The organism is Thermostichus sp. MS-CIW-38 (assembly GCF_054058415.1).
Genome location: NZ_JBSSAH010000011.1, coordinates 1 through 56,767, shown reverse-complemented (window position 1 = coordinate 56,767; position 56,767 = coordinate 1). Strand labels below are relative to the sequence as shown.

50 protein-coding genes, 1 tRNA gene and 2 pseudogenes (1 of these 53 cut by a window edge) are annotated in these 56,767 nt (G+C 57.5%); 33 read left to right on the top strand and 20 right to left on the bottom strand.

What is annotated here, in order from left to right:
- On the top strand, positions 1–751 hold the 3' portion of the coding sequence (locus tag ACVWXZ_RS06035; RefSeq protein WP_011432665.1) for a hypothetical protein. The gene continues 8 nt to the left of window position 1, outside the view; the window shows 751 of its 759 coding nt (coding positions 9–759); the start codon falls outside the window, past its left edge; it ends in the stop codon at positions 749–751.
- A 324-nt stretch (positions 752–1,075) separates the two neighbouring features.
- Positions 1,076–1,756: a DUF3318 domain-containing protein gene (locus ACVWXZ_RS06030; protein WP_414390730.1), complete on the top strand. Its 681-nt coding sequence runs from the start codon at positions 1,076–1,078 to the stop codon at positions 1,754–1,756.
- A gap of 4 nt (positions 1,757–1,760) precedes the next feature.
- Here the strand turns inward: ACVWXZ_RS06030 and ACVWXZ_RS06025 are convergent, their stop codons facing one another.
- On the bottom strand, positions 1,761–2,714 hold the full coding sequence (locus tag ACVWXZ_RS06025) for an asparaginase (protein ID WP_414415786.1): 954 nt from the start codon (positions 2,712–2,714) through the stop codon (positions 1,761–1,763).
- A gap of 142 nt (positions 2,715–2,856) precedes the next feature.
- On the opposite strand from ACVWXZ_RS06025, the gene ACVWXZ_RS06020 reads away from it, so the two are divergent.
- The 4 genes from ACVWXZ_RS06020 (at position 2,857) to ACVWXZ_RS06005 (ending at position 6,163) form a co-directional block, all read left to right on the top strand.
- Complete coding sequence (locus tag ACVWXZ_RS06020) at positions 2,857–3,651, top strand: sirohydrochlorin chelatase (protein WP_457440767.1); 795 nt, start codon at positions 2,857–2,859, stop codon at positions 3,649–3,651.
- 64 nt (positions 3,652–3,715) lie between these two features.
- Entirely contained in the window at positions 3,716–4,498 is a 783-nt protein-coding gene (gene cobA / locus ACVWXZ_RS06015; RefSeq protein WP_457404217.1) for a uroporphyrinogen-III C-methyltransferase, read from the top strand.
- A complete protein-coding gene (locus tag ACVWXZ_RS06010) occupies positions 4,495–5,283 on the top strand; it encodes an ABC transporter permease (protein ID WP_457404215.1) in 789 nt (262 codons plus the stop codon). Before cobA ends, ACVWXZ_RS06010 begins: the two co-directional genes overlap by 4 nt.
- 190 nt (positions 5,284–5,473) lie before the next feature.
- Entirely contained in the window at positions 5,474–6,163 is a 690-nt protein-coding gene (locus ACVWXZ_RS06005) for a response regulator transcription factor (protein ID WP_414373979.1), read from the top strand.
- Here the strand turns inward: ACVWXZ_RS06005 and ACVWXZ_RS06000 are convergent.
- Complete coding sequence (locus ACVWXZ_RS06000) at positions 6,149–6,412, bottom strand: ParB N-terminal domain-containing protein (protein WP_457404213.1); 264 nt, start codon at positions 6,410–6,412, stop codon at positions 6,149–6,151. The genes ACVWXZ_RS06005 and ACVWXZ_RS06000 overlap by 15 nt on opposite strands.
- A gap of 148 nt (positions 6,413–6,560) precedes the next feature.
- Here ACVWXZ_RS06000 and ACVWXZ_RS05995 point away from each other — a divergent pair, with 148 nt between their 5' ends.
- From ACVWXZ_RS05995 to ACVWXZ_RS05985, 3 genes are all read left to right on the top strand, one after another.
- Positions 6,561–6,995 carry a hypothetical protein gene (locus tag ACVWXZ_RS05995; protein WP_457404211.1) on the top strand — a complete coding sequence of 145 codons (435 nt, stop codon included), beginning with the start codon at positions 6,561–6,563 and terminating at the stop codon, positions 6,993–6,995.
- Positions 6,996–7,134: 139 nt separating this feature from the next.
- Complete coding sequence (locus ACVWXZ_RS05990; protein WP_457442053.1) at positions 7,135–7,617, top strand: ABA4-like family protein; 483 nt, start codon at positions 7,135–7,137, stop codon at positions 7,615–7,617.
- Between the two features lie 658 nt (positions 7,618–8,275).
- The gene (locus ACVWXZ_RS05985) at positions 8,276–8,896 is read left to right on the top strand and encodes a biotin transporter BioY (protein ID WP_457482281.1); all 621 of its coding nucleotides are present in this window, start codon (positions 8,276–8,278) and stop codon (positions 8,894–8,896) included.
- Positions 8,897–9,300: 404 nt separating this feature from the next.
- On the opposite strand, the gene gshB is transcribed toward ACVWXZ_RS05985, so the two are convergent.
- Entirely contained in the window at positions 9,301–10,248 is a 948-nt protein-coding gene (gene gshB, locus ACVWXZ_RS05980; protein ID WP_457407055.1) for a glutathione synthase, read from the bottom strand.
- 253 nt (positions 10,249–10,501) lie between these two features.
- Here gshB and ACVWXZ_RS05975 point away from each other — a divergent pair, with 253 nt between their 5' ends.
- A complete protein-coding gene (locus ACVWXZ_RS05975) occupies positions 10,502–11,230 on the top strand; it encodes a pentapeptide repeat-containing protein (protein WP_457482280.1) in 729 nt (242 codons plus the stop codon).
- Between the two features lie 39 nt (positions 11,231–11,269).
- On the opposite strand, the gene rpmB is transcribed toward ACVWXZ_RS05975, so the two are convergent.
- Positions 11,270–11,506 (bottom strand): 50S ribosomal protein L28, encoded by a 237-nt coding sequence (rpmB, locus tag ACVWXZ_RS05970; RefSeq protein WP_414373986.1) that lies wholly within the window; start codon positions 11,504–11,506, stop codon positions 11,270–11,272.
- Positions 11,507–11,530: 24 nt separating this feature from the next.
- Complete coding sequence (locus tag ACVWXZ_RS05965) at positions 11,531–11,893, bottom strand: hypothetical protein (RefSeq protein WP_414344659.1); 363 nt, start codon at positions 11,891–11,893, stop codon at positions 11,531–11,533.
- A gap of 165 nt (positions 11,894–12,058) precedes the next feature.
- On the opposite strand from ACVWXZ_RS05965, the gene ACVWXZ_RS05960 reads away from it, so the two are divergent.
- Positions 12,059–13,171 (top strand): dockerin type I domain-containing protein, encoded by a 1,113-nt coding sequence (locus tag ACVWXZ_RS05960; RefSeq protein WP_457445470.1) that lies wholly within the window; start codon positions 12,059–12,061, stop codon positions 13,169–13,171.
- Position 13,172: 1 nt separating this feature from the next.
- On the opposite strand, the gene ACVWXZ_RS05955 is transcribed toward ACVWXZ_RS05960, so the two are convergent.
- Complete coding sequence (locus ACVWXZ_RS05955) at positions 13,173–14,390, bottom strand: RNA-guided endonuclease InsQ/TnpB family protein (RefSeq protein WP_457482279.1); 1,218 nt, start codon at positions 14,388–14,390, stop codon at positions 13,173–13,175.
- A 446-nt stretch (positions 14,391–14,836) separates the two neighbouring features.
- On the opposite strand from ACVWXZ_RS05955, the gene ACVWXZ_RS05950 reads away from it, so the two are divergent.
- The 4 genes from ACVWXZ_RS05950 (at position 14,837) to ACVWXZ_RS05935 (ending at position 18,194) form a co-directional block, all read left to right on the top strand.
- Positions 14,837–15,976, top strand: coding sequence for an NYN domain-containing protein (locus ACVWXZ_RS05950; protein ID WP_457403628.1), 1,140 nt, complete (start codon positions 14,837–14,839; stop codon positions 15,974–15,976).
- A gap of 216 nt (positions 15,977–16,192) precedes the next feature.
- The gene (locus tag ACVWXZ_RS05945; protein WP_011432688.1) at positions 16,193–16,810 is read left to right on the top strand and encodes an HD domain-containing protein; all 618 of its coding nucleotides are present in this window, start codon (positions 16,193–16,195) and stop codon (positions 16,808–16,810) included.
- Positions 16,811–16,880: 70 nt separating this feature from the next.
- The gene (locus ACVWXZ_RS05940) at positions 16,881–17,318 is read left to right on the top strand and encodes a peroxiredoxin (protein WP_011432689.1); all 438 of its coding nucleotides are present in this window, start codon (positions 16,881–16,883) and stop codon (positions 17,316–17,318) included.
- A gap of 48 nt (positions 17,319–17,366) precedes the next feature.
- The gene (locus ACVWXZ_RS05935) at positions 17,367–18,194 is read left to right on the top strand and encodes a M15 family metallopeptidase (RefSeq protein WP_457403630.1); all 828 of its coding nucleotides are present in this window, start codon (positions 17,367–17,369) and stop codon (positions 18,192–18,194) included.
- Positions 18,195–18,300: 106 nt separating this feature from the next.
- Here ACVWXZ_RS05935 and ACVWXZ_RS05930 read toward each other — a convergent pair.
- Positions 18,301–18,372, bottom strand: a tRNA-Gly gene (locus ACVWXZ_RS05930).
- Positions 18,373–18,524: 152 nt separating this feature from the next.
- Here ACVWXZ_RS05930 and zds point away from each other — a divergent pair.
- From zds to ACVWXZ_RS05895, 7 genes are all read left to right on the top strand, one after another.
- Complete coding sequence (gene zds, locus ACVWXZ_RS05925) at positions 18,525–19,964, top strand: 9,9'-di-cis-zeta-carotene desaturase (protein WP_457440780.1); 1,440 nt, start codon at positions 18,525–18,527, stop codon at positions 19,962–19,964.
- Between the two features lie 479 nt (positions 19,965–20,443).
- Positions 20,444–24,043 carry a helicase-related protein gene (locus ACVWXZ_RS05920; protein WP_457482278.1) on the top strand — a complete coding sequence of 1,200 codons (3,600 nt, stop codon included), beginning with the start codon at positions 20,444–20,446 and terminating at the stop codon, positions 24,041–24,043.
- 698 nt (positions 24,044–24,741) lie between these two features.
- On the top strand, positions 24,742–27,771 hold the full coding sequence (locus tag ACVWXZ_RS05915; protein ID WP_457441296.1) for a DUF1156 domain-containing protein: 3,030 nt from the start codon (positions 24,742–24,744) through the stop codon (positions 27,769–27,771).
- 69 nt (positions 27,772–27,840) lie between these two features.
- The gene (locus tag ACVWXZ_RS05910; protein WP_414329080.1) at positions 27,841–28,488 is read left to right on the top strand and encodes a Uma2 family endonuclease; all 648 of its coding nucleotides are present in this window, start codon (positions 27,841–27,843) and stop codon (positions 28,486–28,488) included.
- 47 nt (positions 28,489–28,535) lie between these two features.
- Positions 28,536–29,108 carry a Uma2 family endonuclease gene (locus ACVWXZ_RS05905; protein WP_457441355.1) on the top strand — a complete coding sequence of 191 codons (573 nt, stop codon included), beginning with the start codon at positions 28,536–28,538 and terminating at the stop codon, positions 29,106–29,108.
- 37 nt (positions 29,109–29,145) lie between these two features.
- The gene (locus tag ACVWXZ_RS05900) at positions 29,146–29,718 is read left to right on the top strand and encodes a Uma2 family endonuclease (protein WP_457441299.1); all 573 of its coding nucleotides are present in this window, start codon (positions 29,146–29,148) and stop codon (positions 29,716–29,718) included.
- Positions 29,719–29,756: 38 nt separating this feature from the next.
- Positions 29,757–33,119 (top strand): Swt1 family HEPN domain-containing protein, encoded by a 3,363-nt coding sequence (locus ACVWXZ_RS05895; RefSeq protein ID WP_457441301.1) that lies wholly within the window; start codon positions 29,757–29,759, stop codon positions 33,117–33,119.
- 422 nt (positions 33,120–33,541) lie between these two features.
- On the opposite strand, the gene ACVWXZ_RS05890 is transcribed toward ACVWXZ_RS05895, so the two are convergent.
- The 5 genes from ACVWXZ_RS05890 to ACVWXZ_RS05870 form a co-directional block, all read right to left on the bottom strand.
- Positions 33,542–34,906 (bottom strand): cytosine deaminase, encoded by a 1,365-nt coding sequence (locus ACVWXZ_RS05890; RefSeq protein ID WP_457482284.1) that lies wholly within the window; start codon positions 34,904–34,906, stop codon positions 33,542–33,544.
- A gap of 74 nt (positions 34,907–34,980) precedes the next feature.
- Complete coding sequence (locus ACVWXZ_RS05885; RefSeq protein WP_011432695.1) at positions 34,981–35,310, bottom strand: YggT family protein; 330 nt, start codon at positions 35,308–35,310, stop codon at positions 34,981–34,983.
- A gap of 170 nt (positions 35,311–35,480) precedes the next feature.
- On the bottom strand, positions 35,481–35,849 hold the full coding sequence (locus ACVWXZ_RS05880) for a hypothetical protein (protein ID WP_457482277.1): 369 nt from the start codon (positions 35,847–35,849) through the stop codon (positions 35,481–35,483).
- Between the two features lie 48 nt (positions 35,850–35,897).
- A complete protein-coding gene (locus tag ACVWXZ_RS05875) occupies positions 35,898–37,670 on the bottom strand; it encodes an ABC1 kinase family protein (RefSeq protein WP_457482276.1) in 1,773 nt (590 codons plus the stop codon).
- A gap of 136 nt (positions 37,671–37,806) precedes the next feature.
- A complete protein-coding gene (locus ACVWXZ_RS05870) occupies positions 37,807–39,093 on the bottom strand; it encodes a glucose-1-phosphate adenylyltransferase (RefSeq protein WP_457403645.1) in 1,287 nt (428 codons plus the stop codon).
- A gap of 124 nt (positions 39,094–39,217) precedes the next feature.
- Between ACVWXZ_RS05870 and ACVWXZ_RS05865 the strand changes: the two genes are divergently transcribed.
- The 3 genes from ACVWXZ_RS05865 to sat all read left to right on the top strand — a co-directional run bounded on the left by ACVWXZ_RS05865 (position 39,218) and on the right by sat (position 41,866).
- Positions 39,218–40,000 (top strand): ParA family protein, encoded by a 783-nt coding sequence (locus ACVWXZ_RS05865; protein ID WP_457482275.1) that lies wholly within the window; start codon positions 39,218–39,220, stop codon positions 39,998–40,000.
- A gap of 140 nt (positions 40,001–40,140) precedes the next feature.
- A complete protein-coding gene (locus ACVWXZ_RS05860; RefSeq protein WP_457403648.1) occupies positions 40,141–40,509 on the top strand; it encodes a hypothetical protein in 369 nt (122 codons plus the stop codon).
- Between the two features lie 166 nt (positions 40,510–40,675).
- Positions 40,676–41,866, top strand: coding sequence for a sulfate adenylyltransferase (gene sat / locus ACVWXZ_RS05855; RefSeq protein WP_457403649.1), 1,191 nt, complete (start codon positions 40,676–40,678; stop codon positions 41,864–41,866).
- Positions 41,867–41,989: 123 nt separating this feature from the next.
- On the opposite strand, the pseudogene ACVWXZ_RS05850 reads toward sat, so the two are convergent.
- The 6 genes and pseudogenes from ACVWXZ_RS05850 to ACVWXZ_RS05825 form a co-directional block, all read right to left on the bottom strand.
- Positions 41,990–42,091 (bottom strand): annotated as a pseudogene (locus tag ACVWXZ_RS05850) (copper amine oxidase); the annotation flags it as partial.
- Positions 42,092–42,203: 112 nt separating this feature from the next.
- Positions 42,204–42,380, bottom strand: coding sequence for a hypothetical protein (locus ACVWXZ_RS05845; protein ID WP_414332524.1), 177 nt, complete (start codon positions 42,378–42,380; stop codon positions 42,204–42,206).
- A 354-nt stretch (positions 42,381–42,734) separates the two neighbouring features.
- Positions 42,735–43,160: a hypothetical protein gene (locus tag ACVWXZ_RS05840; RefSeq protein WP_457440657.1), complete on the bottom strand. Its 426-nt coding sequence runs from the start codon at positions 43,158–43,160 to the stop codon at positions 42,735–42,737.
- Between the two features lie 43 nt (positions 43,161–43,203).
- A complete protein-coding gene (locus tag ACVWXZ_RS05835) occupies positions 43,204–44,031 on the bottom strand; it encodes a TlyA family RNA methyltransferase (protein WP_011432704.1) in 828 nt (275 codons plus the stop codon).
- Between the two features lie 95 nt (positions 44,032–44,126).
- Positions 44,127–44,519: pseudogene (locus ACVWXZ_RS05830) on the bottom strand (ATP-binding cassette domain-containing protein); the annotation flags it as partial.
- Complete coding sequence (locus tag ACVWXZ_RS05825) at positions 44,503–45,735, bottom strand: RNA-guided endonuclease InsQ/TnpB family protein (RefSeq protein ID WP_457482274.1); 1,233 nt, start codon at positions 45,733–45,735, stop codon at positions 44,503–44,505. The pseudogene ACVWXZ_RS05830 and the gene ACVWXZ_RS05825, both read right to left, overlap by 17 nt.
- A gap of 192 nt (positions 45,736–45,927) precedes the next feature.
- Here ACVWXZ_RS05825 and rplI point away from each other — a divergent pair, with 192 nt between their 5' ends.
- The 8 genes from rplI (at position 45,928) to glmS (ending at position 55,951) form a co-directional block, all read left to right on the top strand.
- The gene (gene rplI, locus ACVWXZ_RS05820) at positions 45,928–46,392 is read left to right on the top strand and encodes a 50S ribosomal protein L9 (RefSeq protein WP_414329820.1); all 465 of its coding nucleotides are present in this window, start codon (positions 45,928–45,930) and stop codon (positions 46,390–46,392) included.
- A gap of 178 nt (positions 46,393–46,570) precedes the next feature.
- Positions 46,571–48,346, top strand: a complete 1,776-nt coding sequence (gene dnaB, locus ACVWXZ_RS05815; RefSeq protein WP_457441357.1) for a replicative DNA helicase — start codon at positions 46,571–46,573, stop codon at positions 48,344–48,346.
- Between the two features lie 131 nt (positions 48,347–48,477).
- On the top strand, positions 48,478–49,374 hold the full coding sequence (locus ACVWXZ_RS05810; RefSeq protein WP_457441321.1) for a universal stress protein: 897 nt from the start codon (positions 48,478–48,480) through the stop codon (positions 49,372–49,374).
- 46 nt (positions 49,375–49,420) lie between these two features.
- The gene (gene larB, locus ACVWXZ_RS05805; RefSeq protein WP_457388235.1) at positions 49,421–50,254 is read left to right on the top strand and encodes a nickel pincer cofactor biosynthesis protein LarB; all 834 of its coding nucleotides are present in this window, start codon (positions 49,421–49,423) and stop codon (positions 50,252–50,254) included.
- 260 nt (positions 50,255–50,514) lie between these two features.
- A complete protein-coding gene (locus ACVWXZ_RS05800) occupies positions 50,515–51,411 on the top strand; it encodes a TerC family protein (protein WP_457441319.1) in 897 nt (298 codons plus the stop codon).
- 486 nt (positions 51,412–51,897) lie between these two features.
- A complete protein-coding gene (locus ACVWXZ_RS05795; RefSeq protein ID WP_414355855.1) occupies positions 51,898–52,704 on the top strand; it encodes an ABC transporter ATP-binding protein in 807 nt (268 codons plus the stop codon).
- Positions 52,704–53,927, top strand: a complete 1,224-nt coding sequence (locus ACVWXZ_RS05790) for an MlaD family protein (protein WP_457403660.1) — start codon at positions 52,704–52,706, stop codon at positions 53,925–53,927. Before ACVWXZ_RS05795 ends, ACVWXZ_RS05790 begins: the two co-directional genes overlap by 1 nt.
- A gap of 176 nt (positions 53,928–54,103) precedes the next feature.
- Positions 54,104–55,951, top strand: coding sequence for a glutamine--fructose-6-phosphate transaminase (isomerizing) (gene glmS, locus ACVWXZ_RS05785; RefSeq protein WP_414382665.1), 1,848 nt, complete (start codon positions 54,104–54,106; stop codon positions 55,949–55,951).
- Here the strand turns inward: glmS and ACVWXZ_RS05780 are convergent.
- Together ACVWXZ_RS05780 and ACVWXZ_RS05775 are read right to left on the bottom strand one after the other, a co-directional pair.
- Positions 55,912–56,418 carry a heavy metal-responsive transcriptional regulator gene (locus ACVWXZ_RS05780; protein WP_457403661.1) on the bottom strand — a complete coding sequence of 169 codons (507 nt, stop codon included), beginning with the start codon at positions 56,416–56,418 and terminating at the stop codon, positions 55,912–55,914. The genes glmS and ACVWXZ_RS05780 overlap by 40 nt on opposite strands.
- A 100-nt stretch (positions 56,419–56,518) precedes the next feature.
- The coding region (locus ACVWXZ_RS05775) for a zinc ribbon domain-containing protein (RefSeq protein WP_457482273.1) at positions 56,519–56,767 on the bottom strand (249 nt) is incomplete at its 5' end.

Genomic DNA, 56,767 nt, shown 5'->3' with positions numbered 1-56,767 from the left:
TCAATCGGGTCGCCCTTCTTCCGGCCAGGGATCCTGGCCAGAATATCTGCAGCGGGTGGGGCGTGGGGCAGTGGAGACGGGATCCCAAGTTGCTCTGTGGATCCTATCGGGGCCGCAGTGGCGGGTTTTGGCTCTGTCGGCCTTGGCGTTGGCAGGGCTGGCCTTCTGGAATGGGCGGCTGGCGCTCTCTCTGGGGGTGGGCACCTTGGTGATGTTGGGGCTACAGGGGGTGCGCAGCCCTGAGTTCAACCGCCGCTGGCAGGAGTGGCAAGCTTGGTTTCGGCAGGCGGATCGCTGGCTTTTGCTGGCAATTGGTTCGGGAGCAGCCGCCACCTTGGGCACCTACACCCTCATCTCCATCTGGGCAGAATCCACCCAACGCTGGCTGGCCACCGGTGCCATTCTACAGGGATTGGCCACTCTAGCCTTGTTGTCGCTGCTGTTTGGGGAGTGGCTCAGGGGCCGACAAGAGCGGCAACGGTCTCAATTGGAGCGCGACCTCAGCGACATTGCTTCTCCCGATCCCTTCCGACGGCTGGCGGGCGTTCGCCGCTTGCAGAGTTTAATGTCTCACTTGGATCCCGAGCAAACCCGGCTGGCGGTGGATTATCTGCGGTTGGCCCTCGACCAAGAGACGGTAGCGGTTGTGCGGGAAGCCCTGCTGGAGGCCCTACAGGGATGGGGGATCCTGCGCCGCCTCAACGATTTGACCAATCTCAAACACCCCAGCAGGGATCCCTCTTCAAACTAAGATAACGGCTGTCTTGGTCCTCAAGGGTTTGACTGGGATGATAAATTCAGTCCCTTGGGCAATCCGCCAAATAGATTGCTCACCTCAGGTTTAGCTAAACCGCCGAGAAGCCCCGCGCTGTATGCGTAGCAACCCTGCGGGAAGCTAGCTACAGGGTCGGGAGTATGTTACGCGGCATACCCCCTTTCCATCTAGGCTCAGGCTTGTCCCTCTGCCGCCAGCCCTATTGCAAAAAGCTTGCTTGGAGCTGGCCTGCAAGGAAGGCTAGAATCTTTTACTATGGGTAATCCTCTCCAGCCGCTCCCTTAGCCGCACTGTGCCAGCATGTATACCATTTCCGACTTTGACCGCCTGATCCAGTTTCTCCCAGTGGAGATCCGCCCTGAAGTGCAGATCGAGATCGGCACCCCTGACCAGTCTCGGGTTGTGCAGCCGTTGTGGCGCTTCCCCTGGCAAAAGTACTCTCGCTTTGCCATTGACCTCAGCCGTTGGCAGAAGCTGAGCCCTGACCAGCAGAAGATCTACTTCTTGCGAGAGGCGGTGATGGCCACAGAGCTGGCTTTGGGGGATAACTGGTCGGCGTTGTTGCTGTATCCCGCCTTGATCGGGGCCGGCAGCATGGGCATTTTGGTAGAGCTGCAGATGGGAGATAACCTCGGCGTTGGCTTAGCAGCAGGCTTGGCCGCGTCAGCGGTGTTTCTGTTGCGCAAAGCGGAGAAGGGCCAGAAGGCCCAGGTAGCAGCCGACGAGTTTGCCGTGCGCTATGCCTCCCAGAATGGCTACACCTCCGAGCAAGCTGCTGCTATCTTGCTGAGCGCGCTGCAGCAGGTGGCCATCCTCGAAGATCGCGTCAAGAACGACTACGACACCACCATGCGCCGCCGCAACCTGGAGTTCTTGGCGCAGCGGGGCCTGGGATCCGGCACCTTGACCATCAATCCTAAGTACCGCAACAAAGGCCAGAGCTCCAACCCCAATCCTTACCAAAACCCCTTCCAGCGCTGAGTCTTCAAGGCATGCGCAGCTCCCCTTCTACCTCGAGGCGGGTGTAGGGGCCGACGCGAAGGAAGCGCTCCCCCAGCATCTCGGCGGCGGCAGGCTGGATCCAGCCCATGCGCTGCAGCAGGTGCAAAGCCAGGGCATACTTGGCCCGGGCGGCTCCATCCTGGACCTTGATGGCCAGGCCCATGCCTTCCCCCACCCGGCCAATGCACTGGATCCCTTCAGCACCCGATTTGCTCACCAGATCCCCTTGAGTGGCCCGCATCAATTCCGTGTCGAAACACCCCTGTCCGGCCACCATCTCCGGGTGATGGGTCATGGCCCGTGCTACCGATTCCAAGTCGGGCCGCTCGCCGGCGGTCAGTTGGGCGAATAGAGAAGCCAGGTGGTTCAGTTGCAATTGGTAGGTGGGCACCCCACAGTCATCCCGCGCAAACAAAAACTCCTCCGAGGGCATTTGCAGCAAATCCGCCAACTTGGCCCGCACCAGCGCTTGCACCGGATGCTGCCGCTGGGCATAGTCCGACAAGGTCCAGTTTTGGGCGCGGCTGGCCATAAGCATGCCGGCATGTTTGCCGGAGCAGTTGTGGCAAAGGGGGCTGGGCTTGCCGGGTGGGGTGGGGCAGACCAGCAAATCGGGAGACAGATCGGCCCGCCACAGTATGCTGAACACCTGCCGCGCATGAGCCGTGGTGCCCTGATGGGATCCGCACATGATGGCAATATCTTTCTCGCTGAGGCGGTAGCGCTCGCGGATGCCGGTGGAGAGCATGGCCAGTGCTTGGAAAGGTTTGAGGGCAGAACGGGCAAAAACAGGGGTGGTGCTGTTGCCGGCCATGGCCAGAGAACGCCCGCGGCTATCGGCCACGACAGCTTGGCAATGATGGATAGATTCGGTCAACCCCTCCCGCAAGACATGGATTAAGAGTTCGGGGGCGGTGGAACGATTCTCAAATGACATGAAAACCTGGGAAAGGGCTGACGAAGCTGGGAAAGAGGGTGTGTACTCTTCAAATCATACGCGCAGATCCTACACGAAAAGTTGGCGGGATCCCCTAAAGTGGCAAAATAGAGCCGTTCCGCTGGGATCCCTAACCTCTGCCATGTCCCCCGATCCACTGGTTTTTTTGGTTTGTCACGGCAGCCGGGATCCCGATTATCAGCAGGCTTTGGCAGATTTGTTGGCACGGGTGCGGCAGCGGCTGGCCCCTCAGCCGGTGGAGCTGGCCCAGTTGGAAGGTCAGCCTCTCACCTTGGCCGAGCAGATTCAGGGACGGCTGGCAGCTTGGCTGGGCGCAGGCCGATCTCCCAATCAGGTGGTGCTGCTGTCACTGTTTATGGGCGAGGGATCCCATGTGGAAGAGGATTTACCGGCTGCGGTGAAGCAGGTTCAAGCTCGCTGGCCGCGCCTGCCCATCCGGTTAACACCCCCCATTGGCCAGCACCCGGCCCTCCTGGATCTGTTGGTGGCTCGCATTCTGGCTCCACAGCCCTCTTGCTCTGCAACGCTCAGGCAATCCGGCGAACGGGCAGATGCCTGGATTGTGCTTGGCCATGGCAGCCGTCTGCCGGGGTTTGCCGCCCAGCTCCAAGCAGGGATCCAAACTGTGCAACGGCGCTTGCCCGAGATCCCCTTGCATGTGGCTTTTGCTGCCCAGTCCCCCACCTTAGAAGCGGTCGTGATCCATTGCTTGCGCCTTAGCCAGTGCCGTCTACGGGTGCTGCCGTTTTTTCTCTTTCCAGGCGGTCTGCTGCGCGCCCTACAAGAACAGGCTCAGCGATTACAGCGGGAATGGCCTCTGCTCCAAATCCAGGTGGAGCCGCCCCTCTGGCGGGATCCTCAACTGATGCAGGCCATTGTGGAGACACTCCAGGCTTTTAGCCCGGCGCTGGAATAGCCGCATCTTTCCCGTTCCCTCAAAATGGATATTTCCAACAGCAATGACGCGACCAGGACTTGAGATGGGCAAAGTGTATTTGGTGGGGGCAGGGCCTGGGGATCCAGGGCTGCTGACGGTGAAGGGAAAGGCGCTACTCGCCCACGCGGATGTGGTCATCTACGATGCTCTGGTGGGATCCTCCATCCTGGAGCTGATCCCGCCGACGGCAGAACGGATCTATGCTGGCAAACACTGCGGCGCTCACACCTTGCCCCAGGAGCAGATCACAGCCTTGCTGATGGAGAAAGCTCGGACGGCAGCCGTGGTGGTGCGGCTCAAAGGGGGGGATCCCTTCATCTTTGGGCGGGGGGGAGAGGAGATGTTGGCTCTGGTGCAGGCCGGGATCCCAGTGGAGGTGGTGCCGGGCATTACGGCGGGCATTGCCGCCAGCGCCTATGCCGGGATCCCTCTCACCCATCGCGACCTCAGCTCCTCAGTTGCTTTTGTTACCGGACATGAGGCGGCAGGGAAATACCGCCCTCAGGTCAATTGGCGGGCTTTGGCCGGGGCGGTGGAAACCCTGGTGATCTACATGGGCATGCACAACCTCAGCCACATTGCCGCCGAATTGTTGGCCGGAGGGAAAGCTCCCGATACCCCGGTTGCTCTGATCCGCTGGGGCACCACTCCTGAGCAAGAGATTCATCTGCTCCGTCTGGAGACTCTGGTTGGACAGCCCTCACCCGTAGCACCGCCCTCGATTGTCGTGGTGGGAGCGGTGGTCAGCCTGGCCGGCTTGTTGCCCACCTTGCGTCCGCTAGCCTCGTATTGCTCCGCAACGCTTACAAAACCGGAATCTTCATGAACGCCTTTTTGCGCAAGTTGGGTGCCCTCTTCTCCGCCTACTACGCCTACATGCTGGAGTACCGGGCCGAGCTGATCCTGTGGGTGTTGGCCGGATCCCTGCCCCTGATCATGATGGGGGTGTGGGGCGAGGCAGCCCGCTCAGGAGACTTCTCGCTGTCTGCTCTGGAGTTCATCCGCTACTTTCTGGCGGTGTTCCTGGTGCGCCAGTTCACCATCGTCTGGGTCATCTGGGACTTTGAGCGAGAGGTGGTCGAAGGCAGATTATCTCCCCTCCTGTTGCAGCCTCTGGATCCCGCTTGGCACCATGTGGCCAGCCACCTGATGGAGCGCTTGGCCCGTCTCCCCTTTACCCTGGTTTTAATCGCCCTTTTCTTCGTCCTCTACCCCCGTGCCTTTTGGATCCCCTCTTGGGCCCAGGTGGGGCTGGGATCCCTGGCCATTCTCCTGGCTTTTGCCCTGCGCTTTCTCATGCAGTACACCTTGGCGCTGCTGGCCTTTTGGGTGGAGCGGGTGACGGCCTTGGAGCAGTTCCATTTTTTGATGTACTTGTTTTTCTCGGGGGTGATTGCTCCTCTGGAGGTGTTCCCACCCCCCGTGCGCCAGCTCTTGGCCTGGACACCCTTCCCCTACCTGGTGCACTTTCCCGCCAGCCTCTGGGCAGGGATCCCGGTGGACATTCTGCGCGGTTTTGGCCTGGGCCTGGCCTGGACGGGCCTGCTCTGGCTGGCTAACCGCTGGTTGTGGCGCAAAGGCTTGCAACAGTACTCGGGAATGGGAGCTTAGAGGGCCAGGTTCAGTCCCCCATCTTTACAGCCACCGTGGTTCTCAGCTTTCAACCAGACCACTTCTGAAACCACTATCATGGGTTCAGTCTCCGTAGCCAAATGACGAATCCTGTCCGTCTCCCTAAAATAGCGACAGATAACGGGTAATAGCGCTTTACCCTTTTCCTTGACAGCCTCCTCGGGTTCTCATGAAGCGTGTACTGGTCGTAGATGACGATCCCCTCTCCCTGAAGGTGCTGAGCCGCCACCTGACTCAGCATGGCTATCGGGTTTCTACAGGCGCTTCGGGTGTGGAAGGATTGCGCCTGTTTGCCCAAGAGCAGCCGGATGTGGTGGTTTCAGATGTGGTGATGCCGGAAATGGACGGCTTTGAGTTTTGCCGACAACTGCGCCAACAGCGCGGCGGCGAGCTCGTCCCCTTCATTTTTCTCTCTTCGCGGGGAGAGATCGATGACCGGGTTCAGGGCTACGAGCGGGGGGCGGATGACTACATCATCAAGCCCTTTGAACCCCTGGAGTTGGTGGCCAAAATCGAGGCCCAGATTGAACGCTCCCGCCGCACCCAATCGGAAATTTTGCGGCTAATCCAACAGCAGTCCCAGCCAAAACCCGAAGCGGACCCCCGCCCCACCCCACCCGAATTGCCTCTGACCCCTGCTGAGGAGCGGGTCTTTCGGGAAGTCATTCGCGGCTTCACCAACAAGCAAATCGGCGAGAAGCTGTTCATCAGCCCGCGCACTGTGCAAACTCACCTGACCAACATCCTCAGCAAGCTTTCTTTGGAAAATCGCTCGCAACTGGTGCGTTTTGCCTACGAACGGGGCTACACCGCCCAAGAGGAGCCGGGCCAGAAGGGATCCCTCTCAGGCCAGGTGTAGCTTCAAAACAGCACGTGGCGCTTTTCGCACCCGGCAGGGGATCCGCTCCTTGCCCAAGCGGACAAATGCCTCGTAGCGATGGCAGCCGGAGAACCCATAATACTCCCCTTCCACTTCCAAAACCTCAATGGGCTCCTGTAGGCCGATTGCTTCAATGGAAGCCATCAGCGCCTGCACCTTATCCGGATCCGTTTGCCGCGGCAAAGGGCGGCGAATTTGGGCAAGGGGAATCTCGCGAATCTGCGCCATGTTGAACTTTCTCCCTAAGCAAGCTACTTAATCATACTCGTTATGACTTTGCTCTATCAAGACTGGCAGAGGGGATGGATTCTCAGGCCAGAGCATGGCAGGATAACACCATTCCTCACTGCTCTCTCCCTCAGTAGCCAACCCAGCCATGTGGCAACTCCTCAAAGCCTTATGGGGAAAGATCGCCGGCCAAGCCCCCCCTGCACCCCCCGCTGCCGCGCCACGACCACCCCTTGACAAGAGGCTGGTTCAGCAGCCCTCTCCCCGGAATGTCCCTGCTGCAGAGGCCGCCCGCAAAGAAGAAGCCCCTGAGCCCACACCAGAACATCCCGCCCCAAAAGTTGCAGCAGCCCAACGGGGTGAGGAACCTGTGGTGTTGCTCCCTTCTCAGGAGAAATCCCCAGACTCTGTGGCAGTAGAATCCCCCACCGGCCCGGCTCAACCCACCTCTACCGCCAAAAGCATCAGCAGCTTCTGGGCCATGACCGACACCGGATCCCGGATTTCCTGCATTGCTGCCACCACCGACAGTGGCCGTGCGGTCAGCTCCATTGCGACTGCTAGGCTCCGCCAACCGGAATAGCGACCGGGATCCCTCTGGCTCCAGAAAAAAACTTCAGGGCAAGTCAGGAATAACTCCTATCCATTTCCACCCGCTACTGCAGGGATCCCCAGGGGGCATTAGGCCGATAATGGACAGGTAGCGTTGGGGGCTGCCAAGCATGCTGGAGATGATCTTTAACGGGGCCAACTGGTTTGCTCTGCCCTTTTGGGCAATGATGATTCTGTTGCCGGGTTGGAAGGTAACCCGCAAGGTGATGGAATCGCTTTTGCCCATCGCTATTTTGGCGGCGGTTTATTTGTATCTTTTGGTCACCGGGTTTAATGCCGATGTTCTCAAGGAATTTTCCGACCCTCAACTGTCTCTGACCAGCTTAACTGGCCTATTCAGTCAACCCGCCGTTATGGCGACGGGATGGGTCCACTACATCGTCATGGATTTGTTTGTGGGCCGCTGGATCTTTTTGGAAGGGTGGGATAAGCGAGTATGGACAACCCATTCCCTGATTTTGTGCTTGTTTGCTGGGCCTGTGGGTCTGCTCTCCCATTTGCTTACGGTGGCGATTGTACAAGCAACTCGCCAGAACCGGCCCAGTGTTGCTCAACCTGAAAAAGGCTCAGAAGTGCCGCAAGAATCCATCTAGCCCCTGCTTGGCTTTATAGCTCTTTCCGAGTTCATGGGGAATCTGCAGGTGAGCAGAATCCCTATCCCACAAGAGATGGATTTGTACTGCTGTGATGACTGTCATTGAAAAAAAGCTGTACTTATGGTTTTGCCCGTGGGATCTCAGATCCTGACCGTCTGAGCTAGAACGCCCTTCTCCTGATTTGCCAATGAAACCAAGGATCTTGATCTCAGCAGCCACTGGCCAAGAATCTGCCTTGCTCGAGTTGTTGAAACAGCAACACGCCTTGGTCTCGCGGTTTTGCCTGGTTATCGAGGGATCCCTGGCCCCCACAGGCTGACGACAAGAACCGTTGCATCTGGGGAAGAATGGCACGCTCAACTCTTCGAAGAAAGCACCCCAGCTTTCGGTCGGATGCACGGAGTGCAAAATGAGCAGCCTGGGATCATCCTCCACCTCAGCGTTGCTGCCACACGGCGATGGGGGAGCTGGGCTCTATCTGCTTGGCTTGCATCCCCGGAGCAGAATTCCGGACACACAACCGGCGAAAAGGCGGTAACCGAATTCTTGTATTCTGAAACCCTGACATACTCCCCGCCCTACTGGCTTGCTTCCGCGCAGCGATGGGACGGGGCCTTAAGCTCAGTCTTCGGGTAAACAGGAGTGCAAACCTCTCATGACTGCTACCTTTGTTCACGCACCCTTGGCGCAAGCCGTTCTGCCTCGCCCTTCCCGAACTCGGGATCTCCTGCTGGTTCTGGGGGGAAGTTTGTTCGTAGCTGCCCTGGCTCAGGTGCGGATCCCTCTGCCCTTCACGCCGGTACCGATTACCGGACAAACCTTTGGGGTAATGCTGGTGGGGGCAGGCTTTGGGGCACGGCTGGGCTTTCTCACGTTGCTGGTGTACCTGCTGGAAGGGATCCTGGGATTGCCCTTCTTCAGCGGTGGCGGATCCGGGCTTGGCCACTTGGCCGGGGCGACGGGGGGCTACCTGTTGGCTTTTCCCCTGGCTGCAGGGCTGATGGGTTGGTTGGTGGAGCGCTGGGGCGTGGATCGCAACCCCTGGAAGATGGCGCTGGCGATGTTGTCCTGCTCGGCTCTGATTTTTTTGCTAGGAGCCACTTGGCTAGGGGTGTGGCTGAACCAGAATGTTGAGCCCACCTCGATCTTGGCCGTCCTCAACAAGGGGGTCTTCCCTTTTATTCCAGGAGACTTGGTGAAGTGCGGACTGGCGGCAGTGCTGCTGCCCACCATCTGGCGCTGGGTGGGACGGGAAAGGCCACCGGCTGACTCGTAACCCACTGGGCAAGAGCAGCAACTCTAAAGACCGCTCCGGCAAAGCAGAAGGGGCTCGGGATTAGCCTCGGGTCGGAAAATCTAAAAAAAAGATAACAGCTCCGAGGATTTGGCCTTTTTTCTGAGATTCTAAAAACTGTGCTCAATACGGTGTTCAATACGGCCTATTCATGGAGCTTTTCTTTATATTGCTCTAGAGTTTTATAAGTCGCTGACTGGTCGCGATAGAGCCCCCTTGTGGGGCTTTTTATTTTCTAGCTGCCGACCAAAAGAAGCTGATCTCAGCCTTAAGCTATAATTATGTCTTTCTGAATTCATGGGATCCCTATGGATTCCCTGGATAGACGGGATCCCTGCCATGCAACAGACGCGCCGGATCCCAGAAACATCCTGGTGGGTAGTCATTCAGTCCTTGACGGGCACCTTCTTTTCCAGCCACTGAGCCACTTGATCTGCCAGGTCAACTCCTTCCAACTGACAGAGTTCTCGCAGCATTGTTGGGCTGGTCACGTTCACTTCGGTTAGTCGTTCCCCGATAACATCAATCCCGACAAAATACAGCTTCTCCTGCCTGAGCACCGGTGCCAAAGCCCCGCAGAGAGCCCGTTCTTTTTCGGTAATCTTTGTTTTTTCCACTCGACCGCCGGCAGCAACATTGCCCCGAAAATCGCCCTCTCCAGGGATCCGATTGACGGCGCCCAAAGGTTCTCCTTCCAGCAACAAAATGCGTTTATCTCCTGCCGCCGCCTGTGGCAAATACTCTTGCACCATCACGGGCAGCCGACCAAATTGGGTGCTCATTTCAATCAACGAGTTGAGGTTTGGATCCCCGGCATTGACCCTCAGGATCCCTTCCCCACCTTTGCCACCCAAGGGCTTGAGCACCGCCTGTCCTTCCTGTTCAACAAACTGACGCAGCAGACGCTTGTTGCTGCTGACGCGGGTGCGCGGGATCCACTCTTGGAATTGCAGGGCATAGAGCTTTTCGTTGGCCGAGCGGATCCCGGCAGGATGATTGAGCACCAGCGTGCGGCTGGGGGAGAGACGATCCAAAAGGTAAGTGGCATAGAGATAGGCCGCATCTACCGGCGGATCCTTGCGCATCCACACCGCCTGCATTTGGCTCAGGGGCAGCAGTTGCCGGTCTTTGACCTCATACCAGGGATCCGCTTGCAGATCCAACCGGATTTCCTCAAGGGATCCCCACGTTTCCCCTTGATCCCAGTAGAGATCCGCCAGGCCCAGGCAGAAAATGCGGTGCCCCCGTTTCTGCAGGGCTTCCATCAGGGCAATGCTGGTGTCATGGCCCACCTGCAACTGGGGCAACGGGTCAACAATGAAAGCTACCTGCATGGGAGGTGCGGTTCACTCACGAAAGGCTGCCCCGAGTATGCAACAAATCGGAGCCGATGGCTCTCCCCCGGTAGGCTGTTTCCACAAGAGAAGGCCCCCTCTGGAAAGCTCGATGCAGAGTTGTCTTTTTAATATCCTCTTAACCTCGACAGGCGACGCAAACGTTAGCTTGATAGGTGGAATCCCCAGTTGGCCCTCAGTTCTCGGCTGGGTTGACCGGATTTCTGGCCTAACTGTGAGGAATGCTCCATCTGTGAGTGCTCCCCCTTCTCAACCCTCAGAGCCGGTTCGCATTGAAACCACGCGGGACTTGCTGGAAGCCTTGCGTGAGGGGCGCTCCCTGGTGGGTGCCAACCTGGAGAATGCCTACCTCTCGCGGGGCCTGTTCGACCGCATTCAGATGCCCAAATCCAATTTGACGCGGGCTAGCCTGCGCTCGATCAGCCTGCAGCAAGCCGACCTACGTCTGTGCAACTTTCGCCGCGCTGAGCTAGAGCGGGCCAATTTTACCGCCTCAGATCTACGGGGATCCAGCTTTAGCCAGGCTCTGGGGGACTACAGCAACTTTACCGCCGCCAAACTGGACAAAAGCAGCTTTCAGGGGGGCCGTTTCAGCCATTCCATCTTTCGCGAAGCCAGCTTGGTGGCTGCTAATCTGGCGGAGGGGAACTTTTTTGCCGCCGACTTCCGCCAGGCCAACCTATCTCGCTGCAACCTCTCCCAGGCTGCCTTGGTGAGTTGCCAGCTTCAGTTTGCCAACCTGGAACAGGCCATTTTGGTGGGGGCCAACCTACAGGATGCTCAGATTGAAGATACGCTCTTCAGTGGAGCCGATTTTACCGATGCCAAACTCTCCGACGAAATGCGCAAGCTCTTGATTGAGCGGGCCAGCGGCACCAACGAGCTTACCCAACGGGATACCCTCAACACTTTGCTGGCGGGTTTGCAGCCCAAGTCGCGTAAGCTTTTTGGCTTGCTGTGAGGTTGGAGCTGTCAGACACAACTGGGCTGAGGAGAAAGCTCAAAACCGGCTGAGGTCGATCCCAGCTTCCCGGGCCATGGCTCCTATCCCTTTGGCCTTGAGAGTCTTCAAGGCTTTGGTGGAAAGGCGCAGACGAACAAACCGCTTACCCTCTTCCCACCAGATGCGCTTCCACTGCAAATTGACTTCCTGCAGGCGCTTGGTGCGCCGGTGGGAGTGGGAGATGGCAAAAGCGTTGTTGCGTTTCTTGTTGGTTAGTTGGCAGCGACGCGCCATGGGATCAAAGCAAACTCAGCCTAGCTATCGTAAGGCATCTTTTTGTTGGGCAGCAAGCTGAAGTTGACTTTGCAACTGGGCTAGCTCTGCCTTCAGTCGGTCAAAGGTTTGTTGGCAGTGGTTAACGCTTTTTAGGGGCAGCTCTTCATTTTTGGCAATGCAGGTCACCTGTACAGAGCCGTCGGCAGCCTGACGGGTGCGATCCACAAACACTTCCACCGTCACCAGTTTGGTGTGGGGATTTTTTCCGGGAGGCTCGCCGGCCACCCAATAATCAAGGCTGTTGTGGAGGATATTGAGTTGGCAGCGCTCCAAAACAGCGCGGATCGACTCGCTGAGCTGCTCGGCTGAGCCCACAAGCTGGGTAACGCAAGAGTATCGAGCCATAGAACAGGCAAGCCACCACGGTTATTCTACCATTAAGTTTTCGGCTCCTGCAGCCAAAGGCGAACCGGCAAAATTGCGCTCAAGAGTACTCTACACCGGCTCGGTTAGCCCTGCTGCGAGGAGGTGAATTACGTTAGAACATGAACAACTCCCAGGAGAGTTGCCATGTTTAGGGTCTCCTGTTTGGCTCATTCTCTTTTGCTACTGGGATCCCTGGGCCTGGGTTGGATAGGCGTGTCTTTTGCCCACGCGCAGCCCTTTCAGGCGGGCGACCTGGATGGGGATGGCCGTTTGACGGTGCAGGATCTCAACCTGTTGGGGGCCTACTTGCGGGGAGAACGGGGATTGACCGACGACCAGATCCGAGCTGCCGATGTCGACCAGGATGGACGGATCACAGAAGCCGACTGGCAAGTGTTGCAGCAGCGCATTCAGGCAGCAACGGATGTGCCCACAGGACAGGTGCAGTTGGATTCCGCCTATTCGGGACAGGTGGTGGATCGGCTGACAGGGCAGCCCTTGGCCGGGGCGGAGGTGGCCATTCCGGGGGCGGGTATTTCGGTGCGCACCGATGCCCAGGGTCGGTTTCGCCTGCCAGGGCCGCTGCCGGCAGAAGAAATTTTGGTGGCGCGGCTGGAAAATTACTTGCCCTATTCCCAAAGTACAGGCAACGGTCAAGCCAGCGGGGATCGGCCTTGGCAACTGCAGTTGGAGCGCTGGGATCCCAACACAACTTTGGTACTGGAGGCGAATGTCATCCGCCTGGGGGATAACCAGTACTCACCGGAATCGGCTGCCGCCGGGCAATTTTTGGGCCCTGCCCAAGGGGTGGAGATGACCCGCTCTTTCACTTTGCAACGCCTGCCTTCGCGCCCACCGGTTTTGCGGATTGGATCCCTGATTGGGTTGGATACAGCTGCCGCCTATCGGGCCGGTCAATCCCGGATCCCCAGTGCCAACATGTCTCCCATGCAGGTCATCCTGAACGGAGTGGAAGTCGAACAGATTCACCTGGGGGGAGATAACCTACAGATTCCCCTGCCGCTGCAACCTCTGCGCCTGGGCCTGAACACTGTTACCCTGCGCACCGGCAAAACCCTGATTCAGCCCCCCATGGTCACCCGTGGTCCCCAAGTGCCGATCAGCATTCCCCTTTTCGGGGGATCCCTGCACATCTCGGTGCCGCTGGGAGGTGATACAGTCATCCGGCACGGTGGAGCCTGGGTGGATCATGACGATGTGCAGTTGGCTAACGTAACCATCGAGATCCCCAAGTAAACTACCCGGCCCTGACTGCTTCGCAGTACGGGGCGGGCTTTCGGTAGCCCTGCAGTTGGCAAGCCAACCACGGGCCTCTAGGCTGGTTTACGACAGCCCCAAGCTTGGCAATCATGTTGGCCCCATTCCAGTCCGCATCCCCTTCCCATCCACAGTGCCCACACTTGAACGACTTACCACTGCGATAGGATTGCGCAGGGTCGGGATGGATGTGCAAACACCGGTGGCAGGTCTGCGACGTGTAGGCAGGCGGCACCAGAATCAAGGTAACCCCTGCACGCAGAGCCTTGTATTCCAGAAACTGCCTCAGCTGGTAGAACGCCCAACTGTTGGCCCTCCTACGCTCTGTTTTACCGCGTGGCTGTTGATTGACCCTTTCCCGGATCCTTGTCAGGTCTTCCAGAGCAATAGCGCTGTTGGTAGCTTTTGCCCTAGAGACAATAGCTTTAGAGATGCGATGATTGACCCACACTTGAAAGCGTCTCTCCTTGCCAGACAGCCGTTGCAACAGTTCTCTGCATCTGCGCCGCGAACTGCGTGTGCCCTTACTGGCTTTGCGTTGGAGTACCGCCCTCAACCGGGAGTAGTGGTCTCGGACTCTGTTCAACTGCTGTCCATTCCAGTTGTCCCCCTCTGACGTATGGGCAATATCTGTCCTTCCAAAGTCCACCCCGATCACCTTGTCGGTATCTTGTTGCTTGGGTGGTTTTTTCTCTACGCAAATCTGGATGTAGTAGGAGCCATCCTTCCGCTGGACTAGGGTGGCCGATTTGGGGTTAGAACCAGCCAGCATCCCACGCTGGTAGTTACCAATGGCTAGCTCAAAGCGTTCTCTCCCTTCCACCGTGGTCAGCGACACCGTCCAGTCTTTCTCGCGGAACGAAAAGATACGAGCGTCATAGGTCGCGAAGCCCCCCTTGAACGCTTTGACGGGGCGGTTTTTCTGTCGGGTAACCTTGCGGGCACCGGCCAGCCGTCTGCAGACCTGCTGGTCGCGTAAGCGGGACGTAGTCCTTGCCAAGTTACTGGACAAGCCGAACCGGGCACGGATTTCGCGGTAGCACAGAGATTGAAGTTTAACGGCGTTGGTGACTTTCTCGGGCGTGTTTTGGTTGACCCAGTTCAACGCCTGCACAAAGGCATCCAAGGTCGCGTCCAACTTTGCGGCCTGCGACTGGGACACCTTGAGCTTACAGGAGACGGTCAGGACTTGGGTCATGGTTCTATCGTAACTTCCGCATTCCTCCCGACACTGACCCTACGGGTACAGTGCGGGGCTCCTGCGATTTCTAGCTGACCCTGCTCCGTTCAATGGTTTTACGGCCCATACCGTCAGCCAATAGCTTGGACGTTGAATCCAGGTTGAGCGGGCCACGGGGCCTGTCGGTCAAGAGGAACAAGTTTGAGCCTGCTTTCGATAACTGACTCGATATCTGATCCGTTTGCTCAACAAGGGAAATACGTTTGTCCAGCGATTGGAAGATTCCCCTTCCAACAGCCGGCATACTGCAGTTGCTGAATTGCTCCTCTTCGATGCCTCTGGGAGTTCTGGGCATCTCGATCTTCGAGAGGGATCCCTGAGGTGGCCCATGTGAGTGAGGTGAAATCCCGGCAACCGAGCAGATCGATAACCCAAACTGAGGAGAGCTGACTATGAGTATGAGTATGAATAGGGCTTCTGCCTTCCCCTTAACCTGGCTGTGGACGGGATCCCTGGCCCTGGGAGTGACGGCCCTGGTGACCCGCCAAGCCATCTGGGGGCTTTTACCTTTGGCCGTGGCCTATCCTGCCATCCGCCGTCACGAAGAACAGCTTGGCCAAGCTCTGGAGCAAACTTGGATTCAGCAGCAGCAGACAGCAACCCGACTGGAGACCCTGCAGGCGCGGTTCGAGGCGCTGGAGGCTCGGCCCACCGTTGATCCGTCCCCCATGCAGCAGACCTTGGCTTCCCTAGCTGAAGCCATTCAGTACCTGGAGCGGAAAACAGAGGTTTTAGAGTCCATCTGGCTACAGCAGCAGCAGCAGACGGCAGCCCAACTGGAAACAGTTCAAGGACGGATCGACGCTCTCGAAGCTCGGCCCACGTCTCATCTGTCCGTGCGGCAGCAGCTAGCCCCCACCACCCAGGCCATCCAGCACATTCAGCAGCGGTTAAAAGCTGTGGAGCTGCGGTTGAATGCTCTGCCGGTATCCCAGCCCCAAGTGACTTTGGAGCAACTGGAGTTGGTGCAGGCGCAACTCCAACACCTGCAGCAGCTGGTGGCATCCCAGCCGAACCCTGCTTTTCCCCGCAAAGCCCTGGGGGTGTTCATCGACGCGGCCAATCTCCACGCCAGCGCCCAGCAGTGGGGATCCCATCTCGACTATCCTAGTCTGCTGAGTTGGCTGGCCCAGGGCAGATCTGAGATGGAAGTGCATGTCTACAGCGGGGTAGATCGCCACAACCTAGCTCAGCGTCGTTTCCTGCGAGAGTTGAGAAAACAGGGCTATCGGGTGGTCACCAAGCCGGTGGTGATCCACGCCGACGGCAGCCGCAAAGCCAATCTGGATGGGGAGCTGATCGTGGACTTGATGGCGATGCACTCCCACTACGAGACGGTGCTGCTGCTGAGTGGGGATGGAGATTTTGTGCCGGCCCTCAAGCATATCCGCCGCCAAGGCTGCCGGCTGGAGGTAGCCGCCTACAGGCCGAACACAAACCCGGCGTTAATTCGGATAGCCGACCAGTTCGTGGATTTGTGCGCTTGGCAGGGAACAGGAACGCTGGTGCCGCTGCCTGCAAAACAGACTCCGGCCACCGGCTAAACCTTGCCATCTCAGCACAGTTACATCGATCCCTGACTCCCCTCTCCCAAGGCAGGGAGAGGGGCTGGGGTTGAGGGTAGGCGGCACAGCGTCTTAACCTTGTTTGAAGTGATCAGAAGTGCTCATCCCATTTTCTGATTTGCAGTCTCAACGCCTGAGACTCGCTTGGATCAACCTTGCCCCAGCAGTCAACTTAACCCCAATTGGAGAGTCCAGATGTCAACGCAACTCACACAGCGGTTTGTGCAGGCAATGCACTATGCCCATCGCTGGCATGCTTCTCAAACCCGCAAGGGAACCGGGATCCCTTACCTCAGCCATCTGTTGGCCGTAGCAGCCATCGCCCTGGAGCATGGGGCGGATGAAGATGAAGCGATTGCCGCTCTGCTCCACGACAGCCTAGAGGACGGCCCCCACAACACAGGCGAGCCCCGGGCCCAGATTGAGCAACAGATCCGGGAGCACTTTGGAGAACGGGTGCTGCAGATCATCCTGGGATGTACGGATACCGAAAGCGATGGCTCCCGAGGCGAGCCCAAAGAAAACTGGAAAGAGCGCAAAACCGCCTACCTGAAGCACCTGGAAACGGCAAATGCCTCGGTTTTGTTGGTGGCCGCCTCTGACAAGCTGCACAACGCCCGCTGCATCTTGCGGGATTTTCGCCAACTGGGGGATGAACTCTGGCAGCGGTTTTCCGCCGGAAAAGAGGGATCCCTGTGGTATTATCGATCGTTGGCAGAGATTCTGAGGCGACGGCTGCCCGGCAATCTATCGGCGGAGCTTCAAGAGCTGGTGGCTGAGTTGCAATGCCAAGCTGGAGCGGTAATGCCTTGACAGAGACAAGCAGGGCTGAAGAAAATGCTGAGGGCAGCCCTATTCATCACACTTTTTGGGTCACGCACCTATGGTTCTCGCTGTTGGCACCCCTGCTCCTGGGTTCAACACCACTGACACCCAAGGCAACCAGGTTTCGCTGGCTGATTTTGCAGGCAAAACCGTTGTCCTCTATTTTTACCCCAAAGACGACACCCCCGGCTGTACCAAAGAAGCCTGTGGATTCCGCGACGCCTACGCCGACTACCAAAGCAAGGATGTGGTGGTGCTGGGGGTGAGCATGGACGACCAAGCTTCTCACCAAAAGTTCACCGAAAAGTACAACTTGCCTTTCCCCCTACTGGTGGATAGCAGTGGGGTGATTACCCGCGCCTACGATGTGGATGGGGGCGGCTATGCCAAGCGGGTGACCTACGTCATTGATGGCGAGGGCAAAATTGCCAAGGTCTACCAGAACATCAATACCGAAACCCATGCCCGCGATATTTTGGCGGATTTGGGTTTGTAGAAACGCTGCCTCTTTTCAGTACTCCTCGCTAGATCCCGGCCTTTGCGCATGAACGACGACATTCCGGTCGCCCGTCGCCAGTCCACTCCGGCGAAAAAAGCGCAAAGTTCGGTGCCTGCCCTGAGGTCCCGTCTAGTCTTGGGCCTGGTGCTGGTTGGGCTAGTGCTCCTGGCGGGTTGGGGGATAGAGAAGTTACCGGGATCCCAGCAGGCGGCGGATCCCCAAGTTCTGGAGGAAGCCGGTCAGCCCCCTCTGCCGCAGCCAACTATGCAGAATGGGCGACCTTCTCTGTTGGGGCACTATGCCTATTCCGAAGCCCCTGCAGATAGCTTGCGGGTGGTGGGCCACTACCACGGTCGTGAGGTGCGCCTACGCCAGGCGGCTGCTGAAAGTTACCTTCGCATGAGTGAAGCAGCTCAAGCTGCCGGGATCCGCCTTGTCCCCATTTCCGGGTTTCGCTCCATTGCGGATCAGGAATTCTTGTTTTTTCAATTGGCTCAATCCCGAGCCTTGCGACCCGAGGAACGAGCTGCTGTCAGTGCTCCCCCTGGCTATAGCGAGCACCACACTGGCTATGCCATCGACCTTGGGGATGCCGGGTTTCCGCAGTGGGATACTCAAGAAGCCTTTGAGACCACCCCGGCCTTCCAGTGGCTGCAGAGCAACGCGGCCCGCTTTGGCTTTGAGCTGTCTTTCCCCAGAAACAACCCTCAGGGGGTAAGCTACGAACCCTGGCACTGGCGCTTTGTGGGCGACCGTGACAGCCTGGAGACCTTCTACGCTCCCCAAATCAAACCATTCCCAAATCAGCCCAATCAAACCGAGACCCCTACTCTCCCCTCTTCCAGAGGGAGAAGAGCTGGGAGTGAGGGCTGACTCCTTTGGGGAGAGAGGAAAGGGGGAGCTCCTTGGGACTACCGTCACGGCCCTCTCCCTTGCAGGGATCTCATTCCCCTCTTGAATGGGTTCACAAGCCTAAGCAAGCGGATGACGCGATTCGAACGCGCGACCGTCTCGTTGGCAACGAGAAGCTCTACCACTGAGCTACATCCGCGTCGGGAAACTTATGATGGCAAGTTTTGCGGTGGTTTGTCAAGTCAGGGATCCCCGGCGCATTTTGTTCCAGAATGAGAGAAGTTCATCTTTCTTTGCAGTTGCGCAAAGTCTGGGCGGGATCCCGGGCAGCGCCTGTTTGAGGGTATTGCTATGCGGGTAGCCATTATCGGGGCCGGATTGGCCGGGTTGGTGACGGCAGTCGATTTGGTTGAAGCAGGACACGAGGTGCAGCTCTACGAGGCGCGGCCTTTTGTCGGCGGCAAGGTGGGATCCTGGCAGGATGCCGATGGCAACCACATCGAGATGGGGCTGCACGTTTTTTTCTGCAACTACAGCAATTTGTTTGCCCTGATGAAAAAGGTGGGGGCCTACGAGAACCTGCTGCCCAAGCAACACACCCACACCTTTGTCAACCGAGGTGGGCAAACGGCCAGTCTGGATTTTCGCTTTCCCCTGGGGGCGCCTTTCAACGGCCTCAAAGCTTTTTTCACCACCGAGCAGCTCTCTTGGGCGGACAAGCTGCGCAACGCCTTGGCGCTGGGCACCAGCCCTTTGATTCGCGGCTTGCTGGACTATGAAGGGGCAATGCGGCAAATTCGCGCCTTGGATCGGATGAGCTTTGCCGATTGGTTTCGGCGGCATGGGGGATCCGAGGGTAGCCTGAAGCGGATGTGGAACCCGATTGCCTATGCCTTGGGCTTTATCGATACAGAGCAGATTTCTGCCCGCTGCATGCTGACGATCTTTCAGATGTTTGCCAGCAAAACAGAGGCCTCCAAGCTCAATTTCCTCAAGGGATCCCCGGACACCTACCTCACTCAGCCCATCGTCCGCTACATCCAAGCCCGCGGGGGCCAGATCCACACCCGCAGAGGGGTCAGTCGCATTGAAGTGAACGACTCTCCTCCCTACGCGGTGACCGGCTTGCTCTTGGCCAATGGAGAGCGGGTGGAGGCAGATGTGTATGTGTGTGCAACGGCGGTGGAAGGGGCCAAACGGCTGATCCCGGAAGTATGGCGGCAGTGGCCTCAGTTCGACAACCTCTACAAGCTGGAATCCGTACCGGTGGCCACGGTGCAGTTGCGCTTCGATGGCTGGGTGACGGAGCTGAACCCCCAAGGCCAGGCCAAACGAGCCAGCCAACACCCAGAGGCTCTGGGTATCGACAATCTCCTCTACACCGCCGATGCCGATTTTTCCTGCTTTGCCGATCTGGCCCTCACCAGCCCCGCCGACTACTACAAACCCGGCCAGGGATCTCTATTACAATGCGTGCTCACGCCGGGGGATCCCTTCATTTCCATGCCCAACGAGCAAATTGCCCAGCACGTGTTGCACCAAGTCCACGAGCTGTTTCCTTCATCCCGGCAACTGAACATGACCTGGTACAGCGTGGTGAAACTGGCCCACTCCCTCTATCGAGAAGCGCCGGGCATGGATCCCTATCGCCCACAGCAAAAGACCCCAATACCCAACTTCTTTTTTGCCGGCAGCTACACCGCCCAAGACTACATCGACAGCATGGAAGGGGCCACCCTCTCCGGCCACCTGGCTGCTCAGGCCATTCTGGCTGCCCACAGGGATCCCTGATAGGAGCATGACTCTAGTCAATAATAAGCTCAACTATACTGAAAATAATGTATAATATGTTCAGTACGGATTACTACCAGTTGATCTTTCTGTTTACTTTCGAGTCTGCCAACATGGTAGCCAAAGCAAAGCAGAAAATTGGTAGTAAGACGACACGGAAACTGCGCTTTGGGTATTCTACTCAAAGCTTTGCGGGATACCGCCATTCTGTTTGGACTCCGTCCCGCTAACGCGAATGGAAACAAACAGAATGCTATCGCTGCATAGTTGAACAGTGATGTTCAGCAGTGTTCAGCGTAAATGTATCAGGACTTAAAACCGGCTTAAAACCGTCGTGAAGCCGCTTGCCAACTCCAAACTGCTGTCTCCTTTTATGGAAGAAGGGGACTTTTGCTGTGGGAAAAGAGCTGGAAGTGAGCGCAACATAGCAATGGGGAGCTGGAACAGGCTCCGCTCGCAGCTCTGGAAACCCGCAGTTTATGGCTCGACTGGAAGATCTCACCCCTGGCGCCAAGGTCAAAGGGATCCTGCCCAATCAAACCGTTGCCATCGTGAGTGTGAGGTGGTACGGCAGCAGCACCATCGAGGCCATCTACAAAGACACTCAGGGGCGTCTCCATTCAGAGCTTCTGTTTCGGGATAAAGAGCCAACCCTAGAGGTGGTAGCCGAGGGATCCCTTGGCAACTTCGAGGGAGACGGCGCCTTATTTCGCCTAGCTTCAGAGGCCTATCGGATTCGGCTGGCGCACCTGTTTGATCCCTTGCTGGCCGTTCACACCTCTCTGGTAGAACCCCTGCCCCACCAGATCAGCGCCGTCTATGGGGAAATGCTCACGCGGCAGCCGCTGCGGTTTTTGCTGGCCGATGACCCAGGTGCCGGCAAAACCATCATGGCAGGGCTTTTGGTTAGAGAGCTATTGATTCGAGGTGACTTGCACCGCTGTCTCATCGTTTGCCCGGGGAGTCTAACGCTGCAGTGGCAAGATGAGATGGTGCAAAAGTTTCATTTGCCCTTTGAGATCTTGACCAACGATCGCATTCAAGCCGCCCGAACTGGCAACCCTTTCCTGGAGATACCTCTTCTCATTGCCCGCCTCGATAAGCTCAGCCGAGATGAGGCCCTGCAGGAGAAACTGAGGCAAACTGATTGGGATCTGGTTATTGTTGATGAGGCCCACAAACTCTCCGCATCCTTCTTTGGGGGAGAAATCAAAGAAACCAAGCGTTACAAGCTGGGCAAGTTGCTCTCGCAGCTAACACGCCACTTTTTACTGATGACAGCCACTCCCCACAACGGTAGAGAAGAAGACTTTCAGCTTTTTTTGGCTTTGCTGGATGGGGATCGCTTTGAGGGGAGATTCCGAGATGGAGTTCATACCTGTGATGCCTCGGATTTGATGCGGCGGCTGGTGAAAGAAGACCTGCTCAAGTTCGATGGCAAGCCTCTCTTTCCCGAACGGCGAGCTTACACCGTCCAGTACGTCTTGTCTGACCTGGAAGCCAGGCTCTATAAGGAAGTGACCGATTACGTGCGCGAAGAGTTTAACCGCGCGGAAGCTTTAGAGCAAGGTAGCCGCAAAAGGACGGTCGGTTTTGCTTTAACCATCCTGCAACGTCGGCTAGCCTCTTCTCCAGAAGCGATCTACCAATCCTTGCTGCGAAGACGAGAGAGACTGCAGCGGAAGCTAAAGGAAGAACAATTGCGCAGCCGGGGAGACAACCTTGCTTTTACCACTTCCCTGCTAGACGAAGAAGGCTGGGATGAGGATTTTGAAGACTGCCCTGCTGAAGAGCGGGAACCGCGAGAAGAAGAGCTGGTAGATCAGGCAACTGCCGCCCGCACAATTGTCGAGCTGCAGGCAGAAATTCAGCGGCTGCAGGAGCTGGAAAAATTAGCCTTGCAAGTGAGACGTAGCGGCAAAGACCGCAAGTGGGAGGAGCTATCGAAACTCTTGCAAAATCAGGGGGAGATGTTTGATGCCGGCGGACATCGGCGCAAGTTGGTTATCTTCACCGAACATCGAGATACCCTCAACTATCTGGCTGACCGAGTGGGGAACTTGCTGGGCCAACCGGAAGCGGTGATCACCATTCACGGCAGCATGGGTCGAGAAGAGCGCAAAAAAGCCGAGGAAGCCTTTAAACAGGATCCCGCCGTTCAAGTACTCATTGCTACCGATGCTGCGGGAGAAGGGATCAACCTTCAACGGGCCCACCTGATGGTGAACTACGACCTGCCTTGGAACCCCAACCGCCTGGAGCAGCGCTTTGGGAGAATTCACCGCATTGGTCAAACCGAGGTCTGCCACCTGTGGAACCTAGTGGCCGAGGAAACGCGGGAAGGAGATGTCTACTTGGCTTTGCTGAAAAAAATAGAAATCGAGCAAAGGGCCTTGGGGGGCAAGGTCTTCGATGTCCTGGGCAAAGCGATTGCCGGTCAAGAACTGCGAGAGCTGCTGATCGAGGCCATTCGCTACGGGGATCGTCCAGAGGTCAAGGCCCGACTCAATCAAGTGATTGCAGATCGCCTAGACCACGAGCGGCTCAGGGAACTCCTGGCAGAACGCGCCCTGGCCCACGACTCGATGGATACGACCAAAGTGCAGCAAATCCGGGCGGAAATGGAGCGAGCCGAGGCCCGCAAGCTCCAGCCTCATTTCATTGCCTCCTTCTTCCTAGAAGCTTTTCAACGCTTGGGTGGCACCATTCGAGAGCGGGAACCCAAACGCTATGAAATTACCCATGTGCCGGCAGCAATTCGCAATCGCGACCGCCAGATTGGGTTGGGCGCACCCATCTTAAAAAAATACGAGCGGATTACCTTTAACAAAAACCTCATCAGCGTCCCCAACAAGCCCCCGGCAGAGTTCATCTGCCCAGGCCATCCCCTGCTGGATGCCACTCTGGACTTGGTTTTGGAGCAACACCGAGATTTGCTCAGACAGGGATCCATCCTCGTCGATGAAAACGATCCCGGCGAAACACCACGGATACTGGTGTACCTAGAGCATGCCCTTCAGGATGGGCGCCTAGACCGAAATGGCCAGCGACGGGTTATCTCCCGACGGATGCAATATGTGGAGATCTTTCTCCCCGCTCCCCAAGGGCTAGGAGGAGGAGAGAGCGTCAGGGTAAGAAGCGCCGGCTATGCTCCCTACTTGGACTACCGGCCCCTAACTCCCGCAGAGCGCGACCTTGTGAAAGCGAAAGCTGGATCCCACATCCCCCAGCTCTCGGCTTCAGAGGTAGAAAGCCAAGCCATCGCTTACGCCATTGAGCGTTTAGTTCCCCAGCATTTCCAGGAAATCAAAGCTCAGCGGGAAGAATTGATCAACAAGACGGAGCTGGCTGTTAAAGATCGCCTCACCCGAGAAATTAACTACTGGGATCATCAAGCTGCACAGTTGCGGCCGCAAGAGCAAGCCGGCAGGCCCAACGCCAAGCTCAACTCTGCCAAGGCTCAGCAGCGGGCGGATGAGTTGGCGGATCGCCTTCAGAAGCGCCTATCGGAGTTGGAGCAGGAGCGCCAGCTATCCTCCTTGCCGCCGGTGGTAACCGGGAAAGCCTTGGTGATCCCCATCGGACTGCTGCAGCGGCTACAGGGCAAGCGAGGGTCAACCCCTACCACCTTTGCCCGCGAAACCCGGCGAGTAGAACAAGCAGCAATGGCTGCCGTTATGGCCATAGAGCGGGCGTTGGGCTACGAACCTCGTGATGTCAGCGCTGAAAACCTGGGCTATGATATCGAATCCGCTGGAAGGGAAGGCCTTCGCTTCATTGAAGTCAAAGGCAGAGTTGAGGGAGCAAAGACGGTAACCGTTACCAAAAATGAAATCTTGACAGCTCTCAACAAACCCGACCATTTCATCCTGGCTTTGGTAGAAGTGCCAGCCGATCCCGCCTTTCCAGAAGGGGATGCCTTCAGGGTAAAGACCCCTGCAGGCACCTACACCGTGCCGGGCGAAGGCTGCCAGGTGCGGTATGTGCGGCGGCCTTTTCAACGGGAGCCGGATTTTGGGGCCAGTAGCGTCAACTATGATTGGAAAGAATTGTGGAATCGAGGAAGGGATCCCAAATAGATACTAACTTTCATTGGTAGGATGAATTCATGCTACTGGAATTGCGGCAAATCCATGTTCCAGCAGGTCAGCGAGTTGTCTTGCAGCCCAACATGGCTTGTCCAAAATCAAGATGCCTTAGCTTGTGGGGGCGTGGGGTAGCTAAGCCCCGCACTGTACCCGTAGTGTCAGTGTCGGGATACAGATACCCCCACATGATGTATGATGGGAGTAGTTGTATAAAACGGCGTTGCCGGAATCTGGTACAACTACGCGGTAGGGCATTCCGTGTCTGCGCGTGGAGGGTTCTTGCGAAGGCTCCCCGATGAAGCGCGAAGCCCACGCTGTACCTGTAGGGTCAGTGATGGGAGTATGTCACTTGTTCTTGAACAGGCTGGAGCCATCTTTTCGTTGAGCCCGCCTTCCCCTCAGACTAAACTCTAAACTGCAGCCTGTTTAACCCGAGTAAACTACCCGACACCAACCGCTAGGCGGTACGAAGCGGGCTTTTAGTAGCCCTGCAGTTAGCAAGCCAACCACGTTCGCGAAGCGAGCCGTAGGCTTGACCTCTGGGGTGGTTTACAGCACCCCCAATCGACCGTTACCAGTGCCTTAAACAACCGTTTCTGGTGTCCGCAGTATTATTATAGCATTCCTCCCGACACCGACCCTACGGGTACAGTGCGGGGCTCCTGCAATTTCTAGCTGACCTTTGTCTAATGAGCCGCCGCAAGAAGCTGATTGAAGTTGCCCTGCCCCTCGAAGCCATCAATCTGGAATCGGCTCGCGAGAAATCCATCCGCCATGGTCACCCCAGCACCCTACATCTCTGGTGGGCGCGGCGACCCCTAGCAGCCTGTCGGGCAGTGCTCTGGGCTTCCCTGGTCGATGACCCTTCCAGTTGGCCGGACAAGTTCCCCACCGAGGCCGACCAAGAGCGAGAGCGGCAGCGGCTGTTCAACATCCTGGGCCGCATAGAGATCGAACAGGGGAAGCGGGTCGTGCGGGGTCTGGTGTCCTGGGATGACGTGAACGATCCAAACTCCGGCGTGCTGGAGGCAGCGCAGCGAGAGATTGCCCGATGTCTGGCCTGGGATCGAGGAGAAGAGCCCCCTACGGATCCGGCAGCAGTTAGAGAATACATCGCCAAGTACGCGCCGCCCGTTTACGATCCCTTTGCCGGTGGCGGATCCATCCCGTTGGAAGCGCAGCGCTTGGGGTTAGAGGCCCATGCCAGCGATCTCAACCCGGTGGCGGTGCTGATCAACAAAGCATTGATTGAGATTCCGCCGAAGTTTAAGGACAAGGCCCCCATCAACCCTGAAGATCGGGCCAAGAAGCACATCTCAGCCTGGCGGGGTGCCCAAGGATTGGCAGCAGATGTCCGGTATTACGGGGCTTGGATGCGGAAACAAGCCTTTGAGCGCATTGGACATCTCTATCCTCCCTGTTCAAACCCCTTAGGCACAGAGGAGTTGACGGTGATTGCCTGGTTGTGGGCGCGGACGGTGACCTGTCCAAATCCAGCCTGCCGCTGTCAGATGCCCTTGGTGCGATCGTTTCAGCTTTCGACGAAGAAGGGGAAAGAGGCTTGGGTAGAGCCAGTGGTGGTGAATGGGGGAGAGAACGCTTCTGCTCCCTCGATCCGGTTTGTGGTCAGGTCAGGTAAGGGCAAAGCGCCGGAGGGAACCGTAGGCCGCAAAGGAGCACGCTGCATTGCCTGCGGAACACCTGTAGCTTTGGAGTATGTGCGCCAAGAGGGCCGCGCCGGACGTATGGGAGCGCAACTGATGGCCATTGTGGCGGAGGGACAAAATGGCAGGGTGTATCTATCACCTCAACAAGAACACGTTGAAATTGCTGAATCAGCACAACCTACTTGGAAGCCATTGGGAGAATTACAAGGTAAATGCCGAGTTAGTGTTCCGTTATACGGAATGAATACTTTTGCCGACCTCTTCACACCTCGGCAACTGGTGGCCCTCACCACTTTCAGCGACTTGGTGGCGGAAGCACGGGAAAAAGCCATTGCCGATGCCAAGGTGGTACGCACCGCTGACGCGACTGCCGCCGGACTCCCCAATGACGATGTGCCCTTGGCTGAGGGTGGAACAGGAGCTAGAGCCTATGGAGAGGCGATTAGCGTTTATTTGGCGTTTGCTGTCGATCGATTAGCAGATAGATGCTCAGCAATTTGTAGCTGGGATGTTGGATATGCAAAAGTTCGGAATACATTTGGAAGACAAGCTATTCCAATGGTTTGGGACTATGCAGAATGCTGCCCCTTCAGTGAATCAACTGGAAATTGGATAGCTTGTGTAGATTGGGTTTGGAAAGTAGTGGAAAAATCCTCTAACTTCATGAATGCTCAAGTCACCCAACACGACACAACAGTCCCTCACCTTCAGGACACCATCCCCAAAATTATCTCCACTGATCCTCCCTACTATGACAACATTAGCTATGCCGATTTATCAGACTTCTTCTATGTTTGGCTGCGCCGTTGTCTCAACTCTGTATACCCCGATCTTTTTAGCACTCTTTTGGCTCCCAAGGATCAAGAGTTGGTAGCTACTCCCTACCGTTTTAGTGGAGACAAGCAAAAGGCTAAAGAGTTCTTCGAGGCAGGATTAAGTAAGGCTTTTAACCGAATTCGCGGCATTTCTCATGCCGATTACCCGCTCACGGTTTACTACGCCTTTAAGCAAACGGAAGAAGACACCTCTCCCCAAGGACAAGGGGAAGATGAAGAGGATGATGACACGGACAAGCCTATCCCCCTCTCCCGTACTGGTAGGGGAGCCAGGGGTGAGAGCCCAGAGCGCATGAGTGGCCGAGTCTCTACGGGTTGGGAAACCATGCTCGAAGGCTTGATCAGGGCTGGGTTCACCATTGACGGCACTTGGCCTCTGCGAACCGAACTCGCTAACCGCATGATTGCATCTGACACTAACGCCCTCGCTTCCTCCATCGTTCTAGTCTGCCGTCCTCGTCCTGCCGATGCGCCCAAGGCTACCCGTCGCCAATTCCTTGCCGAGCTGAAGCGCGAGCTGCCCAAGGCGCTTAAACTTCTGCAGCAGGGCAGCATTGCTCCTGTGGACTTGGCCCAAGCCAGCATCGGCCCCGGCATGGCCATCTATTCCCGCTACGCTGCAGTTTTGGAAAGCGATGGCTCGCCCCTGACCGTCCGCACTGCCCTGCAGCTGATCAACCAGTACCTAGATGAATATCTCAGCGAACAGGAAGGGGAATTGGATGAGGGCAGCCGCTGGGCCACCACTTGGTTTGCCCAATATCAATTTGAGCCAGGCCCCTACGGGGAAGCAGAAGTCCTCAGCAAGGCCAGAAACGTCAGCATTGAGTCCCTTGAGGAACTTGGGATCCTAGAAGCCAAGGCCGGCAAGGTGCGGTTGTTGAGAAGAGAGGAAATAGCCCAGAGAAAAGAAAAGGGAGCAGATTCCCTCTCCTTGCTCCTTGCTTCCTCCGCCTGGCTCATCACCCAGACCCTCATCCACACCCTCGATCGGAAAGGAGAAATGGAAGCCGCCGCTCTCCTGGCTGTCTTGGGAGATAGAGGTGCGGTTGCCCGCGATCTGGCCTATCGGCTCTATACCCTCTGCGAAAAGAAAGGCTGGACTCAAGAAGCCCTAGCCTATAACACTCTCGTCATTGCCTGGCCGGAAATTAACCGGCTAGCATCCGAAATGAAGAAAAAGCAGCATGATCCTTTCCAGCCCAGCTTGCTTTAGCCCCCTACCTCTGGGCGAAGCAAAGCCTAAAAGACCTCAGAGATTTCTATCCTTACACCCAACCAGACGATGGTCACCCTCCAGCTTCGACAACTCACCATCCCACCCGGCCAGCGCCTGCTGATTCACAATCTGAATTGGTTAGACTTTGAAGCCATCCTAGATGAGCTGGGCGAAAAGCGAGCCAGCCGCATTGCCTACAGCGATGGGATATTGGAAATCAGAATGCCCTCACCCAAGCATGAGCGAGAAAAATCCATCATTGGAGACATTGTCAAAATCTTGCTAGAGGAACTGGAAGTTGACTGCGAATGTTTTGGGTCAGCTACCTTCAAACAGCAAGCAATGAACTACGGGATCGAACCTGATGAATGCTTCTATATCCAAAATCACCAGGCCGTGATTGGCAAAGATCGGCTGGATCTATCTGTTGACCCGCCTCCGGATCTGGCCATCGAAGTGGATGTTACTTCCAAAACCCAGATTGAGGCTTACACCCGCCTAGGAGTGCCCGAACTTTGGGTTTATCAAGGCAACCAGCTAACCATCTACATCCTGCAATCCGGCCAATATCAGGCTTCTGCCACCAGCCCAACCTTTCCTCAGCTACCGATTTTAGAGTGGGTGCCAGAAGTCTTGGCCCAAAGTCGAGATCTGGGTAGAAGTCCAGCCCTTCGTGCCCTTCGCCAAAAAATACGCTCCATCTTAGGGAATTAATACGAGCCATAGGCCACGTACTCTGAGAGTTTTGCCCAAAGAAGATGATGCTTGCCCTCAACCTGCAACCGGCTTTGAATTTAACCGATGAAGTTTTCGAACAGCTTTGCCGGCAAAATCCTGAGCTGCGCCTGGAACGCACTGCCCAAGGAGAACTGATTGCCATGGCCCCTGCAGGCAGCGAAAGCAGCCGTCAAAACTTGAGCCTCAGCGCCCAGCTCTGGCAGTGGAACCGGCAAACCCAGCTTGGTGTAGCCTTTGACTCCTCTGCAGGTTTTGCCCTGCCGAATGGGGCCATCCGCTCTCCCGATGCCGCTTGGATTGCCAAAGAGCGCTGGCAGCAGCTTACCCCAGAGCAGCGCCGTCGCTTTGCTCCTCTTTGCCCTGACTTTGTGCTGGAACTAAAGTCTCCTACTGACGAGCTGGCTATCCTTCAGGCCAAGCTGCAGGAGTACCTGGACAACGGATCCCAACTGGGCTGGTTAATTGACCCAGAAAAGGGCCAAGTTTACGTCTATCGCCAAGGTCAGCCGGTGCAAGTTTTGGAGCGACCTACCAGCTTGTCTGGGGATCCGGTTCTCCCTGGCTTTGTTGTGGATCTCACTTTAATCTGGGAGTAGCGCCCCCGGGCCCTGAGTTGCTCTGCAGGCAAAGCTTATGATTGCCCTCAACCTGCAACCGGCTTTGAATTTAACCGATGAAGTTTTCGAACAGCTTTGCCGGCAAAATCCTGAGCTGCGCCTGGAACGCACTGCCCAAGGAGAACTGATTGCCATGGCCCCTGCAGGCAGCGAAACTGGATTCCGCAATGCCGACCTGCTGGGCCAACTGTGGCAGTGGAATCGAGGCAAGAACTTAGGTTTTGTCTTTGACTCTTCCGCGGGCTTTGCCCTGCCCAATGGGGCCATCCGCTCTCCCGATGCCGCTTGGATTGCCAAAGAGCGCTGGCAGCAGCTTACCCCGGAGCAGCGTCGTCGCTTTGCTCCTCTTTGCCCCGACCTTGTGCTGGAACTGAAGTCCCCCACTGACGAGCTGGCTATCCTTCAGGCCAAGCTGCAGGAGTACCTGGACAACGGATCCCAACTGGGCTGGCTGATCGATCCAGAAAGCCAGCGGGTTTACGTCTACCGCCCAGGTCAGCTGGTGCAAGTTTTGGAGCGGCCTACTAGCTTGTCTGGGGATCCGGTTCTCCCTGGCTTTGTTGTGGATCTCACTTTAATCTGGAAATAATCGACCCACCCCCTAACTTCAATTTCATTCAATCACTTATGGCTATCAGCAACCACGAACGAGTTGGACGCGCCCTCAACCTTCTGCGGCAGGGGCTTTATCCTTTTGTCGTGCGGGAGATGCAAGCCTTCCATGGAGAGAAGTGGCTGACAGTTGTCGCCGACAACCTGCCCGAGCGCTCTCCCAAATTCAAAAGTCCTGAGCAGATCCTGGAGGAAGATGTTTTAGCGCTGCTGACTCTCATGTGGGAGCAGTGGAACACCGTCTTCAGGCAAACTCTGGGACAAGCGGAGCGCACCCTAGTCAGCGAGCTGCGCAATACCCGCAACACCTGGGCCCACACCTGCACTTTTGGTTTTGACGATGCCTATCGCGCCCTCGATAGCGTTGCCCGACTGCTGAGCGCCATTGCTGCCCCCCAAGCTGCCGAAGTTGAAAAACAAAAACAAGAGCTACTGCGACTGCGCTTCGAAGAACAGGCCAAGCGGGAAAGCCGTCGCGCTATGGGATCCCCTACAGAAGGTCAGCCCCAGGCTGGCCTCAAGCCCTGGCGCGAGGTTGCCACTCCCCACCCCGATGTGGCTTCAGGTCGCTTCCAACAAGCCGAATTTGCCGCCGATCTTTGGGAAGTCTACCTGGGCGAAGGTTCGGATGAGTACCGGGATCCCGTCGAGTTCTACCGCCGCACCTACCTTACCGAGGGATTGCAACAACTGCTCACCAATGCCCTGAAGCGCCTCAGCGGCCAAGGGGGGGATCCCGTGATAGAGTTGCAGACCAACTTTGGCGGCGGCAAAACCCACGCCATGCTTGCCCTCTACCACCTCTTTGGAAGAGGGGCTAGGGGTGAGGGCCCCCTACCCGGCACAGAGTCTCTTCTCCAAGCCGTCGGCCTGCAGAGACCACCTCAAAACGTCAGGATAGCCGTCCTGGTGGGGAACAAGCTCCAGCCCAGCGGCATTCCCTCCTACAAGCCTGAGCACGCCCAGCAAAACCGCCCCCTGATCCGCACCCTTTGGGGGGAGTTGGCCTGGCAACTGGGAGGTGCCGAAGGCTATGCGCGGGTGCAGCAGGCCGACGCAACTTCCACCAACCCCGGCGATGCGCTTAAAGTCTTGTTCAACCGCTATGCCCCTTGCCTGATCCTAATCGATGAGTGGGTGGCCTATGCTCGCCAACTCCACGACAGCCCTGACCTAGCCGGCGGCAGTTTCGACACCCAGTTTACCTTTGCCCAAACCCTGAGCGAATCGGCCAAGAACGCAAAAGATACACTGCTGGTGGTGAGCCTTCCTTCTTCGGATATCGAAATTGGCGGGGAGCGGGGCAAAGAAGCTCTGGTTCGCCTGAGAAATGCCATTGGCCGGGTGGAATCCCCTTGGCGGCCCGCGAGCGCTGAAGAAAGCTTTGAAATTGTCCGCCGCCGCCTGTTTCAGCCCCTCACCAATCCCGAGCTATTTGTGCAGCGGGATGCCGTGGTGAAAGCGTTCATGGATCTCTATCGCAGCCAAAGCCAGGAATTTCCCAGCGAGTGCAAAGAAAGTGACTACGAACGCCGCCTCAAGGCTGCTTATCCCATTCACCCAGAGCTGTTTGACCGCCTTTACTCCGACTGGTCTACTCTCGACAAGTTTCAACGCACCCGCGGTGTGCTACGGCTGATGGCCAGGGTCATCCACACCCTCTGGGAGCGAAATGACCGCAGCCTGATGATCCTGCCCGCCCACATCCCCATGGACGATCAACAGGTACAAGCAGAGCTGACCCGCTACCTAGACGACAACTGGCTGCCGGTAATCGACAAAGACGTGGATGGCCCCACTTCCCTGCCCCTGACTCTCGACCGAGATCACCCCAACCTGGGCCGGTATTCCGCCTGTCGCCGGGTTGCCCGCACCATCTACATGGGATCCGCCCCCACCCTGCGGGCCGCCAACCGCGGCATTGAGGAGCGCCGCATCAAGCTGGGCTGCGTGCAACCGGGAGAACACCCCATCACCTTCGGCGATGCCCTGCGGCGGCTATCCGACCAGGCAACTTACCTATACGGAGATGGCAGTCGCTACTGGATTTCCACCCAGCCCAACGTCAACCGCACTGCTCAGGAGCGAGCCGAGCAACTGTTGAGGGACGAGCCCCACACCCTCTGCCAAGAGATCATCCGGCGCCTCAAAGCCGACAGAAATCGCGGTGAGTTCAGCGCCGTTCACGTTGCCCCCGACTCCACTGCCGATATTCCCGACGATCCCACTTTAGGCGTGCGGCTGGCGATCCTGCATCCTCAGTATTCCCATAGCCGGGGTAGCCAGGATAGCCCTGGGCGAGTCTGGGCTGAGCAGGCCCTCCAGCGTCGCGGCAGCGGCCCCCGCTACTACAGGAACATGCTGCTGTTTTTGGCGCCCGACAAAACCCGCCTGGAAAGCCTAGAACACAATACCGCCCAATACCTAGCTTGGAAAGGGATCCTGGAAGACAAAGATCTCCTCAACCTAGATGCCTTCCAAACCGCCCAAGCCGATACCAAGCTGCACCAATCCGAGGCTGCTGTTGAGGCTGCTCTGCGGGAAACCTATCAATGGCTGCTGATCCCAGCCCAGCCTGATCCCCAAGGCAGTCTAGAGTGGAAAGAATGCCGACTGCAGGGGCAAGATTCCCCCATTTTGCAAGCCAGCCGCAAAGCTGTCCACGAGGGGGATCTGGTTACCGCTTACTCTGCCATCACCCTCCGCCTGGATACGCTGGATAGATTCCTCTGGCGCGAGGCTGATCACATCGATCTCAAACGACTGTGGGAATGCCTGGCCCAGTACCTCTACCTACCCCGCTTGAAAGACCCATCCGTTCTTCTAAGAGCTGTAGAAGACGGGGTAGCCTCAACTGCTTGGGAGGATAGCTTTGCCTACGCAGAGGCCTTCGATGAGTCCAAAGGCAAATACCTCGGCTTGCAAGTGGCAGCCATAGTCAAGCCCAGCATCGGTTCCAACAGCCTGCTGGTCAAGCCAGAGGTTGCCCGCCGTCAATTGGAAGCCCTTCAAGTTCCTTCCCCAAAGGCGCCCTGCATCTTCCCAGACAGCACTCCGCCTCTTCCTGGCCCCGGCGAGGAGGATTCCCCAGTTACGAATCAAGGAAATCAAGTTTCCCAGCCGGCGTTGCCGAGGCGATTTTACGGCAGGGTGGAAATGGATCCCCTGCGGGTCAACAGAGATGTTGCAACCCTTGCCGACGAGGTCATCCGGCACCTGACCAATCTGCCAGGAGCCACTGTCAAAATTACCCTGGAAATCGACGCGGAAATACCGGAAGGCTTACCGGAGAGCGTGAGGCGCACGGTAGCGGAAAACTGCCGAACCTTAAAGTTCTGCACCCTGGAGTTCGAGGACAATCCGCATAGTCATTTTTAAGCGGGAATGAAACTTTTTCCTTAGCATTGTGCACTAGCTGATACATTCACGCTGAACTCTCCTGAACATGGTTCAGGAAAGAAGCGATCGCATCCTGCCTATCTCTGAGCAGGAAGGCGGTATCCCGCAAAGCCCTGAGGAATACCCCCCGAGCGCTTTCCCCCTTCACTTCCCGGCAACCGTTGCGGTGGACTCAAGGATCAGGGGGAAACTTGGTCTACTATATCCCTCTCAATGACTTTTGCCAAACCGCCTAAAGCTCAGTAAATTCAGCAAAGTTCAGGGTTTTGGGGGTTAGAGGCATGCTCCACGGTGCCGCCCCAGCGTTCCGCGCCGCTGCCACAACCACCACCTCCAGGCAAAGGGAGAGAGGAGCAATTGGGAAGTGTCTTAATCTAACTTGAAACGACTGTGACCCCGCTCTACTTCTCGGAGCTGAGCGCTGTCCCCACCTTCTCCATCAAGTCGTCCAGTTCGCTGTAGTCCGGCAGAGTCGTGTCGATGGCCTGCCCCTGACGCAACACCACTCGGTCATGCTGGGGACGGGAAAGCAGCTCATCAAAGCCACGTCCTTTGAACAGCACCAGATCTGCCGGCAGCCCCACCCCAATTTGCCCTCGCTCGGTCAAGCCCATGATGCGGGCAGGGGTGGTGGTAATCGCCTGTGGCCAATCCCCATAGGGGGTATCCAGGTGCAAAATGCGGGTGGCCTCCCGGAACACCTCCAAGCCATCGTGATCCCCAAAGCCATAAAAGGGATCCCGGCAATTATCGCTGGCTATCATCACCGGCACGCCCAAAGCCTTCAGCTCATGCAACAGCGTCACTCCCCGCCAGCGGGGGGTATGGCCGGGGTTACGGGCTTGCAAATATAGGTTACACATGGGCAGGCTGACCACGGCAATTCCCGCCTCTCTGACCAAGGCCATAGTCTTGTGGGCCACCTCCGGCGGTTGCACGGCCAGGCTACAGCAATGGCCACACACCACCTGATGGGGAAAATCGTTGCGCAAGGCCGCCGCTGCTACGTGTCTCAATGTGAGGGATCCGGGATCATCCGTCTCATCCGTATGAAAGTCCAGATTCAGGCCCCGCTCCTTGGCCAGGGCAAACACCCGATCCAACTGTCGATCCACCTCTGGCCCCATCGCCACCACTCCACCTAGGATCCCGCCCACTTCCGCCACCTTGTCCGCCAGCTTTTCTGCTGCAGGGGTGAGAAAGGTATCCAAGCTCAGAAGCGTGACCGCCTGGAGTTCCAGCTTGCCCGCCCACTCTCGGCGCAACTGGACAAACACCTCCCAGTTGGCCCCCATAACTTGAGGGTTCTCACAGGCCAGATGGGTGCGCACCGCCTGGGATCCATGGGCATAGCTGCAGCGCAAACCAAAGCTGAAGCGACGGTAGAGATCCTCCCGAAACTGCTCCGGATCCCCGTCATAGGCTTGCTTCATCTTCACCCAATCTTCCTGGCCGGCCTGCCTCGCCCCGGCAAAGGTACCATCGGGATTGGGGGTGCGCGGCCACACATGTCCCTTGTCCAGGTGGGTATGGATGTCCACAAAACACGGCCACACTTGGCCCCGCCTTAGATCCACGCTGGGGATCCCCTGGGGCGGGATCCCTGTTGCCAGCCGGATTTGGCGGATCTGCCCCCCTTCAATTTCCAGATCCAGCAACACCAGGTTATCGCGGTTGGGGACAGCCCCCCGCACCGCCTCCTTCAGTACCGACAGGGGAACCTGAGCATTCAGCAGCCAGTAGTGGGCAACGCCGGGGATCTGCACGGTGGGCAACGAAAAAGTGACTCCCAATCTTAAGGGGATCCGAGCCCCTCAGGAGGAATCCAGTGCTACAGCAGCTAGGCAAACTGGCCCACCACCTGCATGGCAAAGCTGAGCAAAATGAAGGCCAACCAGGGGGAAAAGTCCAAGCCGCCAATGGGGGGAATGATGCCGCGGAACAGGTTGAGATAGGGATCGGTGAGTTGGCTGAGCACCGACAGGATGGGGTTAGACCAGTTCAGTTGCGGGAACCAGCTCAGCAAGATCCGCACGATCAGCAGAGCATTGTAAATGACGATGAACTGGTAAAGGGAGCGGAACAGCAAAGACGCGGCAGTGCCGTAGACCAACCCCAGGGAGAGGCCGTCCACCCAAGCGAGAGGAGACAACAAGTGACTGAGCATCATGGTTGGGAAAAGTAGGGAAACAACTCGATTAACTCAACATCCATTAAGCTGAAGCACCTTCGCCAGAGGCAGACCTGGCCCAGGATCGCAACTCAGCCGAGAGAGGATGGCAGAACCTAGAGAGGAAAGCCGCTGCCGCCTCTAGTTTGGCATGGACAGGGATCCCCTGCTCAAGGCTTTTCCTCAACAGCCCTGGAAGAGGTTTCCTTGACGAGCAATTGCGTGCGCATGGCCTGAATCGCCTCGTTTAACTCGGCAATCTTGGCCTCTAGAGTGCGGCGGGCTTGGGCAATTCGTTCTGCCTCATTTTCCCACTTCTTCCAGTCGCTGGACATGGCGGGCTCACCCGAAGCACTGAGGCGCGGTCGTTCAGGGGCTACCGAGGTGCCGTTGAGACGATCCGGATCCCGGCGTTGGCCTTCGGCGGATCCCTTGCTGAGTCGAGGGGCAAGCACAAACCCGATCACCCCGCCGATGATCCCTCCCAACAGGGCGCCAGTCACTACACCCGCAATGAAGTCACCTTTCTGATCTGCCACGCTTTTGTCCAGCTCAATAACAATAAACTTGAGTCATCTTCTTCCGTTCTACCTTTCCTGTCCCACTCCTGCCAGCAAATCCGACCAAGGTTGAGGTAGCCGCCAGCGGCTGAGATGTTCCAGATGGGCTTGCACCTGCTCCCTCAACTCGGCAAACGTGTGTTGCAGATCGCCGGTCGAGGGTAGGGATCTCAGCGTTGCCTGCCAGAGGTAAGCTGGGGAAAGTTCAGGGCTGAGCAACTGCCACAAACGCTGCAGCTCCTCAAAGTGAAGGCGATCATCTTCTGTGAGGGAAAGCACCAACTGGCGACGCAGATCGCGGGCCTCTTCCGACATCAGGTAGCGCAAACCCGTTTGGGCGGTGGGTAACCAATCCAATCCCCCATCGCTGCGGGCAATTTGAATCAGGTTCTCCAGGCGGTTCCAGCGGAACTTACCATCCTTGATCAACACTTGCAGCAGCCGTTGGCGAATACGCGGCGATTCATCCGTCAGCAGGCGCTTGGCCACATAGGGATAGGCCACACCGACGATGCGGAACTGGGGATAGAGGCTGAGGGCTACTCCCTCTTGGGTCACCAAAGAGCGGATCACCAGAGCAAAGTGGGAGGGCACCTGAAAGGGGTAGCGGTACATCAAGTCGGAGAACTGATCTGTGGCCGTTTTGAAGTTAAAGTTGACCACCTCTTGGGTCAGCACGTCTGCCAGCACCTTTTCCAAGGCGGGGATCAGCTCTTGGCGGCCGACATCCGACTGCAAAAAGCCCAGATGAATAAAGTCATCGATCAGGGCGTTGTAGTCGCGATCCACCAGGTGAACCAGAGCATCCACCAAGTACTCCTTCATTTCCTCGGTAAGCTGATCCATCATGCCGAAATCGATGTAGGCCATACGGCCATCGGTGAGGGCAAACAAGTTACCTGGGTGGGGATCCGCGTGGAAAAAGCCGTATTCCAGCAATTGCTTGAGGGCAGCAACCACCCCGATACGCACCAATTGTTTCACCTCCAGGTTGGCTGCTCGAATGCGCTCCACATCCGTCAGCTTGATGCCGTCGATCCACTCCAGGGTCAGAACCTGGCGGGTGCTGTAAGCCCAGAAGATGCGCGGCACGTACACATCCGGATCGTCGCGGAAGTATTCGGCGAAGCGCTCGCAGTTTCGCCCTTCGTGCAGGTAGTCGATCTCTTCAAAAAGCTTGCGGCCAAACTCATCGACCACCGCCGTCAAAGTACTGCCCAGGTTTAAGGGCAGCCAGGGGCCCAGCCATGTCGAGGCCCAGCGAATCAGGTACAGATCCAGGCTCAACTGCTCTCGCAGATGGGGTCGCTGCACCTTCACCGCCACCCATTCGCCGCTGTGCAACTGCGCTTTGTAAACCTGGCCCAAACTGGCAGCAGCCACCGGCTCTGGAGAGATCTGGGCAAAGATCTCGGCAATCGGACGGCCCAACTCTGACTCGATGCGGGCAAATGCTTGCTCGGAAGGAAATGGCGGCAGTTGATCTTGCAGTTGGGTGAGTTCTTCTAGGTAGTCTTTGCGCACCAGATCGGGGCGGGTGGAGAGGGCCTGCCCCACCTTGATGAACGTTGGCCCCAGGTCGGTGAGCAGCTTTCGCAACTGCACCGAGCGCCGTCCCACATTGCGATCAGTGTGTCCCCACAGTTGATCCCAGCGCAAACAGAGGACAAACCACAAGAAAGGCCAGAGAATGGCCAGCGCCCGACCAATCACTTGGGGCAGGCGCCAGCGGTAATAGCGGCAGATCAATTGCGGATCGTAAACTTCCAAAGCGGCAATGGGCGAAGTTCTACTAAACACACTCCAGCGATCTCACAGTCTTTTGTTTTAAAGCTCTCGGTGTCCATCTTAACAGAAAAAGCCTCGCCGTTTCTGCGCAAGGGCCTGTCAGCCCCATCCTGCCCCCTTCTCGGCCAGGGCCAGCCTGTCTCCCCCCTCAAATGATGGTGTTGTCCGGGATCACCGAGTCTTTGATGATGGTGACGATGCCGTTGCTGATCCAGATCCCTTCCTCTTCCCGCTGCGCTTCGGTGACGTGATCCTTGTTGAGGATGCGGACATTGCGCCCAATGCGGGCATTCTTATCCACGATGGCGTTGACAATGTGGGAGTTGGCCCCGATGCCCACCGGTGGGATCCCTTCCTCCAGCCTGGCCTGCCGCTCTTCTACCGACTCGTAGTAATCGGCTCCCATCACCAGGGTGTTTTCGATGATGGTGTTGGCCTCCAAGCGGCTGCGAATGCCGATGATGGAGTTGCGAATTTGGGCGTTTTTGATGATGCAACCATCGGCGATCATGGAGTTGACAATCTGGGAGTCGAGGATTTTGTTGGGGGGCAAAAAGCGCGGGCGGGTGTAGATGGGCATTTCGCTGTCGAAGAAGCTGAAGGGCGGGTTGGGCTGCTGCACCAGTGCCAGGTTGGCCCGGTAAAAAGCCTCGATGGTGCCGATGTCTTCCCAGTAACCCTTGAAGAGGTAGGCTTGCAGATGGTACTTGCCGATGGCTGCCGGCAGCACCTCTTTGCCAAAGTCGGTGTGCTCCTTGACTTTGAGCATCTCGATCAGAGCTTCTCGCTTGAATACATAGATGCCCATGGAGGCGATGTAGGGCTTGGCTTTGGCTTCTTCCGGGCTGAGGCCGAGGGCTTGGGTGTCCACCTGACAGGCTTTCAGCAGATCTCCTGTTGGCTTTTCCTTGAAATCCACAATGCAACCGTTCTCGCCAAGCTTGAGCAAGCCAAAACCCGAGGCCACTTTTTCTTCACAGGGGAGCACCGCCAGCGTCACATCGGCCCCAACCTGCCGGTGATGCTGGATGAAGGGGCGGTAGTCCATGCGGTAGAGGTGATCCCCAGATAGGATGAGGAAGTCCCGCGGCTTCCAGGAGTCCATCAGCCAGAGGTATTGGCGAACGGCATCGGCGGTGCCTTGGAACCAATCGGGATTGTCAGGGGTTTGTTGGGCCGCCAAAACGTCCACAAAGCCGCCTGTAAAGGGAGACAAGCGGTAGGTGTTGACGATGTGGCGGTTCAGAGAGGCCGAGTTGAACTGGGTGAGGACGTAGATTTTTTCGATGTCGGAGTTGATGCAGTTGCTGACCGGGATGTCGATGAGGCGGTATTTGCCGGCCAGGGGCACAGCGGGTTTGGCGCGGCGCTTGGTCAGGGGATAAAGTCGGGTGCCACGCCCACCTCCCAAGATGATCGCCAGTACATCGCGCATGGTTGTCCTCCACCAGGCTACACCCAATAGCATAGACTGCTGCGGGGCCACCTAAACGGCTGTCCTGTCGGATCTGGCCGGGCTGCTCGGAAAGGGGAACAAGTTGGCAAAACGGGGGGAGCTGATGGCGCGCATCCTGGCCTTTACCAACAACAAAGGGGGCACCGGCAAGTCCACCCTCTGCGTCCACGCGGCTCAGTTGACGGCCCAACGGGGATACCGAGTTTTGCTCATCGATCTCACGTCCCAGGCCACTGCCAGCAACCTTTACCTGGAAGGGGCCGGATCCTTGCCGGCACCGGAAACGGTTTGGGCCAGCTTACACCCGCAACACCAACGTCCTCTGGAAGAGGTGATCTACTGCACCGACAAGGGGGTAGATGTGGCGCCCTCCCACAGCACCATGGCGGAAGTGGCGGCCCAACTGGCTGCTGCCGGAGAGATGGGGCAGAATCTATTGCAGCGCCAACTGGATCCCTTGCTGCAGGACTACGACTTCATCTTTCTCGATACGCCGGGAGAACTGAATGCTCTCACCGCCAATGCCCTGCAGGTGGCCCAGCGGGTACTGATCCCGACACGGCTCAACCGCGCCGATTTCTCCTGCACGGAAGTGACCTTGCGCTACATTGAGGCCCTGAAAGGCCAGCTAAGCCAAGCCCGCGCCATTTTGACAATGCTGGATGACCGCTATCTGCCGGGGGGCATTTGGTCGGGATCCCATACCGGGCAATTGTATGTGCAAGCGCAACAGATTTTTGCGGATGTGCTTTCACCCGTTACTATTCCAGATAGCAGCGATTTGCGCATTGCTTTTGACTACGGCTTGACGGTGATGGACTATCGGCCTGGGTCGGCGGTGTGTCAGCGGCTGCTACAGTTGGTTGAACACGAGGTGCTCTTGTGACCGGATCTGACCGTAGCCTCTTTCCTTCGTCGGGGGAAATTTCCCGCCGCTCCGGCGGAATTCGGCGCAAGGCCGGTGCTAAAACCAGTTCAGAGCCCACCTCCGCAGAGTCTACTCCCACAGGCGAGGAGCCGACAACGATGTCTTCTCAGTCTCCCTCAGAACCAACCCCAGAATCGCCGGAAATGGAAGCCCTCAAAAGCCAACTGGCCGAAGCTCAACAACTCTTGCAAGACTACCAAAACAAAGTCTCTGCCCTGCAAGCTCAATTGCAGCAAGTCACTGCCCATCGGGACGAATTGCAAAAGGCGCTGGCGCAGTTGCAAGCGGTTGCGGACGAGCGGGCCAAAACCATCCAGGAGTTACGGAAACCCAAAGAGCAAGCCCCCATCATTCAGCCCAAACCCCAATCCTCGCCTCTGCACGCGCAAAAGAAGATCATGAATCGGCCCATCTTCGACAACGTATCGGCCACCGATGAAAGCATGCCTCCCTATCTGCTGGATTGACTGGGATGGAAGGGATCCCTGAGGGTGTGAGCCTGGATGGGGTCTTCATCTGTTCTGCTCCCGCCTGCTTTCAGCCCGACCTGTGCTTTCTTCCCCACTTTCTGGGGATCTGGGATCCGATAGTTGGATATTGGATTGGATAACCTTTGTTCTCAGTGCCCTTCTCATGAGCCAATCTCCATCGACTCTCCCTGCTGGTGATGCCATTCCGCCCCACGGGGGCACCCTGATCAACTGCATTGCCCCGCCTGAGCAGGCGCAGGAGCTGCGTTCCAAAGCAGAACATTGCCCCATCCTCTATCTCGACGAGCGGGCCCAATCGGATCTGGAGATGATCGCCATTGGGGGCTTCAGCCCACTGACGGGGTTTATGGGGCGGGAAGACTACCAGGCCGTCCTGGAAACGATGCACCTGGCCAATGGCTTGGCTTGGTCGCTGCCGGTCACCTTGCCGGTCTCCTCGGAAGTGGCAGCGGGTCTGAAAGAGGGGCAAATGATTGCCTTGGCCAGTGCCGAGGGCAAGATCCTGGGCTTACTGGAGCTGACGGAGAAATTTACCTACGACAAAACCCGCGAAGCCCGGCAAGTTTATCGCACCACCGATGAGCAGCATCCAGGGGTAAAGGTGCTCTACGAGCAGGGATCCGTCTATTTGGCCGGCCCCGTCACCCTCCTGCAGCGGGATCCCCACCCTCTTTTTCCGGCCTACCAGATTGACCCGGCCCAATCGCGGCACCTGTTTCGGGAAAGAGGCTGGAGAACCATTGTAGGCTTCCAAACCCGCAACCCCATCCACCGCGCCCATGAATACATCCAAAAATGTGCCTTGGAGATTGTGGACGGGCTATTTTTGCACCCGCTGGTGGGGGCTACCAAAAGCGACGACATTCCCGCCGATGTGCGTATGCGCTGCTACGAGGTGTTGATCGAAAAGTACTACCCCAAGGAGCGGGTGATCTTGGCCATCAATCCTGCGTCGATGCGCTACGCCGGCCCCCGCGAGGCTATTTTCCATGCTCTCATTCGCAAAAACTATGGCTGTACCCATTTCATTGTGGGGCGGGATCACGCCGGGGTGGGGAACTACTACGGTACCTACGATGCCCAACACATTTTCGATGAGTTCCAGCCGGGGGAGCTGGGCATCATTCCCTTGAAGTTTGAACATGCTTTCTATTGCACCGTCACCGGCACCATGGCCACGGCCAAGACCAGCCCCAGCCAGCCTCACCAGCGCATTCACCTCTCAGGTACCAAGGTGCGGGAAATGCTGCGCCGCGGTGAAGTGCCCCCGCCGGAGTTTTCTCGACCAGAAGTGGCCCGGCTGCTGGCCGAAGCCATGCGAGAGCGGGGTTAACCCTGGGAATCTCCCTAAGTGGCAGTCAAAAAGGGCCTGGGACAGACCAGACCCTCTGTATTGAAAGTTGTATTGAAAAAAGTTGTATTGAAAGTTGAACTTGAACCAGATTCCAGTCGAGTATCAGGCCGGCTCCGCTAGATTGATTGTCGGGTTGCGGTCGAAGAAGCCCCAAGGTACCAGCCTAAAGCCCGTTCTGTGTACAGGCATGACGGGCCAATCCTCATCCCATGAAAAAAACCCTGCCCAACGGCATGGGGAGAATGTATGATGGGGAGCCCGCGTTTCTACAGAACTCCCTCGAAGTCAAGCAGCCCTGAATAGGCAGCAACAGTTCTCATCCCGCCTCAAACCAGAGTTGTTCGGGATCCACATAATAGCAGCGGGCATTGTCCGCACAGATCAGCGCCCAGCCGTTTTGGTCGGCCTCGACCAAAGTATACTCACACTGGGGAATGAAATAGCCTTGGTGGTTTCGGGTATCGCTCTTAACCCAAACGGTCTGACGGTTCATCTTAAAGTTCCTCCCATCTGCAGTCAAAGGGGTCAAAAAAGTGAGGTTGGAAAACGGGACTCGATTCAGTGGCTATGGAAGCAGCGGCAGTGCAACACCACTGCAATATAATGAAGTGCAGCCACCGCCGAGCTAAGCATCTCGCGCCAGCCCGGAGTTCAATCTCATCAATCAACTGAGGCCGGGGAAGAGAAGCGACGAGAGCTAACCCCTATCGATAAATGGATCCCATATTGCTATTGGGTACAAGAAGTTTAGCACCAACTCCATGAGAACATCGCTAAGAGTTGTAGATTAAAATAAAAAGCTCTAGATTTTCCTAAAGTCTTGTTGCAAAACAAGGAATAGGGTCACTTAATCTTCTTCAAAGAGCCAGTTGTAAATCTTGCTCAAGTGGGGCCAAGCAGGACGGCGGTTCCCTCCCTCTTGCAGGTTGGATTTGACGCCCTCAATCTGCTCGGGATCCCGTGCCAAGATTTGCTTAATGGCCTCCACCTGCTGGCGTACCCCGGTTTTTTTCAGCTCCAGCATGGCTAGGGTCAGATTCACACGGGGCTGGGCATCCACCGGATCCAACTTCACAGCAGTCTGGGCGGCCTTCAGAGCTTTTTCCGCCTGCCCCTCCAGAAGGTAGAGCCGGGACAAGCACGTCCAAGCCGCCGCCGCCTTTGGGGATCCCTTACAGATCGACTCAAAAGAGGGAATTAACGTCTTGGCCGCTTCCCCGGATTCATAGCGCCGAATCCCTTCCTGAAACAATTCTTCAATTTTTTGGCTCATCTCCCTCAATCCAGCACATTAGCTTATTGACAAAATCGACGATCTATGCATGTAAAGTCGCTCTCGCCTGCTCGCTCATCTGTTGTAGCGCACTGCCGCTGGGGAGAGGGATCCCTTCTCCTTCAGCCAGCCAGAGCCAATACTCGATATTGCCGGCAGGGCCAGTGATGGGCGACCACGTGTAGCCTTGCACCTGCCAGCCCTGGGCCACAGCCGAGCGCATCACCGTCTCCAGCACGCGGGCATGGACAACCGGATCCCGTACCACCCCCTTTTTACCCACCTGGTCTCGGCCCGCCTCAAACTGGGGCTTCACCAGCAACAGCGCCTCCCGTGGGAAACGCAACAGGTTCCACAGCGGAGCTAGCACCTTAGTCAGGGAAATAAAAGACAGGTCTACCACCGCCAAATCCGGCCAGCTCTGGGGAGGTGCCTCGCTTCCGTACAGATCCTCCGGCTGCAGATGGCGCAAGTTGGCCCGCTCCTTTAGGATCACCCGCGCATCCGTTCGCAAAGACCAGGCCAGTTGCCCATAGCCCACATCCACTCCGTAGACCCGCTGGGCTCCCCGTTTCAACAAGCAGTCTGTAAAACCTCCTGTGGAAATGCCCGCATCCAAACAAATACGACCCTGCACCTGAACAGGAAAAGTTTGCAGCGCCCCCTGTAGCTTTTCTCCCCCCCGTGAGACAAAAGCAGGCCCAGACTGGACTTGCACCGCTGGATCCCCGCTCACCCAGGTTCCAGGCTTTTCCGCCCGCACCCCATTTAGAAAGACTTCTCCTGCCAAAATGGAGCGTTGCGCTTGCTGGCGTGAGGAAAAATATCCGCGCTCCACCAACCAGCTATCCAGACGCACCCGCTTGGCCATCTCGCCGGTGCCTCACCTTGCATAGATCTTCCCGCCCATTAGAATAGGCGAGCGGGATCCCAACTGACCAGGATTGAGGGATCGCCAACAGCAGATTAGCCGAACCGTCCGCTCACGTACTCTTCCGTTTCCCGATGGGCGGGAGAGTTAAAGATTTTCTCAGTGCGGTTAAACTCCACCAGCCGTCCGTAGCGAAACCCCTCTTCGTCGACTTCAGTGTTGAAGAAGGCGGTAAAGTCGGAGACCCGCGCTGCCTGCTGCATGTTGTGGGTAACGATAATGATCGTGTAGCGACGGCCCAGTTCCTTGAGCAACTCCTCAATGCGCAACGTGGAGATGGGATCCAACGAGGCACAAGGCTCATCCATCAGGATAACCTCCGGCTGGATGGCCAAGGTGCGGGCAATGCAAAGACGCTGCTGCTGTCCCCCCGAAAGGGAGAGCCCACTCATCTTCAGCTTGTCTTTCACCTCATCCCAGAGGACGGCGTAAACTACCCGGCCCTGACTGCTTCGCAGTACGGGGCGGGCTTTCAGTAGCCCTGAGCCTGCTCTGCTCTACCAGAGAACAAAACAAGCCCGGACCTCTAGGCTGGTTTACGACAGCCCCCAAGAGCGCAATCACATTCGCACCATTCAAATCCGCATCCCCTTCCCATCCACAGTGCCCACACTTGAACTTCTTTCCACTGCGGTAGGACTGCGTAGGATCGGGATGGATGTGCAAACACTTGTGACAGGTCTGCGACGTGTAAGCAGGCGGCACAAGAATCAGAGAAACCCCTGCAGCCCTCGCCTTGTATTCCAGAAACTGACGTAGTTGGTAGAACGCCCAACTGTTGGCCCTGCGCCGCTCGGCTTTGCTGCGTGGCTGTTGATTGACCCTTTCCCGGATCCCTGTCAGGTCTTCCAGAGCAATAGCGCTGTTTGTCGCCTTTGCCCTAGAGACAATAGCTTTGGAGATGCGATGATTGACCCACGCCTGAAAGCGTCTCTCCTTGCCAGACAGCCGTTGCAACAGTTCTCTGCATCTGCGCCGCGAACTGCGGGTGCCCTTACTGGCTTTGCGTTGGAGTGCCGCCCTCAGCTTGGAGTAGTGGTCTCGGATTCGGTTCAACTGCTGTCCATTCCAATTGTCCCCCTCTGACGTATGGGCGATATCCGTCCTGCCCAAGTCCACCCCGATCACCCTGTCCGTATCTTGTTGCTTGGGCGGGTTTTTCTCTACGCAAATCTGGATGGAGTAGGAGCCGTCCTTCCGCTGGACTAGGGTGGCCGATTTGGGGTTAGAGCCAGCCAGCATCCCACGCTGGTAGTTGCCAATGGCTAGTTCAAAGCGCTCTCGCCCTTCCACCGTGGTCAGCGACACCGACCAGTCTTTCTCGCGAAATGAGAAGATACGTGCATCGTAGGTAACGAACCTACGCTTGAACTCTTTAACCGGACGGTTGCGCTGTCTCGCCACTTTGCGAGCGCCTGCCACCCGTCTGCACACCTGTTGAGCCAAGTTACTGGACAAGCCGAACCGGGCTCGAATCTCGTAGTAGCAAAGGGATTGCAGTTTAACCGCGTTGACGATCTTCTCCGGCGTGTTCTGGTTGACCCAGTTCAATGCCTGCACAAAGACATCCATCGTCGCGTCCAATTTGGCGGCTTGTGACGGGAACGCCTTGAGCTTACAGGATATGGTCAGGACTTGGCTCATAAGTTCATTGTACTTCATCAAAGCGCATTCCTCCCGGCACTGACCCTACGGGTACAGTGCGGGGCTCCTGCGATTTCTAGCTGAGAAGGGATCCCCTATGCCGACGGGCTGGTGGCTATGGCACTCTGGGCTGACGATGAACCTGCTGAGCCTCTAGAATGGAGGGCTGTCGAGAAAAGAAGTGTCTTCCCAATGTCGAAACGTAACATGCAGGTTGTGCTGCGCCAGGCGATCCCAGGGCTGGGCAAGCCCGGAGAGATTGTCAACGTCAAGCCCGGCTATGCTCGCAACTACCTCTTCCCACGGCAGATGGCGGTGCGGGTTACCCCTGGCATATTGAAAGAGCAGCAGATGCGTCTGGAGCAGGAAGCGGCTCGTAAACTGGCAGAAAAACAACGGGCGGAAAACTACAAGACCGCTCTGGAGACCATTGGTCGCTTCGTCATCCGTAAGAAAGTGGGAGAACACGATCTCCTATTCGGGCAGGTTACCACCAGCGATATTGCCGAGGTGGTGCTGGCTACCAGCGGCCTGGATATCGACCGCCGCAACATTCTCCTCAACGAGGAAATCAAAAAAACCGGGGTTTATCCCGTGCAGGTGAAGCTACACCCCGAAGTTACCGCTACGCTGCGCATTCAGGTTACTCCCGAATGAGGACTCACCTTCGAGGATCCCTGAGTTCCCGTGAGGGATCCCGGGGTGAGTAGGGTTTTTGCCTTAGGCAACAAGCGGGTATGCTCAGCCTGTAGCTTGGCCTACCTGCTGAGTGGGCCTGCTTGGCTGAGAGGCCGGTTGCCCTAGGGCTGGGTTGATTTTCCTATCCTGGCTTGCGGTGATCAGCGATTACGACTTAACGGGTGGGGATCGGCTTCCTCCTCAAAACATTGAAGCCGAGGAGGAAATCCTGGGGGGCATTCTCCTCGATCCGGATGCTTTGGTGCGGGTCGCGGAGTTTCTGCGACCAGAGATGTTTTACATCTCTGCCCACCAAGAGATTTACCGGGCTGCTCTCCAACTGCACAGCCAAGGCCAACCCACTGACCTGATGACTGTGTCTGCCTGGTTGGCGGATCATCATCTTCTGGAGCGGGTGGGGGGAACAGGGGCGATCCGTCGTCTGCTGGAGCAAACCGTCAGCAGCGTCAACATCGACCAGTATGCTCGCCTGGTGATGGATAAATACATGCGCCGCCAGTTGATCCAGGTGAGCAATACCTTGGCTCGTTTGGCCTACGATACCAGCCAACCCCTATCTCAGGTGATGGATCAAGCCGAGCAGGAGGTGTTTCGACTCACCCAAGAGCGGGTGCAGCGTAGCCTCATCCCGGCCTCTGAGGTTTTGGTCAATATCTTCTCGGATTTGGAAGAGAAGTTCCAGAGTGGGGCTCAGCTCCCTGGGATCCCGACCAAATTCATCGACCTGGATAACCTGACTCAGGGCTTGCAGCGATCCGACTTGTTGATCCTGGCCGGTCGTCCCTCGATGGGGAAAACCAGTCTTGCCCTCAACATTGCCCAAAATGTGGCTGCCTATGCCAAGCAGCCGGTCGCCATCTTTAGCCTGGAAATGTCGAGGGAGCAACTGGTGCAGCGGCTTTTGGCCAGCGAAGCCCGCATCGACAGCAGCCGTCTGCGTTCTGGGCGCATCAGCGAACACGAGTGGCAGCGCCTGGGACAAGCCATTGGTTTTTTATCGCAATTGCCCCTGTTCATCGACGATACCCCCGACTGTACCGTTACCGAAATTCGCTCCAAAGCGCGGCGTTTGCAGGCGGAACAGGGGGGAACGTTGGGGATGGTGTTGATCGACTACCTACAACTGATGCAGGGATCCGCTGCTGACAACCGGGTGCAGGAGCTGTCGCGCATTACCCGTGGCCTCAAGGCCATGGCCAAAGAGCTGATGGTGCCGGTGCTGGTGCTTTCTCAGCTCAGTCGAGCTGTTGAGTCTCGCTCCGACAAACGTCCACAGCTGGCGGATCTGCGGGAATCGGGCTGTCTGGCCGGGGATACGCAGGTGATGGATGTGGATCGCGGCAAGATCTGGCGGCTGGATCAACTGGCGGCCCTACCGGCTGTGGCGGAATTGCCCCGCCTGCTCAGCTTGAACGGGCGCGGGCGCTTGGTGCCCCAACAGCCTGTGAAAGTGTTTTGCAGTGGTCGGCAGCCCACCTGTGTTCTGAAGACCCGCCTCAACTTTTCCATTCGCGCCACCGGCAACCATCCCTTCTTGACCCCAGACGGCTGGAAAACCCTCGACGAGCTGCAATTGGAGGAAGAGGTGGCGGTGGTGGTGCAGGAGGGGCTGATCTGGGATCCGGTGGTGCTCATCAGCGAGCCGGGGGAGCCTCAGCCGGTTTACGACGTCGAAATGCCCCGCCACCACAACTTCGTGGCCAACGGTCTGCTAGTTCACAACAGCATCGAGCAGGATGCCGATCTGGTGATGATGATCTATCGCCCGGAATACTACGATCCCAACACCAGCGATCGCGGCATTGCCGAGGTCATCATTGCCAAACATCGCAACGGCCCCACCGGTACCGTGCGCCTGCTGTTCGAAAGCCAGTACACCCAGTTTCGCAACCTGGCGGATCCCAACCGGTGAGCAATCGATGCCGAAGAGGGATCCGGAGCTGCTGCCTTGGGAACAACCCCGCAAGGTGTTAGCTTAGGATCGCTGCGGGCCAAAGCGTTGCTCTTGAGCCGGCTACCCTCTCTCCTAATGCTCAAAACGATATGTTTAAAAACGTGTTAATTGCCACCGACCGCCGAGATGGCCTGCAGCGTTTTGGCAAGTGTTTGGAAGATCTGCACAGCAACGGCATTGAGCGCGTCACCTTCGTCCGCAGCATGGATTGGCAGGAGGACGACATCGGCATTCCCGAAGACATTACCCCCGAAGTCCAGGCAGAGCAGACCCAGTTGCAGAAGCTGCTGAACCCGATCCCAGCAGGGTTGGAAGTCGAGGCTCTGGTGCAGGTGGGCAAGCCGGCAGAGGCGATCTTAAAAGGGATCCAAGCCTACGGCTGCGATCTGTTAATCACAGGCATGGGCACCCACAATCTGCTCGCCGAAAAATTGTTCGGCAGCACCACCATGACGCTGTTGCCGAAGCTGAAAATCCCCCTGCTGGTGATGCGCCCCCAACTGCTGGCTACCTTTACCCTGGAAGAATTGCGCTTGCGCAGCCGCCACCTGTTTCGCTGCCTCTTGGTGCCCTTTGACTTTGAGCAGCCGCGTCAGCAGTTGCTGAACCATCTCGGCCACCTGCTGCCCGGTACTTCCCAGTGTCAGACGCTTACCCTGCTCTACGTGGTGGATCCCAGCGCCCGCCGCAACCAAGGAACTCCGGTGGAGGTGCTCCAACGCAAAGCCGAGGCTGACCTGGCCCAGGTGCTTGAACCCCTGAGCGAGCAGGTGAAGCCCGTACAGCTGCGCACCCTGGTGCGGGTGGGATCCCCTCTCAAAGAGATCCTGACTACTGCTGCCGATGAAGACATGACGGCCATCGCCACTGCCTCCCCCCACGTGGGCAGCTTCTGGGAGTGGTCGGTTCGCAGCCTCACCGGCGAGATTTTGCGGCAAAGTTGGCATCCGGTGTTGTTTTTCCCGCGCGGGTCTTTGGCCCAGTAGATCCAGGCAAGATCCAAGCCGAGTGTTGCAGATTAACTCATCCTCCATGACCCCCCCCTCTACGACAGCGCTGCAGGATCTGTTTCGGGCGGTGGCCCAAGGAAAGCTCACCCCAGAGCAAGCTCTGCAGGCCTATCGCTTTCTGCCCTTCGAGCCGGTGGGAGACTTCGCCCATGTAGATCACCACCGTCCCTTGCGCACGGGCTTTCCCGAAGCCGTGTGGGGGCCGGGCAAGACCCCAGATCAGATTGCCCAGATCCTGGAGCAACTCCACCAGCGGGGATCCCTGGCCTTGGCCACCCGCATCGAAGCCCAGGTGTATGCCGAGATCCGCAGCCGCTTGCCCCAGGCCCAGTATTCCGAGTTGGCCCGCTTGTGTTGGATCCCGTCCCAGCAGGTGGTCAGCCATCCTGGACAGGTCAGCGTGATCTCCGCCGGCACTGCCGACTTACCGGTGGCAGAAGAAGCCGCCCTCACGCTCGAGCTTTCTGGGTTTCAGGTGAAGCGCCTCTGGGATGTGGGGGTGGCCGGGATCCATCGGCTGCTGCACAACCGGGCGGCCCTGCAAGCGGACGTGCTGATCGTGGTGGCGGGCATGGAGGGGGCCTTGGCCAGCGTGGTGGCGGGTCTGGCGGATTGTCCGGTGATCGCTGTGCCCACCAGCATTGGCTACGGGGCCAGCTTCCAGGGCTTGGCTGCCCTGCTCACGATGCTCAACTCCTGCGCAGCGGGGGTGGGAGTGCTGAACATCGATAACGGTTTCGGGGCGGCCATTCTAGCAGGCCAGATCCTGCGCTGTGGACAACGGCTGGCGGCTCGACTGAGCTCATCCGGCCCCACTGGAGATCCAACAGAGGATGGCCAGATTTCAGAAGGTTAAGAACTGTAAATGGATCCTGAGCCAAACAGGCTATACTCAGGCCATAGTTTAGGCTTGGGCTTTCTCTTTCCCATCCTTCGGGAGTTTGAGGGTGTTGCCTCTGGTCACCTAACTGGGTTCATGCCTTTTTCTGGGGTACCTTTATCCGAAGATGGGGAGGGTTCCTACGCTGGTTAACTGCTGTGTTGGACTGACTGGGGCGGACAAAACGCGCGAATATGCTAATTGATGCAACACTTGTCAAAAATGCAACAGATGCGATGGGGGCAACCTTGATCCTGGCGCAAGGGATGACTCAGTCCTTCACCTGGACAGATATTTTCTTGGTAGTGGCTTTGGTGTTTTTGGAGGCCGCCCTCTCTGCGGACAACGCCGTTGCCCTAGCAGCTCTGGTGAAGCATCTGCCCACCCCTCAGCAACAAAATCGGGCCTTGCGCTGGGGCATCATCGGCGCTTACAGCTTTCGCATTGCCATTGTCTTCGCGGCAGTTTGGTTGGTGGAGTATCCACCCGCCCAATTCTTGGGAGCCTGCTACCTGCTCTGGCTGGCCTGGCAGCATTTTCGGGGGGAGAAGGAAGGCCAAGAACAGGACATCACCCGCCACGCCAACTTTTGGCAGACCCTGGTGATGGTGGAGCTTACCGATCTGGTGTTTTCTTTCGACAGCATCGCCGCTTCGGTGGGCGTCTCCCGCAAGGCTTGGGTAATCATCCTCGGCGGCATTCTCGGCATTACCCTGATGCGCTACATGGCTTCTCTGTTTTTGCGTTGGTTGGACGAGTTCTCTCACCTGGAAGACGCCGCTTTTGCCATCATCGCCTTGGTGGGGAGCACCATGTTGTTGGAGGTGTTTTTCCCCCAAATCGAGATCCCGGAGTGGGGGATGGTGGTGGCTGTGATCCCCCTATTTGTCTGGGGTTTCTCGCGGCGCGTGAAACTCAATTCGGAGCAGGATGAACAGCCGGAGCTGGCTGACGGAGAGAAGAGGGAAGAGAAAAGAGCAGGGGTTACAGACGAGATGGAAATCGTCCCCTCCGGTTGGGTGGCTGCCCTTGAGGAAGACCTCGCCCCTGAGCCCCAGAGCAGAGAGAATGGAGAGGAGAGCATGCCTCTAACCCCCAAAACCCTGAACTTTGCTGAATTTACTGAGCTTTAGGCGGTTTGGCAAAAGTCATTGAGAGGGATATAGTAGACCAAGTTTCCCCCTGATCCTTGAGTCCACCGCAACGGTTGCCGGGAAGTGAAGGGGGAAAGCGCTCGGGGGGTATTCCTCAGGGCTTTGCGGGATACCGCCTTCCTGTTTGGACTCCGTCCCGCTGACGCGAACAGAGATAGGCAGGATGCGATCGCTTCTTTCCTGAACCATGTTCAGGAGAGTTCAGCGTGAATGTATCAGGTACGGCTTGGGCCTATCGCCAGGGATCCCTGATCTGCCTTGATAGGGCTGTGGGTGCTTCATTGCCTTGGCCCCTGCCGACTCCTAAACTAGCAGTGAAGCCGACTCAAGGAGGGAAGCATCCTGAGCCCCCAGTTTTGCTTGAAATCATTGGTCAAGTGCTTCAGAAGCAGCATAGACAGCCCAAAGGAGCAGCAGGCCGCGGAAAATAGGCTCCAGCCTTTGGCGAGGGCGGAGGTTCTGAGCATGCCAGCAGTGCAGAGCACTGCCCCCTTGGTGGAGCTGCGCCAAGTTTCCAAGCGCTTCGGCTCGACGGTGGTGCTTGACCACGTGGATCTGAAGGTGTACCGGGGTGAGGCCCTGGGCCTGGTGGGGCCTTCGGGCACCGGGAAATCGACGCTGCTGCGCATCATCGCCGGCCTAACGGAGCCAGACGCTGGAGAAGTGCTCTGGTGCGGGATCCCGCTCCCGGAGATTCAAGCCCATCATGCAACTCCCCCTTTGCGAGTAGGGATGGTGTTTCAGCAGGCCGCCCTCTTCGACTCCCTGACGGTGGAAGAAAACGTGGGGTTTTTGCTCTACGAGCACTCGCAGTTGCCCCGCTCCCGTATTCAGGAATTGGTGGCCGCCAAGCTGGAGGCGGTGGGACTGGCGGGCAAAGAGCACAACCTGCCAGAAGAACTCTCGGGGGGGATGCGCAAACGGGCCAGCTTCGCCCGCGCCATTATGGAGGATCCTTCTCTGCCCCAGGATGAGCCCCAATTGCTGCTGTACGACGAGCCCACTGCGGGTTTAGATCCCATTGCTTCGACGGTGATTGAAGATCTCATCCGGGAGCTGCAGCAGGTGAAAAAAGCCTGTGAGAGCTACATTGTGGTGACCCACCAGCACAGCACCATTTACCGCGCCACCGACCGCATTGTCCTGTTGGCTCAGGGGCGGGTGCAGTGGGAGGGATCCGTGCAGCAGATCGAAACGTGCGATAACCCCTTTGTGCGGCAGTTTTTCAGCGGTAGCGTAGAAGGGCCAATTCAAGTGGCGGGGCAGGTGTGATGCGTTCGCGAGCAGTGCGAGAAGGGGCAGTGGGCCTGTTGATCCTGGCGGGGGCGCTGGGCTTTGCCGGCCTGTTTTTGTGGATCTACAACCTGCGCTTCGGCAGTCGCGGCTTTCAATTTACCGTCACCTATACCAACGTGGCCGGGCTGGCCGAGGGATCCAGCGTGCGGCTGCGGGGGGTAACCGTAGGTCGGGTGGAGCGTATCACGCCTCAACCCAATCAAGTGGAGGTGCAGGTGGCCATTGACCAGCCTTTGGCTATTCCCCGCAACGCCCTGTTTGTAACCAAACAGACGGGGTTGGTGGGGGAAACGGTGATGGACATCCTGCCCCAGGGGAGGGGTCAGGCGGCAACGGGATCCCCTCTGGCAGCGGATTGCGACAGCAGTCAAATCATCTGCGATGGGGATGTGGTGGAGGGCAAACCTGGAGTGGATTTTGGCCAGTTATTGATCCGGCTGGATCAGTTGCTCACACGGATCAACGACGATGAGCTCTTCGACACCCTTAACGCCACCCTAGAAGGTCTCACCCGCGTCGCCAATAGCGTGGCCGATCTCTCAGAAACCGTGGAAGAGCGAGTAGCTGCCCTGCGCACCGAAGATCTGGACTTGTTGCAATTCACGACCGCTGCCACGGCCATCCAAGACGCGGCTGGAGCTGTGGGGGGAACTGCCCGCAGTTTGCAAGCGGCTGCCGATCAATTCACCGCCCTGGTGGATCAAAACCGCACTTCCCTTAACGCCGCTCTGGAGAACATCCAGCAGGTGAGCGCCGATCTCCAGGCCATGTCGAGCGCGGTGCGCCCGCTGGTTACCGATCCACAACTCCAGGCCGATGTGCGCCAGATCCTGGCCGAGGTGCGAGCGGCTGCGGAGAACGTGGCCCAAGCTACCGAAGATCTGCGGCAGATTGCCGCCAGCCTCAACGATCCGGGCACTTTAGCTACTCTGCGCCAAACCCTCGATTCGGCGCGCATCACCTTTCAAAACATGCAAAAGATCACCGCCGACATCGACGAGCTGACCGGGGATCCCCAGTTTCGCCGCGGCATTCGAGAGTTGGTATTGGGGCTGAGCAACTTGGTCTCCAGCGTCCCTGGGGAAGATGGGATCCAGCCCGCGGTGGCCGAAGGTTATCAGTTCAATTTTGCGCCCGTCTCTTTTGCCCAGGGAGTTGCCCCTGGATCCCAAGGATGGCAGCCGCAGACTTCCCCATAAGTTGGCTGCCTTTCCCCTCTCTCTAGCGGGAGTCTGGGATCCCTGAGATGACCCGCTGAGGTAACAACGGCGGCCAAAGCCGTTGAAGGGATCCCCAACCTGGGGTAGGCTTTGCGGATAAGGTGTTGCCTGTATTGCTACGCAACGCTGGCGCGACTGAGGTTGAGGTGTGAGGAATGTGTGGCATTGTCGGCTACGTGGGTTTTCAGTGGGCTGCCCCCATCCTGTTGGAGGGCCTGCGCACCTTGGAGTATCGGGGCTATGATTCTGCCGGCATTGCCACAGTGGATCCCGAAGAAGGATTGAGAGTTGTCCGCGCCACCGGCAAGCTGCACAACCTGCTGGTGAAGCTCACCGCCAACATGCCCACCGCCAAGGTAGGGATCGGACATACCCGCTGGGCCACCCACGGCGGCGTGACCGAAGAAAATGCTCACCCCCAGTGCGACGAGCGCGGGCGCATTGTGGTGATCCAAAACGGCATTGTGGAAAACTACCTGGAGCTGAAGGAGCGCCTCTTGGAGCGGGGGATCCCATTTCGCTCCCAAACCGATACGGAAGTGATCGCCCAACTGCTCGGCCTCTATACAGAAGAGCTGGGCTCCTTTGAGGCGGCCTTTGGCCAGGTCATGGGGCAACTGCGGGGAGGAAACGCCGTAGTGGCTCTGGATCGGGAGGCGCCGGATCGGCTGATCGCAGCCCGTTTGGGCAATGCCGGAGCCGTGGTGGTGGGAGAGGGAGAAGGAGAAAACTTCGTCGCCTCCGATCTGCCTGCCATTGTCCGCCATACCCGCAAGGTGGTGTTCTTGGAGGATGGGGAAATGGCGGTTCTCACGGAGTCTCAAGTGCGCTACTTGCGCATTACCGGCGAGGAGCTGCGCAAATCCAGCATCACCGTGGCCTGGGATCCCGTCTCAGCCGCCAAGGGAGGCTACAAGCACTTCATGCAAAAGGAGATCTTTGAGCAGCCCCGCACCACCACCGATACGCTACGGGGGCGGGTGGATCTGGAACAGGGCCGGGTGACACTGGAGGGGCTAACGCTTTCTGAAGCACAACTGGCCCACATTGAGCACATCCACGCCGTAGCCTGTGGTACTGCCTGGCACGCCTGCTGGGTGCTCAAGTACTTCATCGAGAGCTTGGCCCGTACCCCCGTGGAGGTGGACTATGCCTCTGAGTTTCGCTACCGCCAGCCGGTGTTGCGCCCCAACCACCTGTTGCTGGCTCTAACCCAGTCGGGAGAAACCGTCGATACGCTGGCAGCCATGAGCGAGGCCCGCACCCAAGGGATCCCGACTCTGGCGATTGTCAACGCCATCGGATCCCAGGCCAGCCGTCTGGCGGATGCCGGGGTTCTCTACATCCATGCCGGTCCGGAGATTGCCGTGGCTTCCACCAAAGTGTTTACTGGCATGTTGGTGGCGGGGTATTTGCTGGCCCTGCAACTGGCCCAAGCCAAAGGGATCCTCAGCCCGGCCCAGATCCAAGCCCACCTGCAAGCCTTGATTGAGCTGCCGGGCAAGATCAGCCTGATGCTGAAGGACGCCGCCCTCTACGACCAACTGGCGGAGCAGTACCATCATGTTGCCAACATGCTCTATCTGGGCCGCTGGGTTAACGCCCCGATTGCCTTGGAAGGAGCTTTGAAGATGAAAGAGGTGAGCTATATCCACGCCGAAGGCTACCCGGCAGGGGAGATGAAGCATGGCCCTATCGCCCTCATCGACGAGCGGGTGCCGGTGGTGTGCATTGCCACCCGGGATCCCGTCTACGAAAAAATGCTCTCCAACATCGAACAGGTGCGGGCGCGGGGGGGACGGGTGATCGCCCTCATCAACCCCGAAGACACCCAGGTGCGGGAGAAAGCCGACCACATCATCGAGGTGCCCAGCACGACACCCCTGTTGTCGGCGGTTCTGAACGTGATCCCCCTGCAGTTGTTCGCCTACGCCATGGCTTTGCGCCGCGGAGCCGATGTGGATCAGCCGCGCAACTTGGCTAAGTCGGTAACGGTGGAGTAACGGCTGTTGCCCTTGCCGCCCCTGGCCCCTGGTTTTTGCAAAATCGGGCAGATCACCTCTTTTTCATCAGCAGCCGCAGGGGGGATCTGCCAATCGGAGAGGAGACCTTGAATTTGGCTTTTCAGCGCTTGCAGATCGGCAATTCGCTGTTCAATCTCCTGCAGCTTGCCTTGCAGATGCTGGCGAATTTCTGGACAAGGCTGCTCCCCTCGGTCGTGGATGTCCAGGATGTGGCGGATTTCTTCTAAGCTCAGGCCCAGGCTCTGGCAGCGGCGGATAAAAGCCAGGCGAACCAAAACCGAAGGGTCGAACAGCCGATAGCTGGACTCCGCCCGTTCCACCGTTGGCTTCAGCAGGCCTATCGATTCGTAGTAGCGCACCGTGCGTACAGGCAAGCCGGCTGCTAGAGCCACCTGGCCGATCTTCAGGCTGGCAGACAAGTCCTGGACAGCAGCAGGATTCGACATGTCCCCAACTGGATCCCTGTAGATTTCTTCAGCGTGACATACTCCCACACTCATGCTGACGCAAAGCGCTCCGCGCCGCCAAAGCGAGAGAGTGCGGGCTTCAAGGACTACGTCCCGCTGACGCGAAAAGAACGGGATGCCCCACCGCCCTGTGCTTGATGTTGATGGCCGCATGGTGGTCGCGCCCTAGTTCTAGCCCACAATGGGAACAAGAATGCCATCTGTCTTGAATCGCTTTCGGTACTCTTTGACCGCACCGAGAGCAGTTTTGACTGCTGCCGTTGGGATTCACTGCAATCGCCCTCAGCCCAGCTCTTTCAGCCTTGACTGCCAGCATTTGCAGAAATTG

Bases quoted from the DNA above. Each gene is read 5' to 3' on its own strand.
- ACVWXZ_RS06030 (WP_414390730.1), top strand. From the start codon at position 1,076: ATGTATACCATTTCCGACTTTGACCGCCTGATCCAGTTTCTCCCAGTG.
- ACVWXZ_RS06025 (WP_414415786.1), bottom strand. From the start codon at position 2,714: ATGTCATTTGAGAATCGTTCCACCGCCCCCGAACTCTTAATCCATGTC.
- ACVWXZ_RS06020 (WP_457440767.1), top strand. From the start codon at position 2,857: ATGTCCCCCGATCCACTGGTTTTTTTGGTTTGTCACGGCAGCCGGGAT.
- cobA (WP_457404217.1), top strand. From the start codon at position 3,716: ATGGGCAAAGTGTATTTGGTGGGGGCAGGGCCTGGGGATCCAGGGCTG.
- ACVWXZ_RS06010 (WP_457404215.1), top strand. From the start codon at position 4,495: ATGAACGCCTTTTTGCGCAAGTTGGGTGCCCTCTTCTCCGCCTACTAC.
- ACVWXZ_RS06005 (WP_414373979.1), top strand. From the start codon at position 5,474: ATGAAGCGTGTACTGGTCGTAGATGACGATCCCCTCTCCCTGAAGGTG.
- ACVWXZ_RS06000 (WP_457404213.1), bottom strand. From the start codon at position 6,412: ATGGCGCAGATTCGCGAGATTCCCCTTGCCCAAATTCGCCGCCCTTTG.
- ACVWXZ_RS05995 (WP_457404211.1), top strand. From the start codon at position 6,561: ATGTGGCAACTCCTCAAAGCCTTATGGGGAAAGATCGCCGGCCAAGCC.
- ACVWXZ_RS05990 (WP_457442053.1), top strand. From the start codon at position 7,135: ATGCTGGAGATGATCTTTAACGGGGCCAACTGGTTTGCTCTGCCCTTT.
- ACVWXZ_RS05985 (WP_457482281.1), top strand. From the start codon at position 8,276: ATGACTGCTACCTTTGTTCACGCACCCTTGGCGCAAGCCGTTCTGCCT.
- gshB (WP_457407055.1), bottom strand. From the start codon at position 10,248: ATGCAGGTAGCTTTCATTGTTGACCCGTTGCCCCAGTTGCAGGTGGGC.
- rpmB (WP_414373986.1), bottom strand. From the start codon at position 11,506: ATGGCGCGTCGCTGCCAACTAACCAACAAGAAACGCAACAACGCTTTT.
- ACVWXZ_RS05965 (WP_414344659.1), bottom strand. From the start codon at position 11,893: ATGGCTCGATACTCTTGCGTTACCCAGCTTGTGGGCTCAGCCGAGCAG.
- ACVWXZ_RS05960 (WP_457445470.1), top strand. From the start codon at position 12,059: ATGTTTAGGGTCTCCTGTTTGGCTCATTCTCTTTTGCTACTGGGATCC.
- ACVWXZ_RS05955 (WP_457482279.1), bottom strand. From the start codon at position 14,390: ATGACCCAAGTCCTGACCGTCTCCTGTAAGCTCAAGGTGTCCCAGTCG.
- ACVWXZ_RS05950 (WP_457403628.1), top strand. From the start codon at position 14,837: ATGAATAGGGCTTCTGCCTTCCCCTTAACCTGGCTGTGGACGGGATCC.
- ACVWXZ_RS05945 (WP_011432688.1), top strand. From the start codon at position 16,193: ATGTCAACGCAACTCACACAGCGGTTTGTGCAGGCAATGCACTATGCC.
- ACVWXZ_RS05940 (WP_011432689.1), top strand. From the start codon at position 16,881: ATGGTTCTCGCTGTTGGCACCCCTGCTCCTGGGTTCAACACCACTGAC.
- ACVWXZ_RS05935 (WP_457403630.1), top strand. From the start codon at position 17,367: ATGAACGACGACATTCCGGTCGCCCGTCGCCAGTCCACTCCGGCGAAA.
- zds (WP_457440780.1), top strand. From the start codon at position 18,525: ATGCGGGTAGCCATTATCGGGGCCGGATTGGCCGGGTTGGTGACGGCA.
- ACVWXZ_RS05920 (WP_457482278.1), top strand. From the start codon at position 20,444: ATGGCTCGACTGGAAGATCTCACCCCTGGCGCCAAGGTCAAAGGGATC.
- ACVWXZ_RS05915 (WP_457441296.1), top strand. From the start codon at position 24,742: ATGAGCCGCCGCAAGAAGCTGATTGAAGTTGCCCTGCCCCTCGAAGCC.
- ACVWXZ_RS05910 (WP_414329080.1), top strand. From the start codon at position 27,841: ATGGTCACCCTCCAGCTTCGACAACTCACCATCCCACCCGGCCAGCGC.
- ACVWXZ_RS05905 (WP_457441355.1), top strand. From the start codon at position 28,536: ATGCTTGCCCTCAACCTGCAACCGGCTTTGAATTTAACCGATGAAGTT.
- ACVWXZ_RS05900 (WP_457441299.1), top strand. From the start codon at position 29,146: ATGATTGCCCTCAACCTGCAACCGGCTTTGAATTTAACCGATGAAGTT.
- ACVWXZ_RS05895 (WP_457441301.1), top strand. From the start codon at position 29,757: ATGGCTATCAGCAACCACGAACGAGTTGGACGCGCCCTCAACCTTCTG.
- ACVWXZ_RS05885 (WP_011432695.1), bottom strand. From the start codon at position 35,310: ATGATGCTCAGTCACTTGTTGTCTCCTCTCGCTTGGGTGGACGGCCTC.
- ACVWXZ_RS05870 (WP_457403645.1), bottom strand. From the start codon at position 39,093: ATGCGCGATGTACTGGCGATCATCTTGGGAGGTGGGCGTGGCACCCGA.
- ACVWXZ_RS05865 (WP_457482275.1), top strand. From the start codon at position 39,218: ATGGCGCGCATCCTGGCCTTTACCAACAACAAAGGGGGCACCGGCAAG.
- ACVWXZ_RS05860 (WP_457403648.1), top strand. From the start codon at position 40,141: ATGTCTTCTCAGTCTCCCTCAGAACCAACCCCAGAATCGCCGGAAATG.
- sat (WP_457403649.1), top strand. From the start codon at position 40,676: ATGAGCCAATCTCCATCGACTCTCCCTGCTGGTGATGCCATTCCGCCC.
- ACVWXZ_RS05845 (WP_414332524.1), bottom strand. From the start codon at position 42,380: ATGAACCGTCAGACCGTTTGGGTTAAGAGCGATACCCGAAACCACCAA.
- ACVWXZ_RS05840 (WP_457440657.1), bottom strand. From the start codon at position 43,160: ATGAGCCAAAAAATTGAAGAATTGTTTCAGGAAGGGATTCGGCGCTAT.
- ACVWXZ_RS05835 (WP_011432704.1), bottom strand. From the start codon at position 44,031: ATGGCCAAGCGGGTGCGTCTGGATAGCTGGTTGGTGGAGCGCGGATAT.
- ACVWXZ_RS05825 (WP_457482274.1), bottom strand. From the start codon at position 45,735: ATGAGCCAAGTCCTGACCATATCCTGTAAGCTCAAGGCGTTCCCGTCA.
- rplI (WP_414329820.1), top strand. From the start codon at position 45,928: ATGTCGAAACGTAACATGCAGGTTGTGCTGCGCCAGGCGATCCCAGGG.
- ACVWXZ_RS05810 (WP_457441321.1), top strand. From the start codon at position 48,478: ATGTTTAAAAACGTGTTAATTGCCACCGACCGCCGAGATGGCCTGCAG.
- larB (WP_457388235.1), top strand. From the start codon at position 49,421: ATGACCCCCCCCTCTACGACAGCGCTGCAGGATCTGTTTCGGGCGGTG.
- ACVWXZ_RS05800 (WP_457441319.1), top strand. From the start codon at position 50,515: ATGGGGGCAACCTTGATCCTGGCGCAAGGGATGACTCAGTCCTTCACC.
- ACVWXZ_RS05795 (WP_414355855.1), top strand. From the start codon at position 51,898: ATGCCAGCAGTGCAGAGCACTGCCCCCTTGGTGGAGCTGCGCCAAGTT.
- ACVWXZ_RS05790 (WP_457403660.1), top strand. From the start codon at position 52,704: ATGCGTTCGCGAGCAGTGCGAGAAGGGGCAGTGGGCCTGTTGATCCTG.
- glmS (WP_414382665.1), top strand. From the start codon at position 54,104: ATGTGTGGCATTGTCGGCTACGTGGGTTTTCAGTGGGCTGCCCCCATC.
- ACVWXZ_RS05780 (WP_457403661.1), bottom strand. From the start codon at position 56,418: ATGTCGAATCCTGCTGCTGTCCAGGACTTGTCTGCCAGCCTGAAGATC.